The sequence below is a fragment of the uncultured Shimia sp. genome (assembly GCF_913054185.1).
Taxonomy (GTDB): domain Bacteria; phylum Pseudomonadota; class Alphaproteobacteria; order Rhodobacterales; family Rhodobacteraceae; genus Shimia.
Window position 1 is genome coordinate 1 of the sequence record NZ_CAJXIV010000015.1, and the last position, 54,666, is coordinate 54,666.

At 57.2% G+C, this 54,666-nt stretch carries 48 protein-coding genes; 15 read left to right on the forward strand and 33 right to left on the reverse strand.

Features of this window, described 5'->3' with window-relative positions; translation table 11 throughout:
• Positions 1 to 668, forward strand: a 668-nt coding sequence (locus tag QZ517_RS05265; RefSeq protein WP_294223251.1) for an ATP-binding protein, incomplete at its 5' end; no start/stop codon positions are given.
• A 19-nt stretch (positions 669 to 687) separates the two neighbouring features.
• Here the strand turns inward: QZ517_RS05265 and QZ517_RS05270 are convergent.
• The 22 genes from QZ517_RS05270 to QZ517_RS05375 form a co-directional block, all read right to left on the reverse strand.
• Positions 688 to 1,893 carry a LysM peptidoglycan-binding domain-containing protein gene (locus QZ517_RS05270; RefSeq protein WP_294223254.1) on the reverse strand — a complete coding sequence of 402 codons (1,206 nt, stop codon included), beginning with the start codon at positions 1,891 to 1,893 and terminating at the stop codon, positions 688 to 690.
• A 125-nt stretch (positions 1,894 to 2,018) separates the two neighbouring features.
• Positions 2,019 to 2,675, reverse strand: a complete 657-nt coding sequence (locus QZ517_RS05275) for a protein-L-isoaspartate(D-aspartate) O-methyltransferase (RefSeq protein WP_294223256.1) — start codon at positions 2,673 to 2,675, stop codon at positions 2,019 to 2,021.
• Positions 2,672 to 3,454 (reverse strand): 5'/3'-nucleotidase SurE, encoded by a 783-nt coding sequence (gene surE, locus QZ517_RS05280; protein WP_294223257.1) that lies wholly within the window; start codon positions 3,452 to 3,454, stop codon positions 2,672 to 2,674. Before surE ends, QZ517_RS05275 begins: the two co-directional genes overlap by 4 nt.
• A 110-nt stretch (positions 3,455 to 3,564) precedes the next feature.
• The gene (locus tag QZ517_RS05285) at positions 3,565 to 4,239 is read right to left on the reverse strand and encodes an SDR family oxidoreductase (RefSeq protein ID WP_294223260.1); all 675 of its coding nucleotides are present in this window, start codon (positions 4,237 to 4,239) and stop codon (positions 3,565 to 3,567) included.
• A gap of 115 nt (positions 4,240 to 4,354) precedes the next feature.
• The gene (locus QZ517_RS05290) at positions 4,355 to 4,612 is read right to left on the reverse strand and encodes a pilus assembly protein PilZ (RefSeq protein ID WP_294223262.1); all 258 of its coding nucleotides are present in this window, start codon (positions 4,610 to 4,612) and stop codon (positions 4,355 to 4,357) included.
• Between the two features lie 139 nt (positions 4,613 to 4,751).
• Entirely contained in the window at positions 4,752 to 5,318 is a 567-nt protein-coding gene (locus QZ517_RS05295) for a DUF2199 domain-containing protein (protein ID WP_294223265.1), read from the reverse strand.
• Positions 5,319 to 5,322: 4 nt separating this feature from the next.
• Positions 5,323 to 6,852, reverse strand: a complete 1,530-nt coding sequence (gene purF, locus QZ517_RS05300) for an amidophosphoribosyltransferase (RefSeq protein WP_294223267.1) — start codon at positions 6,850 to 6,852, stop codon at positions 5,323 to 5,325.
• A gap of 252 nt (positions 6,853 to 7,104) precedes the next feature.
• Positions 7,105 to 7,380 carry a GlsB/YeaQ/YmgE family stress response membrane protein gene (locus QZ517_RS05305; RefSeq protein ID WP_283427152.1) on the reverse strand — a complete coding sequence of 92 codons (276 nt, stop codon included), beginning with the start codon at positions 7,378 to 7,380 and terminating at the stop codon, positions 7,105 to 7,107.
• Between the two features lie 22 nt (positions 7,381 to 7,402).
• Entirely contained in the window at positions 7,403 to 8,665 is a 1,263-nt protein-coding gene (locus tag QZ517_RS05310; RefSeq protein WP_294223271.1) for a TAXI family TRAP transporter solute-binding subunit, read from the reverse strand.
• Positions 8,666 to 8,800: 135 nt separating this feature from the next.
• A complete protein-coding gene (locus QZ517_RS05315) occupies positions 8,801 to 9,355 on the reverse strand; it encodes a CvpA family protein (protein WP_294223272.1) in 555 nt (184 codons plus the stop codon).
• Between the two features lie 39 nt (positions 9,356 to 9,394).
• Positions 9,395 to 10,780, reverse strand: a complete 1,386-nt coding sequence (radA, locus tag QZ517_RS05320; protein WP_294223274.1) for a DNA repair protein RadA — start codon at positions 10,778 to 10,780, stop codon at positions 9,395 to 9,397.
• A gap of 17 nt (positions 10,781 to 10,797) precedes the next feature.
• Positions 10,798 to 11,232: a paraquat-inducible protein A gene (locus tag QZ517_RS05325; protein ID WP_294223276.1), complete on the reverse strand. Its 435-nt coding sequence runs from the start codon at positions 11,230 to 11,232 to the stop codon at positions 10,798 to 10,800.
• A gap of 227 nt (positions 11,233 to 11,459) precedes the next feature.
• The gene (locus tag QZ517_RS05330; protein WP_294223280.1) at positions 11,460 to 12,773 is read right to left on the reverse strand and encodes an HlyD family efflux transporter periplasmic adaptor subunit; all 1,314 of its coding nucleotides are present in this window, start codon (positions 12,771 to 12,773) and stop codon (positions 11,460 to 11,462) included.
• Entirely contained in the window at positions 12,770 to 14,923 is a 2,154-nt protein-coding gene (locus tag QZ517_RS05335; protein ID WP_294223283.1) for an ATP-binding cassette domain-containing protein, read from the reverse strand. The genes QZ517_RS05330 and QZ517_RS05335 overlap by 4 nt, the downstream gene beginning before the upstream one ends.
• A complete protein-coding gene (locus QZ517_RS05340; RefSeq protein WP_294223286.1) occupies positions 14,901 to 17,306 on the reverse strand; it encodes a calcium-binding protein in 2,406 nt (801 codons plus the stop codon). Before QZ517_RS05340 ends, QZ517_RS05335 begins: the two co-directional genes overlap by 23 nt.
• A 125-nt stretch (positions 17,307 to 17,431) precedes the next feature.
• Entirely contained in the window at positions 17,432 to 18,178 is a 747-nt protein-coding gene (locus QZ517_RS05345) for an ATP-binding cassette domain-containing protein (RefSeq protein ID WP_294223289.1), read from the reverse strand.
• Positions 18,175 to 18,960, reverse strand: coding sequence for an ABC transporter permease (locus QZ517_RS05350; RefSeq protein WP_294223292.1), 786 nt, complete (start codon positions 18,958 to 18,960; stop codon positions 18,175 to 18,177). The genes QZ517_RS05345 and QZ517_RS05350 overlap by 4 nt, the downstream gene beginning before the upstream one ends.
• Positions 18,957 to 19,994 carry an alanine racemase gene (gene alr, locus QZ517_RS05355; protein ID WP_294223294.1) on the reverse strand — a complete coding sequence of 346 codons (1,038 nt, stop codon included), beginning with the start codon at positions 19,992 to 19,994 and terminating at the stop codon, positions 18,957 to 18,959. The genes QZ517_RS05350 and alr overlap by 4 nt, the downstream gene beginning before the upstream one ends.
• Positions 19,995 to 20,196: 202 nt before the next feature.
• Positions 20,197 to 21,684 carry a replicative DNA helicase gene (locus QZ517_RS05360; RefSeq protein WP_294223298.1) on the reverse strand — a complete coding sequence of 496 codons (1,488 nt, stop codon included), beginning with the start codon at positions 21,682 to 21,684 and terminating at the stop codon, positions 20,197 to 20,199.
• A 193-nt stretch (positions 21,685 to 21,877) separates the two neighbouring features.
• Complete coding sequence (locus tag QZ517_RS05365) at positions 21,878 to 22,558, reverse strand: orotate phosphoribosyltransferase (RefSeq protein ID WP_294223300.1); 681 nt, start codon at positions 22,556 to 22,558, stop codon at positions 21,878 to 21,880.
• A gap of 27 nt (positions 22,559 to 22,585) precedes the next feature.
• The gene (pyrC, locus tag QZ517_RS05370; protein WP_294223303.1) at positions 22,586 to 23,629 is read right to left on the reverse strand and encodes a dihydroorotase; all 1,044 of its coding nucleotides are present in this window, start codon (positions 23,627 to 23,629) and stop codon (positions 22,586 to 22,588) included.
• A gap of 72 nt (positions 23,630 to 23,701) precedes the next feature.
• Positions 23,702 to 24,646, reverse strand: coding sequence for a phosphoadenosine phosphosulfate reductase (locus QZ517_RS05375; protein ID WP_294223306.1), 945 nt, complete (start codon positions 24,644 to 24,646; stop codon positions 23,702 to 23,704).
• Between the two features lie 209 nt (positions 24,647 to 24,855).
• On the opposite strand from QZ517_RS05375, the gene QZ517_RS05380 reads away from it, so the two are divergent.
• The 7 genes from QZ517_RS05380 (at position 24,856) to QZ517_RS05410 (ending at position 33,017) form a co-directional block, all read left to right on the forward strand.
• On the forward strand, positions 24,856 to 25,764 hold the full coding sequence (locus QZ517_RS05380) for a MoxR family ATPase (protein ID WP_294223308.1): 909 nt from the start codon (positions 24,856 to 24,858) through the stop codon (positions 25,762 to 25,764).
• A 60-nt stretch (positions 25,765 to 25,824) separates the two neighbouring features.
• Positions 25,825 to 27,081, forward strand: coding sequence for a VWA domain-containing protein (locus tag QZ517_RS05385; protein WP_294223313.1), 1,257 nt, complete (start codon positions 25,825 to 25,827; stop codon positions 27,079 to 27,081).
• A 90-nt stretch (positions 27,082 to 27,171) separates the two neighbouring features.
• Complete coding sequence (locus QZ517_RS05390) at positions 27,172 to 28,140, forward strand: XdhC family protein (protein WP_294223315.1); 969 nt, start codon at positions 27,172 to 27,174, stop codon at positions 28,138 to 28,140.
• Positions 28,137 to 29,123, forward strand: coding sequence for a molybdopterin-binding protein (locus QZ517_RS05395; RefSeq protein WP_294223318.1), 987 nt, complete (start codon positions 28,137 to 28,139; stop codon positions 29,121 to 29,123). Before QZ517_RS05390 ends, QZ517_RS05395 begins: the two co-directional genes overlap by 4 nt.
• Positions 29,124 to 29,265: 142 nt before the next feature.
• On the forward strand, positions 29,266 to 29,751 hold the full coding sequence (locus QZ517_RS05400; RefSeq protein WP_294223321.1) for a (2Fe-2S)-binding protein: 486 nt from the start codon (positions 29,266 to 29,268) through the stop codon (positions 29,749 to 29,751).
• A 99-nt stretch (positions 29,752 to 29,850) separates the two neighbouring features.
• Positions 29,851 to 32,214, forward strand: coding sequence for a xanthine dehydrogenase family protein molybdopterin-binding subunit (locus tag QZ517_RS05405; RefSeq protein WP_294223324.1), 2,364 nt, complete (start codon positions 29,851 to 29,853; stop codon positions 32,212 to 32,214).
• Between the two features lie 14 nt (positions 32,215 to 32,228).
• Positions 32,229 to 33,017 (forward strand): xanthine dehydrogenase family protein subunit M, encoded by a 789-nt coding sequence (locus tag QZ517_RS05410; protein ID WP_294223327.1) that lies wholly within the window; start codon positions 32,229 to 32,231, stop codon positions 33,015 to 33,017.
• Positions 33,018 to 33,142: 125 nt separating this feature from the next.
• On the opposite strand, the gene infC is transcribed toward QZ517_RS05410, so the two are convergent.
• A complete protein-coding gene (gene infC / locus QZ517_RS05415) occupies positions 33,143 to 33,688 on the reverse strand; it encodes a translation initiation factor IF-3 (RefSeq protein WP_366766005.1) in 546 nt (181 codons plus the stop codon).
• Positions 33,689 to 33,883: 195 nt separating this feature from the next.
• Between infC and QZ517_RS05420 the strand changes: the two genes are divergently transcribed.
• On the forward strand, positions 33,884 to 34,543 hold the full coding sequence (locus QZ517_RS05420) for a hypothetical protein (protein WP_294223333.1): 660 nt from the start codon (positions 33,884 to 33,886) through the stop codon (positions 34,541 to 34,543).
• Positions 34,544 to 34,618: 75 nt separating this feature from the next.
• Here QZ517_RS05420 and QZ517_RS05425 read toward each other — a convergent pair whose 3' ends face one another.
• From QZ517_RS05425 to QZ517_RS05445, 5 genes are all read right to left on the reverse strand, one after another.
• The gene (locus QZ517_RS05425) at positions 34,619 to 35,467 is read right to left on the reverse strand and encodes a ferredoxin--NADP reductase (protein WP_294223336.1); all 849 of its coding nucleotides are present in this window, start codon (positions 35,465 to 35,467) and stop codon (positions 34,619 to 34,621) included.
• 118 nt (positions 35,468 to 35,585) lie between these two features.
• Complete coding sequence (locus QZ517_RS05430) at positions 35,586 to 35,993, reverse strand: DUF934 domain-containing protein (RefSeq protein WP_294223339.1); 408 nt, start codon at positions 35,991 to 35,993, stop codon at positions 35,586 to 35,588.
• Complete coding sequence (locus QZ517_RS05435) at positions 35,990 to 36,787, reverse strand: phosphoadenylyl-sulfate reductase (RefSeq protein ID WP_294223342.1); 798 nt, start codon at positions 36,785 to 36,787, stop codon at positions 35,990 to 35,992. Before QZ517_RS05435 ends, QZ517_RS05430 begins: the two co-directional genes overlap by 4 nt.
• Positions 36,777 to 38,444: a nitrite/sulfite reductase gene (locus QZ517_RS05440; protein ID WP_294223345.1), complete on the reverse strand. Its 1,668-nt coding sequence runs from the start codon at positions 38,442 to 38,444 to the stop codon at positions 36,777 to 36,779. The genes QZ517_RS05435 and QZ517_RS05440 overlap by 11 nt, the downstream gene beginning before the upstream one ends.
• A 35-nt stretch (positions 38,445 to 38,479) precedes the next feature.
• Positions 38,480 to 38,803 (reverse strand): DUF2849 domain-containing protein, encoded by a 324-nt coding sequence (locus tag QZ517_RS05445; protein ID WP_294223348.1) that lies wholly within the window; start codon positions 38,801 to 38,803, stop codon positions 38,480 to 38,482.
• Between the two features lie 141 nt (positions 38,804 to 38,944).
• Here QZ517_RS05445 and QZ517_RS05450 point away from each other — a divergent pair, with 141 nt between their 5' ends.
• Positions 38,945 to 39,406, forward strand: coding sequence for an Lrp/AsnC family transcriptional regulator (locus tag QZ517_RS05450; protein WP_164644732.1), 462 nt, complete (start codon positions 38,945 to 38,947; stop codon positions 39,404 to 39,406).
• Positions 39,407 to 39,555: 149 nt separating this feature from the next.
• Here QZ517_RS05450 and QZ517_RS05455 read toward each other — a convergent pair whose 3' ends face one another.
• Entirely contained in the window at positions 39,556 to 40,740 is a 1,185-nt protein-coding gene (locus QZ517_RS05455) for an MFS transporter (protein ID WP_294223352.1), read from the reverse strand.
• A gap of 320 nt (positions 40,741 to 41,060) precedes the next feature.
• Between QZ517_RS05455 and QZ517_RS05460 the strand changes: the two genes are divergently transcribed.
• Complete coding sequence (locus tag QZ517_RS05460) at positions 41,061 to 42,449, forward strand: tyrosine phenol-lyase (protein ID WP_294223355.1); 1,389 nt, start codon at positions 41,061 to 41,063, stop codon at positions 42,447 to 42,449.
• An 83-nt stretch (positions 42,450 to 42,532) separates the two neighbouring features.
• Here the strand turns inward: QZ517_RS05460 and QZ517_RS05465 are convergent, their stop codons facing one another.
• Genes QZ517_RS05465 through QZ517_RS05475 form a run of 3 tightly spaced genes read right to left on the reverse strand, consistent with a single transcriptional unit; the run spans position 42,533 to position 46,697 of the window.
• Positions 42,533 to 43,711 (reverse strand): MFS transporter, encoded by a 1,179-nt coding sequence (locus tag QZ517_RS05465; RefSeq protein WP_294223359.1) that lies wholly within the window; start codon positions 43,709 to 43,711, stop codon positions 42,533 to 42,535.
• On the reverse strand, positions 43,708 to 44,934 hold the full coding sequence (locus tag QZ517_RS05470; protein ID WP_294223362.1) for a sigma-54 dependent transcriptional regulator: 1,227 nt from the start codon (positions 44,932 to 44,934) through the stop codon (positions 43,708 to 43,710). The genes QZ517_RS05465 and QZ517_RS05470 overlap by 4 nt, the downstream gene beginning before the upstream one ends.
• On the reverse strand, positions 44,931 to 46,697 hold the full coding sequence (locus QZ517_RS05475; RefSeq protein ID WP_294223365.1) for an ATP-binding protein: 1,767 nt from the start codon (positions 46,695 to 46,697) through the stop codon (positions 44,931 to 44,933). The genes QZ517_RS05470 and QZ517_RS05475 overlap by 4 nt, the downstream gene beginning before the upstream one ends.
• A 194-nt stretch (positions 46,698 to 46,891) precedes the next feature.
• Here QZ517_RS05475 and QZ517_RS05480 point away from each other — a divergent pair, with 194 nt between their 5' ends.
• The 3 genes from QZ517_RS05480 to QZ517_RS05490 are packed head-to-tail and all read left to right on the forward strand — an operon-like array spanning position 46,892 to position 50,447.
• Positions 46,892 to 48,067 carry a M20 aminoacylase family protein gene (locus QZ517_RS05480; RefSeq protein ID WP_294223369.1) on the forward strand — a complete coding sequence of 392 codons (1,176 nt, stop codon included), beginning with the start codon at positions 46,892 to 46,894 and terminating at the stop codon, positions 48,065 to 48,067.
• A 22-nt stretch (positions 48,068 to 48,089) separates the two neighbouring features.
• Entirely contained in the window at positions 48,090 to 49,253 is a 1,164-nt protein-coding gene (locus QZ517_RS05485; RefSeq protein WP_294223372.1) for a M20 aminoacylase family protein, read from the forward strand.
• Between the two features lie 27 nt (positions 49,254 to 49,280).
• Positions 49,281 to 50,447 carry a M20 aminoacylase family protein gene (locus QZ517_RS05490; RefSeq protein WP_294223375.1) on the forward strand — a complete coding sequence of 389 codons (1,167 nt, stop codon included), beginning with the start codon at positions 49,281 to 49,283 and terminating at the stop codon, positions 50,445 to 50,447.
• A 58-nt stretch (positions 50,448 to 50,505) separates the two neighbouring features.
• On the opposite strand, the gene QZ517_RS05495 is transcribed toward QZ517_RS05490, so the two are convergent.
• Positions 50,506 to 52,953: a response regulator gene (locus tag QZ517_RS05495; protein ID WP_294223377.1), complete on the reverse strand. Its 2,448-nt coding sequence runs from the start codon at positions 52,951 to 52,953 to the stop codon at positions 50,506 to 50,508.
• 191 nt (positions 52,954 to 53,144) lie between these two features.
• Here QZ517_RS05495 and QZ517_RS05500 point away from each other — a divergent pair, with 191 nt between their 5' ends.
• Positions 53,145 to 54,443, forward strand: a complete 1,299-nt coding sequence (locus QZ517_RS05500) for a glycosyltransferase N-terminal domain-containing protein (RefSeq protein WP_294223380.1) — start codon at positions 53,145 to 53,147, stop codon at positions 54,441 to 54,443.
• Positions 54,444 to 54,666: the final 223 nt, after the last annotated feature.

Sequence of the window (54,666 nt, forward strand, 5' to 3'; positions counted from 1 at the left end):
ACCGCTCCCGCGACACGCTTTTAGAAAACACCCGCCAGTTTGCGCGCGGGCTGCCGGCGAATAACGCGTTGCTCTGGGGCGCGCGTGGTATGGGCAAATCGTCGATTGTGAAAGCGGTGCACGCTCAGGTTCTCACCGAGAGGCTTCCCCTCAAAATTGTAGAGCTACAACGCGAAGACCTGCCATCCGTGGCCCGCCTGTTGAACCTGCTGCGCGCCTCTGATGAGCGCTTCTTGCTGTTCTGTGACGATCTTAGCTTCAGCCATGATGATCAACATTACAAATCACTCAAAGCGGTGCTGGATGGCGGCATCGAAGGGCGGCCTGAAAATGTGGTGTTCTACGCCACTTCAAACCGCCGCCACTTGATGCCCCGTGATATGATCGAAAATGAGCGCAGCTCCGCGATCAATCCCTCTGAGGCTGTGGAAGAGAAGGTCTCTCTGTCAGATCGCTTTGGCCTCTGGCTCGGCTTCCATCCATGCTCACAGGACGAGTACCTGGCGATGATCGACGGCTATTGTACAGCACATGGCGTGACGATTGACGCAGACCGCCTACGCGCCGAGGCCATCGAATGGCAAGCCACACGCGGCGCGCGCTCAGGCCGCGTTGCATGGCAGTTCTTTGTTGATTTGGCCGGTCGCGAAGGCGTCGCGTTGACATAACGCAGACGCCTCGGGTGCGTTACTTCAAGTAGGGCGCCGGGTCGACGCTGTCAAAACCCTCACGTACCTCAAAATGCACAAAGCTGTTTTCCGCAGGCAGCACGGCCATGCTCTGTCCGCGCTTCACGCTTGCACCCTTTTTCACCTTCACACCGTCCACATTGTAATAGACCGTCATCAGGTTGTTGGGGTGACGTACCACAAGAATAGTCACGTCATCAGCATCTTTGGTGATCGCAGCCACCGTGCCGCTTGCCGCCGCCGTAACGGGTGTGCCAGCCGCTGCAGCAATATCAATGCCATTGTTTTTGCCCTTGGAGTAGGGGCGGATTACCTTGCCGGACACCGGGTAGCTCATGGCTGCCTTGCTGGCGCTTTGCTGCTCGTTCAGGTTTGGGCTTTCCGGTTTGGCAACCGGTGTGGCCGCTGCGACAGTGTTGTCTTCCGGCAGCGGCTTTGACGCGCTTGGAGGGGTCGGCGTGGGAGAGCCTTCACCAGGTTTCGTGGTGGTTGTGGCTGCTGTCGCCGCAGCCGCCTTGCGTTCTGCTTCAGCTTGCGGGTCTACGGGCGGGATCAACAGGATTTGGTTCTCACGAATGGTGAAGTCGCTGCCCAATCCGTTCCATTCCGCCAACGATCGCACAGACACGTTGTAAAGACGCGCAATGGTAAAGGCAGTCTCCCCACGTTTCACCTTGTGCCGCACAGGCTCCACACCTGTCTGCACTTGGGAGGCGGTTGATGCCGCAGGCTGCAACGTCTCTGTTTCAACACCAGTATCGGCGTTGTTGATCGCGCCGCCGGCCAGAGAGGCGATGTCCACCCCACCTGGCGCAGTCACAACACCTGTGCCGCCGGTTGCTGCAGAAGGCTCGGCTACGCGACGGGGCAGGGTGATCACTTCGCCTTCCCGCAATTGTACATGCTGCGCGATACCGTTGGTTTTGCTCAGCTCTTCGGCCGGAATTCCGACCCGCTGAGAGATGTCTCCCAATGTGTCGCCGCGTTTGGCCACCGCCACTTGGTAACTTGGATAAGAGATCACACCGCGATCATCCGGTTCCGGGCGTTGTGCCGTTGCGGTTTGGGCCGCCGTGGTTGTGTCCAACCCGCCGCCAAGATCGCCGCGCAAGTCGTAATCCAGAGTGTCCAAACATCCGCTCATCATGGTGAGCGCAAAACCTGCGCCAATCCATCGGGTGTTCTTAGACGAGAATACTGCCATCTCGATGTCCTCACATGCGGCGCCCTGCGTGCGGGGGTCTAGTGCCAAGCCGCTTTGTTGTTCGCTACGTTATGTTCCCAAATGGGCAAGCCGTCCCCAATTGCCAAGGGGAAAGCGCTTTAAAATCAATCATTCTCGCGTGCGACGCCCTCAAGCAAAGGCACAAAACGCACGGAGCGCAATTCGTCATAGTCCAGCCCGTTTTCGGTTTTGCGCACCCGAATGAGGCTCTGTACCGCATCTGACTGCCCCACGGGCACCACCATGATACCGCCGATCTTCAATTGCGCCAAGAGGGGGCCTGGTGGGTCTTCGGCGGCGGCTGTGACAATGATCTTATCAAATGGCGCCTGATCAGGTAACCCAAAGCTGCCATCGGAGATCAGCGACGTGATGTTCACGATCCCCAATTGGTCAAACACGCCGCGCGCTTCCTGCACCAAACGCTTGTGCCGGTCAACTGTGTAGACCCGCCGTGCCAGGTGGCTCAGGATCGCAGCTTGATAGCCGGATCCGGTGCCCACCTCGAGCACCTTGTCGCGCGGTGTCACTTCCAACGCCTGCGTCATCAACCCCACAACGGAAGGCTGAGAAATTGTCTGACCACAGGCAATTGGCAGGGGGGTGTCTTCATAAGCCCGCTCTGCAAACAGGCCCCGCACAAACAGTCCGCGGTCAACTTCTTCCATTGCCGTCAGCACAGCCTGATCGGTCACCCCGCGCGAGCGCAAGGCAAACAGAAACTGCATTTTGCGTTGCGCCAGCGCGTCAGGGTCGTTCATTCAATGCCTTTCAACGCGGCCAGCGTATCATGTGCGGTAAGGTCTGCGCGCATTGGTGTGACCGAAGTAAAGCCGTTCAAATTTGCGGCCGCGTCGGTGCCTTCGCCAGTCACTACGGTCTGATCCCCACCTTTGGCCCACAAGAAACGACGGCCAGACGGAGCGTTGTGTGGCTCCACCGAAAAACGCGTTCCGGCGCGCAGGCCTTGGGCTACAACCCGCACCCCCTGTACATCCGCGGCCGGCACAGGCGGGAAATTTATGTTGTAAAACAGACCATACGGGTGATCATTGCTTGGGTTGGCATCCAATATTTTGCGCACTACGTCTGCGCCATAAACGCCCGCGGCCTCAAACGGATCATCCGCGTGGAAGTTCTTAGGGCCCAAAAACTGGGAGAGCGCAAACGACGGAATGCCCTGCAAGGCACCTTCAATCGCCGCCCCCAAGGTGCCGGAATACAGCGCATTTTCGGCAGAATTGTTGCCGCGGTTCACACCGGACAAAATGATCTCCGGCGGCGCGTCTTTCATCACGTCATGTATCCCAGCCAATACACAATCCGCAGGGCTGCCCTCAGCTGCAAAACGGCGCTCGCCCATCTGAGCAATCATGGTTGGGTGGGTGTAGCTGATGCAATGGCCAACGCCGGATTGCTCAAACGCAGGTGCCACACACCAAACCTCGCCATCTGGTCCAGCCAGCTCCGCAGCAATCTGCTCCAGAACCGATAGTCCTGGCGCGTTGATACCGTCGTCGTTGGTGATGAGAATACGCATAAGCCTGCCCCAATATTTGCTGACGTCATGTCTAGTGGAGCCGTGCAAAGGGGGCAAGCCACGTGGTGTCACTGGCGCCAACCGTTGCGGTGTTGCCAGCTTATGGGGCGTTACAGGCCAATCTCTGCCATCAACCGTGCCGCTTCTTCGCGCGGATGCACAAGGCTGTCTTTGTCCTCGCCAGGGAAGAAACGCGCGCGTGTGCCAGTGGGCATGCCGCGCGGGCTAAGGACCGACACGGTGGGGCCGATGTTAGTGGTCTCCGCCTGCCAGCTTTTGGCCAGTGCGATCTGCGCGGCCTTGGTGGCGCCGTATGAGCCAAAGAACTTCTCACCGGCGTGGTTGTCCTCAAAGAACACGGCATGGCCGGTATTGCCCAATAGCGGGCTCATAAATGGGATCAGCCGCCCCACCGCGTCCACATTGATCGACAAGGATTTTTGCCAGTCTTTGGCGTCGATGTGATCGGTTGGGGTCAATGGTGCGCCATGGGCAGCAGTGTGGATCCATAAATCCACCTTGCCCCAGCGGTCATGGATCGACCGGCAGAGCTGCGCCATCGCGTCCGCATTAGTGATGTCCATTGGCGCCAGCGTTGCTTTGCCACCTTTGGCCTGTATGCGATCGTCCAGCTCTTCAAGGGCACCTGTGGTGCGCGCCACAGCCACAACGTGGTAGGCGGGCACAAGCGCCTCTGCAAAGGCAGCGCCAAGGCCGCGGGATGCGCCGGTGATCAGCGCGATTTTCTCGCCGGAGGCGTCGGGGGTGTTGGACGTATCACTCATAGGCCGATGAAATGCGTCCAAAGTGGCATAAGGTCAAGAGGCAAGCGCGTCGCAGGCAATGGTCGAAAGGCAGCAGACCAGCCACTCTTGTTTCATAGAGGGTAAGTGAAGTGCGTTAGTTGGGCATCGACAAACGGGTGGTGCCATGGCCCGCATTGAGCACAACGCTGTCTTCGCCAATAGCGACAACTTTGCCAGACGGCGTGCGGTCGCCCAGTTCAACGCGCAGGGTTTTGCCCCCAGCGGTCATCAAGAGGGCGCGTGGGTTTTTCTGGCTGCCCATCACGCCGATCAACGTGAGACGGGAACGGTTTTTCAGCACACCGGTTTGCGTGGCCTGCGCGGCCACGTGGGAAGGAGTCTTGGAGGACATGATACTGCCTGTGTTTGTGAGCGGTGACGGCTATATAGTTGGAGGGTTGGCAGCCGCCAGACAGGCATAGAACAATTATAGTTAAGGACCGCTAAACAGGCGGCGTATTGCCTAAGAAAATAGGCGGATGTGGCAAGTTTCAGCCCATCAAGTGCGCGCGCACTTCAGTGCCGGTGGCCGCATAGATATCCAGTAGTTGATCAAACGAAATACCTTCTGCCTGCACTTGTGCCAGTGGGCCATCAGTGACGACAAAACGGGGGCGTTGCCCGTCCTCCCCCTGCCATATTTCACAGCCAATAAGGTCCTCACTCGCAAACAACGGCAGGTCATTCATCAGCCATGCTGGGCTAGAGGTGAACTCCGAAGTTTCACCTGTCGCAAAGTCGATATAGCGGTAGAACGTGTCCGGCGTCGCGCTGGCCCAGACCGCCATCGCAAGCACCTCGTCGCTGCCCTTGATCGGCAGTGACAGGAGGCCGCAAATGAAACGATGATCCTGATAGCGGCATAGGTCTCTAGAGAGCTTGTCCTCCCCCACTTGAAGCTCAGGCTGCCCGAGATCTCGCGGGCTGCCATGCGGCCAGCTATCCGGATGGTCAAAGCCGATGTCAAACACACCGGAAAAGGTCTGCCCACAACAGGGGCAGGCCCAGTTTTCATCGTTGAACCGCTGCCAACGGCTATCAAGCGCCAGCAGGTTCATGCATTTACCCCTGAGATGACGCCACGGAGGCACTGTTCCAGCTTGCGCCAGGTGTTGGGGCCTCTTCGATTTTCTTGCTCACTCGGCTGCTGCTTTCCAGCGCTGCAAGATATTCCGGAGTCACACCACCGGTGATGTACTTGCCGTCAAAACAAGAGCAATCAAATTGCTCGATCGCCGGGTTGCCTTCTTTTGCCGCCCAGATCAGATCTTCGAGGTCCTGATAAAACAGCGCATCCGCGCCCAGCTCGTCACGGATTTCATCCGTGGTTTTGCCGTTTGCTATGAGCTCATGTTTGGTTGGCATGTCGATGCCATAGACATTTGGATTGGCCACAGGTGGCGACGCAGAGGCGATATAGACTTTCTTCGCGCCCGCTTCGCGGCACATCTGCACAATCTTTTTGATGGTGTTGCCGCGCACGATGCTGTCGTCAATCAACAGGATGTTGCGGCCTTCCATCTCACGCGGGATGGCGTTCAGTTTGCGGCGCACGGATTTCTGCCGTTCTTCCTGGCCCGGCATGATAAACGTCCGGCCGACATATCGGTTTTTTACCAGCGCTTCGCGATACCGTATGCCCGTGATATTGGCCACCTCAAGCGCCACTGGGCGGGCACTGTCTGGCACCGGAATAATGGCATCGATGTCCAACCCACTTGCGGAGATTTGTTTCGCCAGCGTTTTACCCATGCGGATCTGCGCCTGATAGACAGACACGCCGTCCAGCACACTGTCAGGCCGGGCCAGATAGACATACTCAAATATACAGGGCGTCAGCTTGCCTTCGACCGCTTGGAACTCATGCAGGTTGCCCTCCAGATCCACCAGCATGGCCTCACCAGGCTTCAAATCACGCATTTTGTCAAAGCCGTTGATGCCAAACGCCACATCCTCAGAAGCGAAGGCATAGTCGTCACCTTCGCCTTCAGCATCGCGCCGCGCCACTGACAACGGGCGAATGCCATGAGGGTCGCGGAACGCCAACATGCCCACACCGGCGATCAGGCACACCACGGAATAGGCGCCTTGCACCCGCTCCATGGTCATCTTCACACCGGCAAAGATATTGCGGATCGCATCAGCGCTGCCGTTCACTTTGATGGCATCAGCCACTTTGTCGGCCAACACGTTCAGCAGAATTTCACTGTCACTGGTGGTGCGCAGGTGGCGGCTGTATTTCCCGGTCACCTTTTCGCGCTGTGCTTCGGTGTTGGTGATATTGCCATTGTGCACCAGATAGATGCCATAAGGCGCGTTTACAAAAAACGGCTGTGCTTCCGACGCTGACAGGCTGCCCGCAGTTGGGTAGCGTACGTGCCCCATTCCGACCCGCCCGGTCAGCGTATCCGCATCAGAGGGTTGGAACACGTCTTTGACCAACCCATTGGCCTTGCGCTCGCGAAAGTAGCCCCCAGTGTAGGTCACCACGCCGGAGGCATCTTGCCCACGGTGCTGTAACATCAAGAGACCATCGTAGATCTCTCCAAAGACGTCATGGTTTCGGTTGGCGATCCCCAAAATTCCGCACACAGGCAGGGCTCCCTTCGTCAGGTTAGGCTAGGTTGAGTGAGGCTGGGCAACGAGGTACCAAAGGTACAAGTCAGCATGGAAGGCATTGCGGGTGGACAAGGTTCTGCTATGCGCGGTTTGCGCCAGCTGAATGGGTGGAAATATCCACTGTCCACAGGGAAGCTCCGAATCCTGTTCTCGTGCTAGGCTCCTCTTAAGGGCTTGTGGCGGGCATGTCACGAAGGGATCACAAAAGCCGTGACAATCTCGGGTTTAAGCCTTTTTCGCCAACCGGATCAGGATCAGCACGACTGCGGCGCCTAGCATCGATTGAAATATCGAGCTGAAAAATCCCCCGCCAAACGAGAACCCCAGGAACGGTAGTACAAAATTGGCCAAAATGGCCCCGCCAATACCGAGGATCACATTGCCTATGAGGCCAAACCCTCCGCCGCGCACCATCTTGCCAGCCAGCCACCCGGCCAACCCGCCAATGATGACAGCGCTAAAAATGCCAGAAAACAGTTGGGCTTCGGTTGTGCCGTCCATGATCTTGATCCTTGTTGCCAGCTCAACTTAGCTGCATTTCCAAATGTTTGATGCGCTTCTGTACCAAGTCAATATGCATGCGCGCGTGATAAGCGGTCTGACGATAAGCCGGTGGCAGTTTGAGTTGGGAAATCCGGTGATCTACTTCGTCTAACTCCTCAGACATGCCCGCAAGTTCGGCCGCTTTAGTAAGGGGGCCTATTTGCGCCTCAATTTCTCGTATGCGCCCGTAGTGTTTCCATACCTGCCACCCTCGAAAATAGGCGTACATCATTGGCAGCACGCGCAGCAGGGGCAGCAACAAAAACAGGATCGGCAAAGTTAATAAAAACAACCGATTGACTTGCGCCGCCATCCAATACGGCAGCAGGCTGTGCCACGTGCTTGGCCCGTCTTCGATCAACTGCCGTGCCACGTTATTTTCTGGGATGCCAATGCCGCGGGGTTCCGGAAACGTGTCTCGTGGGGTCAACACATCATGCCCGCGGTGCAACTCCTTGGCCGCCATGGTCAGCCGGTTCACCAGCGCCGGATGCAAATTGGGATCAATCACCAACTGCGCCTTTAGCGCCAAAAGCTGCCGGGCCTCGCTGGGTTGGACCGGGTTCAGCGACACGCCGCCTGTGGGCACTTCCACCAGATCGGCATAATCCAAATGTCGAGCGATTGCGTCTGTGTAGGACAGCCGCAAAATGTCGATGTCCTCATAGCCAAAAGCTTGCCGCAAATAAGGCGCTTCGATGCTGCTGACAAAGAAGGCCATATCGATGTCGCCAGCGCGCAACGCAAAAATCGCCTGTGAATAGCCAACATCAACCAGCGTGTTGGCAATTTTGTCCATGCCAACCGCGTCTTGAAAATCCGTAAAAGCCACTGCTGTTCCGGAGCCGCGTTTGCCCGCAGCAATGGTGAGCCCGCGCCACAACGCCGGGTTTGCGGGAATGTCATGCCCACTGGGCGCCAAGAAGATCATCGGCTCGTAAAATACGCCGCCGATCGATTCCGCAGTACCATCGGTCACGCCAACCCCAGCCTGCAAAAACGCGGCATCCACCAAGTCTTTGGAGATCAGCTCCGCATTGTCCACCGATCCATTGGTGTGCACAATCTGCACGTCAATGCCATCGCGCGCCAGGACCTCCTGATAGCGCTCCGCCATAAGCGCATATGCCCCACCCTGAGATCCAGCGGCCAATTTCAACCTGTTGGGTGGCAGCAACATATACATCACCAGCGACAAGCAAATCGCCAAACTCAAAGTGGTGATGAATATCCAAAGTCGCATGGTAAAGCTGCCAAAACATTCCGATTTTTGCGACGGTATCCCTCTGCTGCTTTGCAAACAAGAGCCCAGAATGCCGCGCAGCAAAAAGCCCGCAACCAAGTGGCGCGGGCTTATGCATGTTCGGTGAGGGAACGCTTATTGTTCGCAGACGCCCACAAGTTCTTCGTATTGTGCGGTGATCCAACCCAAAGCTTGCTGCGGATCACGGTCATCAATCCGACGCGTGATGCGGCTGAACACAGCAGCAGAGCGGCTGTCATCCACCATCGCCACAGATTGGCTGGTGATCACGGTTTCATAAACAAAGAAGGCAATCGCCACCAATAGGATGCCGCGCAGCACCCCAAAAATAAAGCCAAGCCCTTGATCAATGCCGCCAAGCGCGGAGCGCTGTACAATGGAGGAAAACAGTGGTGTAAACAACGAAACGACAATCAGTGCCAGTGCAAACACACCGGCGAATGCGGCGATGATCGACAGTTCACAGCTGTCCGACAAATACTGTCCCAAAACCGGGATTTCTTTGACCATCGGCTGTATCGTGCCTGCAAACATAAAGGCCAAGACCGCCGCGGCGATCCAACCGGCGATGGCCATACCCTCGCGCACAACACCTCGGCTGTATGCCAGAAGTGCTGAGATAACGATCACGCCCGCGACCACGGCATCAATAATAGTGAAGCCTTCCATGTATTCCCGTCCCCTTTGACCGCCCCGGTCAGTATTTACTCATTTACCTGTTGGCTTGTCAGCCGCTCCGAATACCTCTTCCACAAAGCTTGCCAAATCCCCAATACGGTTGAAATTGATACCTTCAACTTTCGCGGACTTGCCACCTTTCGGAGCTATTGCGGATGTGAAACCAAGTTTTTGGGCTTCTTTCAACCTATTTTCCGTCTGACTGACCGATCGGAGGGCGCCAGACAGGCTGATTTCGCCAAAAACCACGGTCTCGGCGGGCAAGGCGCTGTCTTCTCGCGCGGAGATCAGCGCACAGGCCACCGCAAGATCGGCAGCCGGTTCTGAAATTTTCATGCCGCCTGCCACATTCAGGTACACATCCAGCCCGGCAAAGGGAATTCCGCAGCGTGATTCTAACACCGCGAGAATCATCGCAAGACGTCCGCTGTCCCAGCCTACAACGGTACGCCGCGATTGGCTGTGCGGCGACGGGGCAACCAACGCTTGCAATTCAATCAACACGGGGCGGGTGCCTTCAATGCCGGCAAAAACCACGCTGCCGGGAGTGGGGGCACCGCGATCCGCAAGAAACAGAGCGCTTGGATTGGCCACTTCGGCCAGACCCCGCCCGGTCATTTCAAACACACCAATTTCGTCCGCCGGGCCAAATCGGTTTTTTACTGCGCGCAATATCCGGAACTGATGCCCACGCTCGCCTTCGAAATAAAGCACGGTGTCGACCATATGCTCTACCACACGTGGACCGGCAATTTGCCCGTCTTTGGTGACATGGCCCACGAGCACAATCGCCATGCCTTTGCGTTTGGCAAATGTGGTGAGCTCATGGGCGGCTGCCCGTACCTGACTGACGGAGCCCGGGGCACTTGCAACCGAGTCGCTCCACATTGTCTGAATGGAGTCGATGATGGCCAGTTTGGGTTTCTCGGCCTCCAACGTTGTGAGGATGTCGCGTAAATTTGTGTCGGCAGCCAATAGAACCGGACTTTCCGTCAAACCCAACCGCTGTGCCCGCATGCGGACCTGTGCGCTGGCTTCTTCGCCGCTCACATAAATCGTTTTCACACCTTGACGTGCAAATCGCGCGGCGGCCTGAAGCAACAATGTGGATTTACCAATGCCAGGGTCGCCCCCCACCAAAATTGCGCTCGCAGGCACCAATCCGCCACCCAACACCCGATCGAGTTCTTTCACACCACTTAAGGTGCGCGGGGGAGGGGCTTCTTCGGTGCGCAGGTCTGACAGCTCGATCCGCCGTCCTTTGACCGCGCCTAAAGAAGAGCCCGTAGGCCCTGCACCAAACGGCGCTTCTTCGACAATGGTGTTCCACTCGCCGCAGCCTTCGCACCGGCCGGACCATTTTGAAAACTGTGCGCCACAACTGGAACAGTTGAATTGGGTTTTGCTCTTTGCCATGTTCTTGTTTTGACCCACTACCGCTTGCGGGTCAAATGACTAATCACCAGCGAGGCCAAAATACAGAAAGTAAACAGATAAAGCCCCCAACCGGTCTCCACGGTGACATGTCCGGCACCTTTCACAATCACAATGTAGAGTGCGATCAAAAACACATCCGCCATTGCCAATTTGCCCAGCCATTCCAGCGCCGGCAGCACCTTTCGCCGCATCATGCCAAACTGGATCAACGCCAGCCCGATCACCTTCATATACGGTGCAAATATTGCCAGAAACGTTACCAGCAATGCCAGGGCCACATCCGTGTCCCACAAAGACTGCAGGCCGGACACAATGGAGATTTCGCTTAGTCCAAACAAAGGCAATAAACCCGCGCGCATCAATGGCGCGAACCACGCGACGGGAAACAGGATCAGCAGGGACAAATTTGTTAGGCGCAAAACAGAAGTCATGTCGCTAGAGCTATGCGCTGACGGAGTCTTGCGCAAGTTGTCGGGGGGGGAATTTCTTCCGGCACTTCCCGTTACAACAGGTCCCAGTGACTGAATGACATAGGCTTCGCGAGTGGATGCGCAGGATTGGGTGGTCAGGTGGCGGGGCAAGCTTGCGCGGCTGGCTGACCGTGAGCCGGTCTTCCATTTTTGATCCGTTGCAGGCGGCGCGGTTGGCAAGTCTTACATCAATCCTGCATGGCCTGGCTCAAAAACCGTAAAAAAGGCTCCACCAAATAGTCCCCAAAGGTCACATGCCGCCCGGTAAACACAAGGTGCACCGGCATGTCTTGCGCTAAGGTAAGTCGGTCGCCCATCTCCGCGCGCAACGCTGCTTGATCCTCAGCCTTGATAATTGCAACACCGTCGTAACCTGTAATGGCGCCGTCTGGGTCGCGCTGCGCTTCTGGGGACAGGGACGTCAAAACCACCCGCACTTTGGGATGGTTGCGTTGCGGCAAGCTTGTGACGGTCAGAACCCCTTCCATGCCCACGCGAAGCTGGTCAATGGCCTGCGGGGAGGCCACAAAAGCCACATCCAACTCCCCATTGGGACGCGCTAAGGTCAGCACTGTTTCCCCCTTTGGCACCACCATCGTTTCCGTGTCATAAGGAAATGCCGCGACAATTCCGTCGTCTGGTGCAACGATGTCGGCCTTTGCGATTTGCGCGGACAGCCGCAGGATCTGTAGCCTCAAACGGGGAATGTCTTCTTCCAACTGTGCTTGGCGATCCAAAATCCGTTGGCGAAACTCCAGTTTTTCGCGCGCGACTTCCAGCCTGGCCTGGGTGGCCTGACTTTCCAGCGAAACAAGTTCGGCCTGCTCGCGCGCCATTCCTGATTCAACACCCAAAACGGCCTCCTTTAGGGCGTCGATCTCGGCTGTTCTTAAGGCACCTTGCGCGGCCAATGTGACGTAGCGCGCCAGCCGCTTGTCCATAGATCGCCGTCGCGCATCGAGATGATCTAGGCTGGTACGAAGCCGTTTTGCACGTTGCCGGAGAGCGGCCTCCAACTCTGTGGTCATATCCGCGCGCATTTGCAGCGCATCCTGCATGTTTTTCATGCGCGCATGAGCCAGTTTGGATTGCGCACCAATTGAGCCGGAGGCTTCCTGCAAGGTGTTGTTCAAGGCTGCGCCAAGAGCGGCGCGTTCTTCTTGCATTGGCGCCAAAGCCGCGTGCACTTCTGCAAGCTCCGCTTCTGCATCCGTCACGTCTAGTCGGATCAAAAGCTGACCCTTTGTGACCGCCGCGTGTGGCACCACATGCACCTCGGAAATCTTACCGCCAAATTGGTGCTGAATGTCCAAGCTTGGACGCCGCGCATCCAAATGCCCGCTGGCGGGGATCGATGTGGCCAGCGGTGCCAATGTCGCCCACAAAACAAACGCAATAATGCAGATTATCAGCGAGAAAAATCCGAACCAAAGCGGCCGGGTGATCTGGCGGGGCAAGCTGTCGGGCGCTTCGCAAGGCGGGCTGTGGACAACCGGCGTCAATGGGTTGTCACCTGATTGACCGCCATGGGGCGTGTGGAAATGGCGGCGCGGAAAATCGCCTGACCGTCAACGTTTTCGACGTCAAACCCATCACTCATTTGGGTGAGTACGGCCAATGCGGCTTCATCACGGGGCAGGTCGGACATTGGTGCCTCAGGGTGATGCAGCAGCCTCGAAATCTTCTGCAACTTCTGGTCGGCTTGGGTGATCCGGTTTTCAGTCAGGGTAATTTCGCAACTGCGGTCATTGAGAAATTTGAACTGAAACACGGCCGTTCTTGGTGCATCGCTTGGTTCAGAGGCCATTGCGAGGTTGAACAGCTCGCTGGCAACCAGTTCTGCGCGCTGGCACAGTTCTGCATCGTTGCTGCGGTTAAACTGCGCACCAACCCAATCAGCCAGATCTTGCAGGCTGGGTGGGCGTAATGGCACGTCAAGACGCCGTCTACCGCCACTCATTCGGCCTAAAACGTCACTGCGCAGGCCGAAGTCGGCGATGCGTCCGTTATCCAACGCCAATACATGCTCAGCCAGCCCCATCAATCCGGACCGATGAATCACCATCACAATGGTGGTGTTTTGTTTTTTAAGCCGGGCCAGAACAGCGCATAACTGCCGCTCGCCAGCGGCGTCCAAAAGGGCATTTGGTTCGTCCAGAAAGAGGTAGCTCGGGCGATGGAAAATTGCGCGGGCCAGTGCCACCCGTTGCTTCTGTCCCGCCGATAATACAAACGGCGTCGCGCCGATGTCGGTGTCATAAGAGTTTGGCAAGGCGGAAATCAATCCGTGCACCCCCGCGGTTTGGGCCGCTGCAATAATCTCTGCGTCGGTGGCTTGCCTCGCAAACCCACAAATGTTTTGTGCCAAAGTGCCGTGGAAGAGCTGAGCCTGTTGCGGCAAATAGCCAATATGTGTGGCTTGGCTGTGTTGCGGCAGCGTGCGGATTTCTGTTTCGTCCAGCCAAACCGTCCCAATCGGGCAGGGAACCACACCGGCTAAGGCCTCCAGAAGGGTGGTTTTGCCACTGCCTGAAGCCCCCACAATGGCGAGGCAGCGGGCAGCCGGTAGGTCAAAGCTGATCCGATCCAAGCGCGGCGGGGCACCGCCACCTTTGGGGAAAATCACGCCGTCACATCGCAAGCTGCCATTTAGATCAGCGATTTCCGTTCCCTCTGAAGCGCGCAATGCTGGCACGTTTTGCAGGGCGGCAAACCCGCGGGTGGCCTGGCTCAGATCAGGGATGCTGCCGATGGCGGCCTCAAAGCTGGCAACTGTTTTGGTGAGGATTAAGCTGGCCGCAATCATGCCACCGGCGCTGAGGTTGCCATTGACAACCAAGGCTGCACCTAGGCTTAAGCCGAGGAGTTGCGTCAGGTTTCTTAGATAGGTTTCCAATCCTGCTGTCGTGACCTCTAATGGCGTGAGTTTGTCTTCGAGATGACTGCGTTGGTTAAGTGCGCTGACAAAACGCTGAAGGACATTGTGCGCCAAACCGGTGATGGCTGGCTGCATGGCCAAGGATTGTGCGTTTTTCATTGTACGCATTTCTTGATCCCGGGAACGGGATAACGCGCGCTGCGTGGCCTTGCTGATGGTGTGGGATGTGAGCCGAATTGCTGCTGCAATCGCGATTAGAGTTGCGGCAAGCCCGGCAAACCACGGGTGAATGACCCACAAAACAAGAGTGAACACAGGGAGCCAGGGCAGGCTCAGCGCCGCCCGTGCTGCCGGTCCTGCCAAGGTACGTTTGAGATGAGCCACCGAAGTCAGCAGATCCTCTTGGAGGTTGCTTGGTTGCGACAACACAACAGGTGCGCACAGCCGCTCACACCAGTGCATTGTGCGCTGCAAGCTGAGGTCTCGCAATGTATCAACCACGGCTTGCAAGAGAAGTGCGAGTGCGGCCATGCCAAGCAGCAAAACCAGCGTCTGCATGTTCCCGGTTGGCAAAACACGGTCCAAAACCTGCATCATGAAGATTGGGCTCACGAGGATGGCAAGATTGGATATGGCGCTGAGCGCAAGCAGCGGCAAGATCAGCCGACGCAAGTGATTGAGAGGGGCAATCGACGCAAATGTCGAGGGAGCGACGCCTGCCTCCTCCTGAAACCGTTGTGGCATGATCACCTCACAGTAGGAAATTGCTTTCATCCAAATCACTCGGATCCACAGACTTCAGGATGAGCCGGTCGCCGCTGTCTCCACCGGTGAGCGCGCTTAAGTCGATCACCGTCGCCCAGCCTTGATCTTGGATGTGAACCTGCAAGTCGGTGTACTGAATGCCATAGCTGCTCAGATCAATCACATCGTGGTCCACCTCAAAGTCGTGGATCATGTCGCGTCCGCCGCCGGCCTGTGTGACAAAGCTGTCCGCGTCGCCGTCTTGCCACCAGTTGCCGCCCCAAAGGTGGTCATTTCCTTCGCCACCATGAAGAGTATCTACCCCGCTGCCGCCAACCAGTTTGTCGGCGTCAGCCCCGCCATTTAGAATGTCGTCACCGTCACGCCCGTGCAGGAAATCGCTCCCGGCGCCACCGGCACCTGAGTCGTTGCCTGCACCAAGGATAATCTTGTCCGATCCCGCGCCTCCTGAGGCCGTATCATCACCGCTGCCGCCAAAAATACGGTCTGCGCCTGTGTCACCATGCAACAGATCGTTGTCCGTGCCTCCGTGTAGGGTGTCGTCGCCACCGCCGCCCATCAGAGTATCGTCGCCGTCGCCGCCCCGCAGTTTGTCGTTGCCACCGCTGATGCCGACCACGGCGGGGTCCCGGATCAGGACTGCGGCATCCGGATCCACCGGAGCAAAAGGATCGGGCGCGCGCGGATCGACCGCGCCGTCGTTGCTGCCCGTGCTTTGTGCCTCAGCCATGAACTCGGCGTAGGCGGCACCTTCGGCCCAATCGACCTCAACCCGGTAAATTCCGCCAGAGGCACCGGTTGTGCCGTCAAGATCGTGGTCGCCTCGGTTGAGGCCAAAATAGAGATTGCCATCGCCATCGAGAAACACTGCGCCATAAGCGCCTTTGGGCATGCCCGCGGTCATGCCGTCGTCGTAAAGCGTTGCCGTGATGTCCACCGATGTGATGTGCGGGGCGCCGCCGTTGGGCACATCCGATAAATCGATCCGGTGCACCGCGCCTGGTTCACCGTTCCGGCCTGGAGACTCGACGGCGTAAAATGCGCCATCTTTGGCATTATAGGCCACGTCATAGGTGCGCCCGCCAAACAGGGCGTTGGGCAAATCAAAATTGGTCGCCACGGGATTGCCGTTGGCGTCCAAACTGTTCACGTCAATCATCGTGACGCGGTTCAGGCTGCTTTGGAACGTCCAAAGGTTCCCCTCATCGTCGAAATCTCCAACGTAGTCGGCCACAGGTGTCTCGCCCAGGCGGTAGGCCTGTCCTTCCGCGTCCACCATAACCAAGTCGCGGATCGACACTGGGTTGCCCAACGTGTCCACACCGTTGGCTTTGGCAATGCCATAAATCAGGTCGTCTTCGGTGTTGAACCCAATGGCATTGATGCGCAGCCCGGTTGGATCTCCGGCCACTTCGTATTGCTCGGTTTCCGGGTCAAACACATTTAGCTGGCCGTCGATCATCTGAAACAGTTTGGATTGCCCCGGCGCAAACGCGGCCACGTCTACCGTGTCTCCGCCGATGGTGACTTCTTTCAGGTAACTGAAAATGGGACCGTCCATATTGATGTCTGGCCCACTGTCGGCGGGCGCCACTTCGCGCAGGCTCAACCCGCCTGCATCGCCACTGCCGGTCACTTCAAATGTGTGGGTTTCAAACACGCCTGACGTGGTGCCAACCGTGCCAATGACCTCGCCGTTCCAAAGCACTTCGACACTGCCGCTGCTTGCGCCGCCGGACAAATTTGCGGCCAGCTCAAAGCTGATGGTGTAAACTTCCCCCACCTGGGTGGTCACCGATTGGGATAACGCGCCGTCTGCATCCGTGGTCCAGCCCGCGTCATGAGCCAGCTGACCCAAAGTGGCCGCGCCCCCCATGCCAGCGTCAAGCAGGTTGCCGTTTTCCAAATCGCCATACACCAGGTCATCGCCACGTCCGGCATTGATGGTGTCTGCGCCCATGCCACCTTGCGCCAAATCGTTGCCAGCTTCGAGATTGAGCAGATCGTCGCCGTGCCCACCATCGACAGTGTCGCGGCCCGTGCCGGCATTTACAGTATCTGCTCCGGCGCCGGATGACAGGCTATCATCGCCGCCGTTGCCCAACACCACATCATTGCCAGCGCCAGAAGAAATCACATCGTCGTAAGCGCGATCTTCTGCGTCACCACTGGAGGAAATTGCATCGGGGTTGTAAACCCATTGCCCATCGACAAAGATCCACTCGCGGCCCACCATATCGCCGGCAACCAAGTCGTTGCCCCCACCTGAGGTCAGCGTGTCGCTGCCCGCATGGCCGTTCACACTGTCAACACCGTCGCCCGTCGTGATGCTGTCGTCGCCGGTTGTGCCCACAACTGAGGCGACCGACGGCTGCGGCTCGTTCTCTGACATACCCGAATTACCTTTTACCAAAACACAGCGAACATTGTGCGAACAAATGGTTAAGGGAAGGTAAAGGAATGGGCGGTCTTGTTGGTGAAATTTCGGAAGATTTTTAGCTATGCGCCGCGCTTGGACTAACGCACCGCCTCGATCGGCCCTTCTGCGGAGCCGGCAATAAACTGCGTCAGGTAAGGATCGCCGCTGGCGTCCATGTCCGCCACCGGTCCAGTCCATTGGATCACGCCACCATGCAGCATTGCCACATTGTCGGCAATTGCGCGCACCGAGCTCATGTCGTGGGTGATGGTCATCGCCGTGGCGCCCATCTCCACCACAATCTCGCGGATCAAGTCATTGATCACGCCGGACATAATCGGGTCCAATCCTGTGGTGGGTTCGTCAAAAAAGATGATCTCTGGTTCCGCCGCAATCGCCCGCGCCAAACCAACCCTTTTCTGCATCCCACCGGAAAGTTCGGACGGAAACAAATCCGCCACATCCGGGGTCAGCCCGACACGCCGCAGCTTCTCAATGGCAATCTCGCGCGCTTCGTCTTTGGGCCGTTTCAAACTGCCCCGCAGCAAGCGAAACGCCACATTCTGCCACACCGTCATCGAATCAAACAATGCGCCGCCCTGAAACAACATGCCAAACCGCGCCAGAAACGCGTCCCGGTCGCCTTGGGTGGCGTTTTGTCCATCCACCGTAATGGTCCCACTGTCCGGCGTGATCAGGCCAAGCACAGATTTCAACATCACCGACTTGCCGGTGCCGGACCCGCCGATGATCACCATCGAACTGCCTTTGGCTATCTCAAGGTTCACCCCTTGCAGCACCCGTTTGGGGCCAAAGCATTTATGTACGTTGTCAAATTTGATCATGAGGCAAAAAACAAACTTGTGAGGATAAAGTTGGCGGCCAGGATCATCACAGCAGCGGCCTGTACGGAACTCTTGGTGGCCCGGCCCACACCTTGCGCGCCGCGTCCGGAATGCATGCCGGCGTAGCAGCCCATCACCGCGGCAATCCCGCCAAACACCGCCCCTTTTACAAGGCTGGAGACCACGTCATTGATCTGCAGGAAGTCGACAGTGTTGCGAATGTACGTTGCCGGATTGAAGCCCAGCGTTTCGGTGGACACCAAGAAACCGCCATAAATGCCAATGATGTCGCCAATGCCGACAAGGGCAGGGACCACCAGAATGGCGGCCATCACACGCGGGGCGACAAGGTATTTCATCGGATGGGTCGACAGCGTGACCAGCGCGTCAATCTGCTCCGTCACTTTCATCGTGGCAATCTCAGCCGCAATTGAGCTGGTCACGCGAGCGGCCACCATCAGCCCCACCAAAACCGGCCCCAACTCGCGCACCATGCCAATGGCCACAATCTGCGGCACCACGCTTTCCACGGAAAACCGCGAGCTGCCGTCATAGATCTGCAAAGCCAGCGCGCCGCCGGTGAAAATTGCCGTCATGCCCACCACGGGCAGGCTTAACCAGCCGATGTTAAACAGCGCGCTCAGAAACTCGCGGCCATAAAACGGCGGGCGAAAAATATGGCTCAATGCACCCCAGACAAACAGCAGCACTTCGCCAAAAGAGGTGAACAGCGCGATCATGCTGCGCCCGATGGCATTTAAGGGAGCCAAAATCAGGTTCATGAAGATTTGTACCGCCGCTGATAGCGTTGGCCCATAGAGGTCAGGATCTCATAGCCTATTGTGCCCGCGGCATCGGCCAGCGCATCAACCGATTGGTGTTGGCCCAACAGCTCGACTTCGCGTGGCACGTCAGACAGGTCCGTCACATCGATGCCAATCAAGTCCATTGAAATGCGGCCAATCAGCGGGCAGCGGTCTTCGCCTGCAAAAGTGGCGACCTTGCCGCTCATCGCCCGCAGAATTCCGTCGGCATAGCCGGCCGCAAGCGTGGCCACTTTGCTGTCACGCTCCGCAATCCAGGCATTGCCATATCCAACGCTTTCACCTTCGGCCACGTCGCGCACTTGAATCACGGGAAGGCGCAGGCTTGTCACCGGGCTGGCATCCACAAATGGCATGCCCCCATAAAGCCCGACACCAGGTCGGGTCAGATCAAAGTGGTAGTCGTCGCCCAACAAAATTCCGCCTGTTGCCGCCAATGAACGTGGCACATCCAGCCCGTCTGTCATGGCTTTGAAGGCTGCCAATTGCTGCGGGTTCATCGGATGCTCTGGCTCATCAGCGCAGGCCAGATGGGACATGATCAACGTCGGGCCGCGCTGCAACACCAGCGTTTTCACCGCGTCCCACTCCGGCGCCTCTAGGCCTAAGCGGTTCATGCCGGTGTCCAACTGCACCCCAAAGGGATGCGCAGGCAGCGCCTCAACATGGCGCACAATCTGATCCACCGAATTCAACATCGGGGTCAGGTTCATGTCGCTGATCATATCGGTGTCGCCGCGTACATGGCCGCCAAAGATGTTGATCTCCGGGTCCGGCCCAACCGCTTGCCGCAGGCTTGCGCCTTCTTCGGCGGCCGCAACAAAAAAGCGGGTCACACCTGCGCGCATCAACGCCCGCGCCACGCGGTCGGCACCAAGCCCGTATCCGTCCGCTTTCACCACCGCTGCGGTGGTCACTTGCGTCTGAGCGTCCAGCGCCCGCCAATTGTTGATCAGGGCGTCGAGGTCGATTGTCAAAGTTGCAGTAGCCATGACGGTGTTTGTTGACGCCAGACCTCTCAAGGTCAAGGCCAAAGGCAGTGCGATTTTCCCCGTTGCACCGAACTGTGGCTTAAGGAGTGCCTATTGCGGCGCGCCCAAATTTTGCACCTCCGCAAAACAGCCGTGATACAGACAACTTACCGACGTTCAAATCGCCGCCAAAATCGGGGTTAATGCAGCGATTCGATCAACCCTAGTACTCGTCGTCACCGCCGTGCTGCCAGGGTTGCACAAGGTTGCCAAAGCGGGTGAACTGCCCTTCAAACGACAATTCAACTGTGCCAATTGGACCGTGACGTTGCTTGCCCAAAATCACCTCGGCGCGCCCATGCAGGCGCTCCATGCGTTCCTGCCACGCGGCCATTTCGTCCAGCCGCTCGTCAGAGGGCTTTTCCCGTTCCACATAGTATTCTTCGCGGAACACAAACATCACCACATCCGCATCCTGCTCAATCGATCCGGATTCCCGCAAGTCACTGAGTTGTGGGCGTTTATCGTCGCGACTTTCCACCGTACGGGAGAGCTGGGAGAGACCAATCACTGGAATGTTGAGCTCCTTGGCGATGGCTTTCATACCCATGGAAATCTCACCAATTTCCTGCACCCGGTTCTCGGCCGTGCCGCGACACAGCTGCAAATAGTCGATGATCAACAGGTCCAGACCATGGGTCCGCTTCAAGCGCCGTGCCCGCGCCGCCAACTGTGCAATCGGCAGGGCCGGGGTGTCGTCGATGAAAAGCGGACAGGCCTCAAGGTCTTTAGCGGCTTGAACAAATCGCCGAAACTCCTCTTCGGTCATGTCGCCCTTACGGATCTGTTCCGAAGGAATTTCTGCCGCCTCAGACAAGATACGCGCCGCCAATTGTTCGGCTGACATCTCGAGGCTACAAAACGCAACCACACCGCCTTCAACAGCGCCTTCGCTGCCATCCGGCTTAACGCCTTTTTTATAAGCCTTTGCCACGTTAAATGCGACGTTGGTGGCCAGCGAGGTTTTCCCCATCGAAGGCCGCCCGGCGAGGATCAGCAAGTCAGATGGGTGCAGCCCGCCAAGCTTCTTATCGAGGTCGATCAAACCTGTCGAAATACCGGCAAGACCACCATCTCGCTGGTAGGCAGCGTTTGCGGTGTTCACCGCTTGAGTTACCGCCTTCAAAAAGCTGACATATCCGCGCTCAGATGTGCCCTGTTCCGAGAGTTTGTAGAGCGCCTGTTCGGCCTCAACAATCTGCTCTTTCGGCTCCAGCTTGATGTCAGCTTTTTTAGCTTTGGACGCGATGTTATTGCCCAGATCAATCAGCTCACGGCGCATCGCCATATCGTAGATCATCTGCGCGTAATCGGCTGCGGCAAAAGAAGAAATTGCAGATCCCGCCAGGCGCACAAGGTAAGCAGGGCCACCCAATTCGATCAGGCCAGGGTCATCTTCCATAAAGGCTTTGAGCGTCACTGGAGAGGCAAGGTTGTTCTTGGCAATACGCGCGGCGGCAATCTCATAAATGCGAGAATGCACGGGTTCGTAAAAGTGGGTGGAATTGATAACCGAGGCGACGCGATCAAAAATGTCATTGTTGGTCAGAATGGCGCCCAGAAGCTGCTGTTCTGCCTCAATGGAATGCGGCAAGGCATCGATGCTTGCGGCTTCAGTATCACCCGTATTGATGTTTGCAATTTCGTTCATGTCTGCCCCCAAATGCCCCGCGCAACCGGTTCTAAACCAGCCGTCTTAAACAGGGCAACTTGTATGTTTTTGTGGATCGCCTGTGGATAACTCCGCCCGCCCTGATATTGTCAGGACGGGCGTCGATGCGTCAACATCTTGTGCGGTTGAGGGTGTTTTTACCTCAAATGTGCTCGGTTTTCCGCCGAAAGGCTTAGGACCCCTTGCGGGCTTCCTGCCAGGTGCGCGGATCTTTGAGGAAAGTCTCAACTTCCGACAGTGTCTCTTCAGAGAACACACCCTGCGCTTTGGCTTCTGCCAGCACATCCCACCAGGTGCAGAGGTAGTGCAGGGCAACGCCATGGTCGCCCAAGGTCTTCTCGGTTTCCGGGAAGATGTCGTAGTAGAAAATCACCGCAGTATTGCCACAGGTCGCGCCGGTCTCGCGGATCGCATCGACAAAGGACAATTTGGAGCCCCCATCGGTGGTTAGGTCTTCCACCAACAACACCCGTTCACCTTCGCTCATCGCGCCTTCAATACGAGCGTTTTTGCCGTAACCCTTTGGCTTCTTACGCACATAGGTCATTGGCAGCGCCATGCGCTCGGCCACCAACGCGGCAAAAGGAATACCTGCGGTTTCACCACCAGCGATGTTGTCAAACGCCTCAAACCCGGCCTCGCGCATCACGGTGACGGTCATGAAATCCATCAAGGTCGCACGAATGCGGGGGAAGGAGATCAGCTTGCGGCAATCAATGTAGCTTGGGCTCGGCAGGCCGGAGGCCAGTGTGTACGGCTCATCGGTGTTGAAGTTCACCGCGCCAATTTCCAGCAGCATACGGGCTGTCAGGCGGGCGATTTCTTCTTTTGGCGGAAAGGCAGTCGGGATCATTTTGGTATCCTTTGGCAGCGGAAATTCTTAGTCAGCAACGGTCCAGAACACGTCATAGCCCGGATCAAAAACGGTGACCGGCCCATTGGCGCTCTCGATTTTGTCTGGGAAGACAGTGGCTTGTTCGTTCTTCACAAGCGTGATGTTTTCTTCGTTCACCGGCAAGCCGTAGAAGTTTGGGCCATTGCGGCTTGCAAAGCCTTCCAGATTATCCAGCGCACCATCTTCTTCAAAGACATGTGCCAAAAGCGCCATGGTGTTGGTGGCGGTGAAACAGCCAGCGCAGCCACAGGCGCTTTCTTTGTCGCCATCCAGATGCGGCGCGCTGTCTGTGCCCAAGAAGAACCGCGCATCCCCAGACGTTGCCGCCGCACGTAGCGCCAAACGGTGCTCTTCGCGCTTGGCCACAGGCAGGCAGTAGTAGTGCGGTTTGATACCGCCCACGAGGAGGTGGTTGCGGTTGATGATCAGGTGGTGCGTGGTGATTGTTGCGCCCAGATCGGTCGCATTGTCCTGCACATACGCAACACCGTCACGGGTTGTGATATGTTCCATAATCACGCGCAGTCCCGGCGTGGCCTTGCGGATTGGATCTAACACGCGGTCGATAAAAATCGCTTCGCGGTCAAAAATATCGATGTCGTGGTCGGTGACCTCGCCATGTACACAGAGCGGCAGGCCGATCTCGGCCATCTTGTCCAAGCAGGCGCGCACGTTTTTGAAATCCGACACGCCGCTAGCGGAATTGGTAGTTGCGCCTGCAGGGTAAAGTTTGACCGCTTTGATCAACCCCGTGGCGTGCGCTTTCGCGATGTCTTCAGGGTCGCTCTCTTCGGTGAGGTAGAGCGTCATCAGTGGCTCAAAGCGCATACCCTCTGGTAGTGCAGCCATAATGCGGTCTTTGTAGGCCACGGCCTGTGCCCCAGTCACAACTGGCGGTACCAGGTTGGGCATGATGATCGCACGTGCAAAGTGGCGCGCGGTTTCAGGCAAGACGGCTTGGAGCATCGCGCCATCGCGCAGATGCAAATGCCAGTCATCGGGGCGGGCAATGGTCAGGTTTTGGGTCATAGGCGCGGCTTACACAATGCCGGGACCAGTGGCTAGTCTTTGCACGCAATTCTTGGCGATTTTGCGCCTAAATTAGCTGGCCAACCGTCCTTGATCCGCCTTCTGCACCAAGGCGTTCAAATGCCGTAAGAACCGCGGCTCTTTGAGACGACTTGCGACGTTGGCACAGAGCAGAGCTGTGACAAACGGGCGATTCTTCTGCGACACCTCGCGCAACAAACGGTCCAAATATGGAATATGCGCCCGCCGCGCCCGGTAGAGTTTGTAAAAGGCCGCGCGGCTCAACGTTCCTGCGCCGGCTTTCACCAGAACCCGATACAGAATCTGCATTTCCAGCAAATCTTCTTCCGGGGAGGCCCCCAAATGCGGCGTTGGCAACAACACCGTGTTCTCGCGCGAAAAAAGTGCGGCGTGTACCGCGTCCAGAGTTTGGTGTGGATCATAGATTACAAAGCAGCGGTCTGCTGTGGCTGCCATATCCGGTGCAAAGCCATATTGCCCGTCAAAGGCAATTTTGCGAGCGTGAGGAAAACGCTTGTCCCAGCCTGCCAATCGTGGGGCAAGGGTCGCCTGAGGTCGAACCGCAACAACTTGCGCATCCGTTGCAACAATCGAAAAGCCCGCAGCGGCATAGCCACATGATCCGGCGCCATAAAATACGACTTCGTCAAACTCATCAAAGAAGCCGTCGTCGGACAGGCGATCAAAATAGGCGATGACTTCCGGGTCGCGAAACCATGTGTCTCCGTCGCTCAACACACAAAGGTGAGACCAGCCCAATTCGCGCACCAACTCCCAGCCCAAAGGATGGCCCGTGTCGCCGCGTTTCTGAATGCTATCAATGGTTTCAAAGGTGACCAAAAGGACAGGTTTGTCCTCTACCAAGGTCGCCCAGTGGCGCTTTCCCAACGGTTGATAGTGACCATGTGCCTCAGCAACATTTTCCAATTGGGATAGCCATTCATCCCGTGACAATCCAAGCATCGGCGTGTCAAAGCCGTTGGCAGTGTCCTGCATGTCGATGTTTTTCCTTACGCCCCTGGCCTTTACGGCCTGATGATTTGGCCTTGTTTCGTGGCCTTTGCGGAGACCATATAAGCCATTTACGGCAAAAATTGGGAAGGTTTCGCGCTTTCTCTACAACTTTTGTCGCGGTGGCAAACGCTTGACGTCCTGCATGCCCCCATGCAGCGTGGCCTGAGCAGACTTTAGTCAAAGGCCCGCCAATGCAGGACATTCAAAGTATCGATCACATTCAAAGCCTTCTGGCTGAAGAAGGCTACGTATGTGGGCGGCCACTGGCGACAGTTGTTTTTTTGGCTTTGCGCCTTGGTCGGCCGATTTTTTTGGAGGGCGAAGCTGGGGTTGGCAAAACTGAAATTGCCAAGGCGCTTTCGGCCGCGTTGGGCCGCAGTCTGATCCGGCTGCAGTGTTACGAAGGCCTTGATGCTTCCAGTGCGGTGTACGAATGGAATTTTGCGGCGCAAATGGTGGCCATCCGCACGGCAGAAGCTAGCGGTGGCGCGGATCGCAGCGCGTTGCAGGAAGAGCTGTTTGGCCCGGATTATCTGGTTGAGAGACCTCTGCTAAAGGCAATGCGCCCAGACCCTGCAGGTGCCCCGGTCTTGCTGATAGATGAGCTTGACCGCACCGACGAGCCATTTGAGGCTTTTTTGTTGGAGGCGCTCAGCGATTTTCAAATGACCATCCCGGAAATCGGCACCATCAAGGCGCCTGAACCTCCGATTGTGATTGTCACGTCGAACCGGACACGCGAAGTGCACGACGCTCTTAAGCGTCGGTGTCTCTATCACTGGGTCGACTACCCTGATTTTGATCGCGAAATGGCAATTCTGCGCGCTCGGGCACCTGAAGCGGCTGAAAGCCTGAGCCGGGAAGTCGTGGCTTTTATTCAAAGGCTCCGCACCGAAGATCTCTTTAAAAAACCGGGTGTTGCGGAAACCATTGACTGGGCCAAGTGCCTCTTGGCCTTGGATGTTTTGACCCTAAGCCCCGAGGTGATTGCCGACACGCTTGGTGCCGTTCTTAAGTACCAGGACGACATTGCCAAATTGCAAGGCTCAGAAGCCAAAAAGCTGTTGGATGAGTCCCGCGTGTCTCTGGAACCTGCCTGATGTATCTAGGGGGGCGAATTGGCTGGGCGACCATAGGCAGCTGGCACCTTATTGTGTGCCATGGCTGAATACCTTCCGCTTGAGATCCCGGAGGATCCAAAACTAACGCACAACATCACTTGGTTTGCGCGGGCCCTCCGCAAGGCGGGATTGCCCATTGGTCCCGGGCGCGTGATTGATGCCATTTGCGCTGTTGAAGCTGCAGGGTTCACCAGCAAGCAAGACTTCTATTGGGCCCTGCACGCCTGTTTTGTGTCTCGTCCCGAGCACCGCACTGTGTTTGCTCAGGTGTTCCGACTTTATTGGCGTGATCCTCGTTACCTAGAGCACATGATGGCGATGATGCTGCCAGCCGTGCGCGGCGTGCAAGAGGAACGCGCGGGACAAGCCGGTGAAAAACGGGCGGCAGAGGCGCTTCTTGATGGCGCCAATCAAGACATCCCCGAAGATGTGGCGCAAGAGGAAGCCGGAACCGAAATCGAAATTGATGCCTCTTTGACCATGTCACCAGAGGAGAAGCTGCGCTCGCTGGATTTTGAACAAATGAGCACGGAAGAAATTGCGCAAGCGAAGCGCATGCTGTCGCGCCTCACACTGCCTGTCAAACCCATTGCGTCTCGGCGCACCAAATCGGATCCACTTGGGCGCAAGATTGATTGGCGCGCCACCATGCGTCAGTCCATGCGTCAAGGCGGGGACCTGTCCAGCTTGGCACATAAGAGCCAGCGCATCCGATGGCCAAACCTTGTGGTGATATGCGATATTTCCGGGTCTATGAGCCAATACAGCCGCATGGTGCTGCATTTCTTGCATGCCGTTGCCAATAAAAAAGGCGCCGGATGGGCACGCGTGCATGGCTTCACTTTTGGTACACAACTGACCAACATCACGCGGCATTTGGCCACCCGGGATGTGGATGTGGCGCTGGCGGCAGCTGGGGCGGAAGCGCAGGATTGGGAGGGCGGCACTCGAATTGGGGAATGCTTGCACAGTTTTAACCGAGATTGGTCGCGTCGTGTGATGGGACAGGGCGCGGTTGTTCTGTTGATCACTGATGGGTTGGATCGTGGTGCGCCGGAGGCGTTGACCAAAGAAATGCAGCGGTTGCACCTGTCATCGAGACGTCTGATCTGGCTCAATCCGCTGCTCCGTTGGGAAGGGTTTGCGGCCAAAGCGCAAGGCATTCGCGCAATGTTGCCGCATGTTGACAGTTTCCGGGCGGGTCACTCAATTGCCTCCATTGAAGCGTTGGCTGAGGCCCTGTCTCGTCCTGACGATATGGGAGAGAAGGCGCGGCTACTTGAGGGGCTTCGGTAATGCGGATGTGCTTGTGAAGCGTATAGAAAAAGCAGGTCTTGCTGTTTCTCGCGGCGATGCCCATGTTTTTTTGCTCTGAGGGAGTGCAGAATGAGCCAAGTACTTAAAGGCGCGCCAGAATTGGCGCTGGAATGGCATCGTGCCGGACGCGGGGCGGCTTTGGCAACTGTGGTTGAGACCTGGGGATCGGCTCCCCGTCGGGTCGGCGCGCAAATGGTAGTGTCCGGCGATGGCCAGATTGAAGGCTCGGTATCTGGCGGTTGTGTCGAGGGTGCGGTGATGGTCGCGGCCCTCGACGCGATTGAAAGCGGCAAGGGCACCTTGTTGGAATTTGGCGTCAGCGATGGAGATGCCTTTGCTGTTGGCTTGGCATGCGGTGGCACAATCAAGGTTCTGGTCGAACCTGTAGGAACCGTTCTCACCGAAGGTGTGCTGTCACAATTGGTTGAGGCCCGCGCGGCGCGCATAGCGGTGGCCTACGTTGCGGACGCCAAAACTGGCGGTGGCGATTTGACCAAAACGGGCTTTGAAGATCGCTTTCGCATGGATCGATCAGGGATTGAAGATGACGGTCGCTTTGTTGCCATTCACAATCCTCCATTACGACTGATTGTTGTGGGGGCCGTGCATATCGCGCAAGCGTTGGTGCCTATGGCCCGTGTCGCCGGTTTTGATCCCGTAATTGTTGACCCACGGGCCGCGTTTGGCTCTGAGGCTCGGTTTCCCGGGGAGACTGTTGTGGATGAGTGGCCAGACGAGGCGCTGCAACACATTGGCGTTGATGCGCGAACGGCGCTGGTATTGTTGACCCACGATCCCAAACTCGACGATCCCGCGCTACATATCGCGTTGAAATCAGACATATTTTACATAGGTGCCCTTGGCAGTAAGAGAACCCACGCCAAGCGGGTTGAGCGTCTTCAGGACGCTGGGTATTCGGATGGGGCCATTGCTCGCATATACGGCCCAGTTGGATTGGATATCGGGGCGGCAAGCCCGTCCGAAATTGCTGTGTCCATTTTGGGCGAAGTGTTGACGGTCCTGAGGAAAGGCGCATGAAGTTTGGCGCAGTGCCTGTTGAAACGGCTTTGGGCACCGTTCTGGCGCACTCCTTGGTTGCCGGAAAGAGGATCCCCAAAGGAACAGTCCTGCAAGAAACGCACCTACAGGCCCTAGTCGACGCAGGGTTTGAAACCGTTGTTGTGGCCCAATTGGACCAAGACGATGTGGCCGAAGATGTGGCGGCCACTAAATTGGCAGAGTCCATGCTAATTGGCATTGAGGGCGTCCGAGCCACAAGTGCGGGCGCAGGGCGGGTGAACCTCTACGCCGAGAGTTGTGGAATGATCCGTATCAACGCTGCGATTGTGCAGCAAGTTAACTCAATTGATCCGATGATAACGGTTGCAACCGTGCCTGATTATCATCGCGTCGACGCGCATGGCATGGTCGCAACCATCAAGATTATTGCCTATGCCGTGCCATCTTCTGCACTGGCTGAGGCGACAAAAGTCGCGCGTGGAGCCGTGTCTTTGCGGCGGCCAGTTTTTGAAACTGCAACGCTGATTGAAACCACAATTGGGGATATCCCATCAGACAAAGGTCAGCGCGCAATGGCCGGGCGCGTTGAACGGATGGGAATGGTGCTGACGGAAAGGGTTTTGGTCCCCCATAAGCCGGACCCTTTGGCACAAGCGATCAGGTCCGCGCCGGGGGACATGATCTTTGTGCTTACGGCGTCGGCAACCTCAGATGTAATGGATGTTGCCCCTCAAGCTCTGCGTGATGCAGGTGGGCAGGTTGAGCGGTTTGGCATGCCAGTTGATCCGGGCAACCTTCTGTTTTTAGGGGAAATAGGTGGAAAACCAGTGATTGGATTGCCCGGCTGTGCACGATCTCCGGCGCTGAATGGTGCGGATTGGGTGCTGGAGCGAGTGATCTGTGGGAGTGAGGTCACGCACGCTGACATCGCCGCAATGGGGGTTGGCGGGTTGCTCAAAGAAATCCCAACACGCCCGATGCCACGGGAAAAGGGATTGTAAACCAATTGGCTGCTGTGCTGCACGTGCAGCTACGACCAATGTCTACGACCCCCATTTGAATTGTCAAAAAAAGCGGCTTCTCAAGTTGCATGGCGGCTGCTTTACTCTTGCTCAATGACAATAGCTAAATTGGGAGGAGCCAATGTCACAGGTCACCATGACCGTGAATGGCAAAGAAATGTCCGGCGCTGCCGAAGGACGCACTTTGCTCAGTCAATTTCTTCGAGAAACCCTTGGCCTGACCGGCACACATGTCGGATGTGACACCAGTCAATGTGGCGCCTGTGTGGTTCATGTTGATGGGGTTGCAATCAAAGCCTGCACCATGCTGGCACTAGAGGCGGAAGGCGCATCGGTTGATACCATTGAAGGCCAAGCCGCGCCGGATGGTACATTGAATGCGCTGCAGCAGGCCTTCCAAGATCACCACGGCCTGCAATGTGGTTTCTGTACACCAGGCATGATCATGTCCGCGGCGGATCTCTTGAAAAACAATCCGCAACCTACAGAAGCGGAGGTGCGTCATCATCTTGAGGGCAATATTTGCCGCTGTACCGGCTACCACAATATCGTGAAAGCGATCTTGGCGGCCAGTGGTCAAGATGTGAGCAGCATCGCAGCTGAGTAATCGGCAGACCTGCGTTTGAGGAGGCGTGGGGATGTGCGATTTTGATTTCAAATCAGATGCGTGAGGCTTTGACCCGCTCTGATTTTAGGGAGGATTAACATGCCTAAGGACAATGGCATTGGCGCCAGCCCCAAGCGGCGCGAAGATGTCCGGTTTCTAAGTGGAACCGGCAATTATACCGATGATATTCAAGTAAACGGTCAAGCGTATGTACATTTTCTGCGCTCTGACATTGCCCATGCGAAAATCAATGGCATCGATCTGGACGCCGCTTCAGCTATGCCCGGCGTGATTAAGATATTCACTGGCGCTGATTTTGAGGGCGTGGGTGGTATCCCTTGTGGGTGGCAAATCACAGATCGCCATGGCGAGCCGATGCAAGAACCCGCTCATCCGGTGCTTGCGCAAGGCAAAGTGCGCTACGTGGGAGATCAGATTGCGGCGGTCGTGGCGGAGTCGGTGGAGCAGGCCCGAGATGCGGCTGAGGCTATTGAGGTTGATCTCGAAGAGCTGCCGGCAGTTGTCGACATGAAAGCCGCACTGGCCGACGGGGCCACCAAGGTCCACGACGATCTGACCAGCAACCTATGCTACGATTGGGGGTTTGTGGAGGAAAACAAACCAGCTGTGGATGCCGCGTTTGAAGCGGCGGCGCACGTCACAACTTTAGAGCTGCGCAACAACCGTTTGGTGGCAAATCCAATGGAGCCGCGTGTTGCGATTGGCGATTTTAATCGCGCAACCGGTGACAGCACACTCTACACAACCAGTCAAAACCCGCATGTGATCCGCCTGTTGATGGGCGCGTTTGTTCTGGGCATTCCAGAACATAAGCTGCGTGTTGTCGCACCAGATGTTGGCGGCGGCTTTGGTACAAAAATCTTCCACTATGCCGAAGAAGCATTCTGTACTTTTGCGGCCAAATCTTTGAACCGCGCGGTAAAATGGACCTCTACACGCTCTGAGGCGTTCATTTCGGATGCACACGGCCGTGACCATGTGACAAAAATTGAGCTGGCGCTGGATGCCGAGAACAACTTCACGGCGGTGCGCACTGACACCCACGCAAACATGGGCGCGTATCTGTCGACATTTGCGCCGTCGGTGCCAACCTGGCTGCACGGCACACTCATGGCGGGGAACTACAAAACGCCATTGATCTATGTGAACGTAAAAGCGGTATTCACTAACACCGTGCCGGTGGATGCGTACCGCGGTGCGGGCCGTCCGGAAGCAACTTTTCAGCTGGAACGCGTCGTGGATAAAGCGGCACGGGAGTTGGGTGTGGACCCAATTGCATTGCGCCGTCAAAACTTCATCACCGAGTTCCCATATGCCACACCTGTGGCAGTGGAATATGACACCGGTGACTACCACGGCACCATGGATGCGCTGGAAAACATGGCGGATATTTCCGGCTTTGAGGCGCGCCGTAAGGCCAGTGAAGCCCGCGGTAAACTGCGTGGCTTTGGTGTGAACTGCTACATTGAAGCATGTGGTATCGCACCGTCCAATCTTGTTGGGCAGCTGGGCGCACGTGCTGGTCTCTATGAAAGCGCAACTGTGCGGGTGAACGCGACTGGTGGTCTGGTTGTGATGACCGGTTCGCACAGCCACGGCCAGGGCCATGAGACGTCTTTCCCTCAAGTGATTGCTGAGATGATCGGCATTGACGAAAGTATGGTCGAAATTGTGCATGGGGACACGGCCAATACGCCAATGGGCATGGGCACGTATGGGTCCCGTTCGATTGCTGTGGGTGGCTCTGCGATGGTGCGCGCGACAGAAAAAATCATCGCCAAGGCCAAAAAGATTGCTGCACATCTGATGGAAGCGGCTGACGCTGACATCGAACTCAAAGATGGCGCGTTTTCTGTGGCGGGCACCGACAAATCGGTTGCCTGGGGGGATGTGACCCTCGCAGCCTATGTCCCACACAATTATCCGCTGGAAGACATTGAGCCTGGTTTGGAGGAGACCGCGTTTTATGATCCCGCCAACTTCACCTACCCCTCTGGGGCCTATGCCTGTGAGGTCGAAGTTGATCCGGAGACTGGCAAGGTCACCATTGAGGCGTTCAATGCAGCTGACGACTTTGGCAACATTATCAATCCAATGATTGTCGACGGTCAGGTGCATGGCGGAATTGGTCAAGGCATTGGCCAGGCGTTGCTTGAAAACGCGGCGTATGACGAGAATGGCCAATTGCTGAGCGCGTCTTACATGGACTACGCAATGCCACGTGCCAGCGATGTGCCTTTTTATGGCGTGGACCACTCGAGTCAGACCCCGTGCACACACAACCCATTGGGTGTGAAAGGCTGTGGCGAAGCTGGAGCCATTGGGTCGCCACCCGCGGTGATCAACGCAGTTGTTGACGCGTTGCGCTCCGGTGGGCATGACATTCACCATATCGATATGCCAGTGTCGCCGTCGCGCGTCTGGCAAGCGATGAACGGATAAGCGGAGGAAATACCATGTATAATTTCGACTTCGAAAAACCCTCCACGATCGCGGATGCAGTGTCCGCGCTGGGCACCGAGGATGCGCAAGCGCTGGCGGGTGGGCAAACGCTACTGCCGACAATGAAACAGCGCCTGGCCAGCCCGTCTAAGCTGGTGAGCCTCAACGGCATTGCTGAGATGCAGGGTATCTGTACCGGCGACGACGGCGCGCTATGTATCGGCGGGGCCACCACCCATGCGGATGTGGCCGCAGGGGCGGGTGCTTATCCTGGCCTAGCTGGACTGGCCGCCGGCATTGGTGATCCCGCGGTAAGGGCACGTGGGACGATTGGCGGTTCATTGGCCAACAATGATCCGTCCGCGTGTTATCCTGCTGGTGCCTTGGCATCAGGTGCCACCCTCGTCACCAATGCACGTGAGATTGCGGCGGATGACTATTTCCAAGGCATGTTCACAACCGCTTTGGACGAAGGGGAGATCCTCACAGAGGTTCGCTTCCCCGTGCCGGAGGCGTCAAACTATCAGAAGTTTGAACAGCCAGCCTCCCGGTTTGCCTTGGTTGGTGTGTTTGTCGCCAAATTTGCGGACGGCGTTCGTGTGGCGGTAACCGGTGCATCTGAGGAGGGTGTATTCCGTTGGACTGAGGCAGAGACAGCCCTGTCTGGCAACTTCTCTGCTGAGGCGATTGCCGATATGGCGCCGGGTTCTGATGGCATGATCTCTGATCTGCATGGCACAGCGGCCTACCGCGCCCACTTGGTAGGGGTCTTGACCCGCCGCGCAGTGACCGCCGCTGGCTAAGTGGTCGTGATATAAATAGAAAGGCCCCGATCTTATGGTTGGGGCTTTTTTGTTGCATGCAGTAAGTTTCCAAGAAAAAACCCCGCGCAATGGCGGGGTCTCTTAAAAAATTGGTCTGCCAAACGTTACTTGGGCAGTGGGCCGATCAGCATGATCATCTGGCGGCCTTCCATTTTGGGCATGTTTTCAACTTTGCCCATCTCTTTGGTGTCCACTGCCACGCGTTCCAGCAACTCGCGACCCAAGTTTTGGTGCGCCATTTCGCGTCCACGGAAGCGCAAGGTCACTTTGACTTTGTCGCCATTCTCCAGGAACTTGTACACGTTGCGCATTTTGACTTCGTAGTCATGCGTATCCGTGTTGGGGCGGAACTTGACCTCTTTGATCTCGATGGTCTTTTGCTTTTTGCGCGCTTCGGATTCACGTTTCTGCTGTTCGTATTTGAACTTGCCGAAATCCATGATCTTACACACAGGTGGGTTTGCATTTGGAGAAATCTCAACAAGATCCAAACCAGCCTCGTCAGCCATTACCATGGCCCGCGCAGGGGTCACGACACCGACGTTTTCGCCGTCTGCGCCAATCAAGCGGATTTCGGTAGAGCGGATGCGTCCGTTGACGCGGGGTCCGGTGTCACGCTGAGGCGGTGCGTTATGAGGTCTGCGGGCTATGGTTTTCTTCCTTCAATGGTGAATGCCTTTAGGCGGCCAATTTATTCGGCCTTTGCATGTGATACAACCGCCGAATCCATGCTCATGATGTGAATCTGGCAGGTTTCCCCCTTGAGAGCGGCCTGCGGACGTAGGAAAGAGTATCAGCGAAGGGCCCGAACAGGTCGGGTGGGAGCGTTTGTGTTGGAGAATTCCATGAAGAATCTGATTTTTGTAGTGATTGCAGGTGCCATTGCGGTGGTGGCCTATTTTGTATTTGGACAGGGCGGCAAAGACGCCGTGACTGAAGCGCCGGTTGTTGAGACTTCACCAGTTGTTGAGGCTGTTGAAGAGGCGCAGCAGGCCGTTGAAGAAGCCGTGGAAGAGGCAACCGATAGTGCAGCAGCGGCGGCAGAAGCTGTTCAGGATGCGGCTGAAGAAGCGGTTGAAGCTGCTTCTGACCAGGTTGAGGCTGTTGCCGACGAAGCTGAGGCTGCTGTAACCGAGGCTGTGGAATCTGCGACCGACGCGGCTGCCGAAACCGCTGCCGCAGCCACTGAAGCCGCTGAAGAGGCTGTGACCGCGGTGACGGACACTGCCAGCGCGGCCACGGACGCAGCCACTGACACAGCGACAGAAGCCGTAACAGAAACAACTGAGCAGGCTGCTGATGCGGCAACATCCAGCATGGCAGACTTGGCCAGCGTGTTTACTGCCGATGGCTTTGATCTGGCCAAAGTGTCTGAGGTGATCGACGGCTCTTCACTGGGCATGATTGAGAAGACCACGCTGAAAACCGCCATTGAGAGCGCAACCAACAATCCGGAAATGCTGACGCAGGCTTTGGACGCTGCAAAGCAAGCGCTTGGAATGTAAGCTGCTTCAATAGCTAAAACGCAAAACGCCCCGACCAATGTCGGGGCGTTTTCTATTGGGAATGAAATTCGGACCTTAGTCCAAGAAAGCTTTCTCAACCACATATTGTGCAGGCTTTGAGTTGGCGCCTTCTTCGAGGCCAGCTTCCTCGAGCATGTCCTTGAGCTCCAAGTTGAACGCCATGTTGCCACAGATCATCGCGCGATCGCTTTCCGGGTTGAGTGGCTCAACATCCAGATCAGCATAAGCTTCGCCAGATCGGATCAGATCCGTGATGCGCCCCATTTTGGCGCTCTCTTCACGGGTGGTGGTCGGGTAATATTTGATTTTCTTCCAGAAACCTTCCCCGATCACTTCGTTGAGAAGTTCGTCGTCTTTCAGAGCTTCGATCAGGTCGCGGCCATATGTCAGCTCGCCCGCTTCACGGCAGGTGTGGGTGATAATGACTTCATCGTAGTCTTGATAGGTTTGTGGCTCGCGCAGCAGCGAGGCAAATGGCGCAAAGCCTGTGCCAGTGGCAAAGAACCAGATGCGCTTGCCTGGGATCAGTGCGTCATGCACCAGCGTTCCAACAGGCTTGGGACGCAGGATAACCTCGTCACCCGGCTGGATGTGCTGCAACTTGGAGGTCAGTGGACCGTCTTGAACCTTGATGGAGTAAAACTCCATCTCTTCGTCCCAGCTTGGCGAGGCAATGGAATAGGCCCGCAGGAGCGGCTTTTGCTTACCGGTCTTGGGGTTCACGTCGCCCATCAGGCCAATCATCACAAACTCACCGGAGCGGAACCGCAGCGAGGCGGGACGGGTGCATTTGAAGGAAAACAAACGGTCGGTGTAGTGCTTCACTTCGGTGACGGTTTGCGCGTCAGGCAGGGCAGGCACTTTTTTGGCGGTGGATTCGGTCACAGGTTTTTGCTCGGTCATATCAAATACTGGGCGGGAATGCCCCGCTCCTCATGTAACATCTCTGGTGAAGTTTTGAAGGGATAGCAGCGATGCGGCTTTGACATAACGCAAGCTCGCATCGCTTTTTTACTATATGTTAGCCCCGCATGCGCGCTTGGTAATTGTTGGCTTGCCAGTCGGCGCGGAATTTCCATTCGCCTTCTGGCTGGCGTGTGGCGAGTTCATTCGAGATCTCCACTTCGTCAAAACCGCAGCGGCGGGCCATGGCATATTGATCGGAAATCACATGGCCTTTGGCGCGCAGGCGACCTTTGTAGCCAGCCAGTCGCAATTGGCGTGCGATGGTAAAACCGCGGCCATCTGCAAAGCTGGGGAAATCAACGCGCACCATCTCAACGCCTGCCAGCTGCGTAATAACCTCTGCAGGATCGGCAGCAGATGGCACATCGAGTGCGGCAACGTCGTTGGCCGCTTCGTCCAATGGTACAAATCCAAGTGTCCAGTTGTCGGCGTTGAAGCCGCTGTCTGTTACAATCACAGTCATGCTTTCTCTCCTGCTCGCACCATCTTGCCGTTCACAAAATGGATGCCACATTCGTCTTTGTCTTGACCACGCCACCGACCGGAGCGCGGGTCTTCGCCTTCCGCAACCTTGGATGTGCAAGGCGCACAGCCAATCGACGGGTAGCCTTGTGCCACAAGCGGGTGGCGGGGCAGGCGGTTTTCTTCCATGTATGCCCGCACGTCTTCCGGCGCCCAATGGGCCAGCAGGTTCACTTTGATACGGCCAGTGAAGTCCTCGACCTCAAAGAAGTCCAGCGCGGCGCGCGTGCCTGATTGGAAGCGTTTTCTCCCCGTAATCCAGCCGTCATAGCCGCGTAGAGCCTTTTGCAAAGGCCGTGTCTTGCGCAGAGAACAGCAGGCATCTGTGTCAAACTGATGCAGCGTGCCATCAGGATCTTCCGCCGCCAAGGTGGCGTCACTTGCACGGATGACCTGGACATTGTCCAGATGCAGGCGCTCGGCCACCTCTTGTTGATACGCAAGCGTCTCCGTGAACAGCAATTCGGTGTCGACAAAGATCACCGGAATGTTGCGATCCACAACCGCAGCCATGTGTAGAAGCACAACAGACTCCGCACCAAACGAAGACACCAAGGCAAGTTTGCCAGCCTGCGGGTCTTTCAGCGCTGCCTCCATGACCGAGGTCGCAGAGTGATGCCGATAGCGTGCATTCAGCGCGTCTACCTTGGCCTGCAACGGATCCTTGCGCTCTGACGTGGGCGCAATCGCCGACGTCAGAGGGGAGGTCAGGGGGGTTAAGCCATTATGCTGCATTAGCCTGTGTCTCTGGGTAGAGGTGAGCCTTAAAGGGCGCGAGGCCAAGACGGCGATAAGCCTCGAGGAAGGTTTCTTCTGGTCCCTCACGCAGCTCCAAATAGCCATTCACAAGACGTTCAATTGCTGGAACGATCTCATCATAGGCAAAACCCGGCCCCGCACGTTGGCCAATTTCAGCATTCCAAGTGGCATCGCCACCTAAGGTGATCTGGTAGTTCTCCACACCTGCGCGATCGAGGCCGAGAATGCCGATGTGACCCACATGGTGGTGCCCACAGGCGTTGATGCAGCCTGAGATTTTGATCTGCAGGTGGCCGATGTCATGCTCCAGCTTCAGCTCGTCAAAACGGGTCGCGATCTGCTGCGCCACAGGGATAGAGCGGGCCGTGGCCAAGGCACAGTAATCCATGCCGGGGCAGGCGATGATGTCGCTGATCAGGCCGATGTTGGCAGTGTGCAGTTCTGCCTCACGCAGGGCCGCATAAACCGCTGGCAAATCGGATTTGTGCACATGTGGCAGGATCACGTTTTGCTCATGGCTGATACGCAGCTCGTCATGGCCGTAGTCACGGGCTATCTGTGCCAATGCGCGCATTTGGTCGGCGGTGGCATCGCCTGGGGTGTCGCCCTGCTTTTTCAGGGAAACCGTAACAACCGAATACCCCGGCGCACGGTGCGTTGTCAGGTTGGTATCAACCCAGCTGCGAAACAGGGGGTTGGCGTTATAAGCGCTGTCAAACTCGACAGTGGGCGCATTGCGGAAAGCCGGAGGTGCAAAGTGGGCTTTGATGTCCTCAAACAGGTCTTGATCCACGCCGGTGAAAGATGGGCGCACGGTTGCGTAGCGCTCCTCTACCTTTGCGCGGAACTCCTCAAGGCCGGTTTCATGCACGGTGATCTTGATGCGCGCTTTGTATTTGTTGTCGCGACGGCCGATCTGGTTCCAGACCGAAACGGTGCTCTCGATATACGGCAGCAGATCTTCGCGCGGCAGGAAGCCATTGAGCACCTTGCCCACCATTGGCGTGCGGCCAAGGCCCCCGCCAACAAGGATTTGGTAGCCGATCTCACCGGCGTCATTTTTCACAAAACGCACAGCCAAATCGTGCGCTTTCAGCACAGCGCGGTCTTGCGCACCTGCGCTCACGGCGATCTTGAATTTACGGCCCATGAACTGGAATTCCGGGTGGTCGGTGGACCACTGGCGGATCAATTCCGCGACCGGGCGTGGGTCTTCCATCTCGTCGGCAGCTGCGCCAGCGAAGTGGTCCGCAGTCACGTTGCGGATGGTGTTGCCGGAGGTTTGGATAGCGTGCATGCCAACCTTGCCCAAGGCGTCGAGCATATCCGGCACATCAGTCAGCTTGGGCCAGTTGTACTGAATGTTCTGACGCGTGGTGAAATGGCCGTAGCCTTTGTCCCATTTCTCCGCCAACAATGCGAGCGTGTCCATCTGCGCGGAACTCAAGGAACCATAGGGAATGGCCACCCGCAGCATGTAGGCGTGCAGCTGCAAGTACAGGCCGTTCATCAGGCGCAGGGGCTTAAACTCGTCTTCGGTCAGGTTGCCAGCGACGCGGCGTTCTACCTGTGCACGGAACTGACGATTGCGCTCGGCCAGAAAGGCTTTGTCAAAGTCGTTATAGTGATACATGGGTGGACCCTTTTGTTTGCTGCAGGAGAGGCCGATCAGGCGGCCTGACCATCCTGTTGCTTGCTGTCTGCTTGTTTGCCGTGGAAATAGTTGGACGGACCAGTGCGGCGGAATTCTTCGCGAAAATGCGTGGGCTCCAGGCCATTTTCGCCCTCTGCGGTGTCCGCCAGATAAGCGCCAACCACCAGATCGACCTGCTGTGCTGCGTCCAGCAACCGTACCTGGGCGTGGGCTTCATCCGTGAGATACTCGGCGCAAGCCAGATCACGGGTCCAAGTGTCGTCTTTGGTGAAATAAATCACGTCGCCTTCGATGAGGGCGTTGGCGGTGATGACTTTGGGTGTGAATGCGCGTGGCATAAGGCTCTCCCGGGGTTTGACTTCAGAAGCAATATAGGAAATTGTTCCCCATAACCGCCAGATGCTGGCGGAAATAGAAACATGTGTTCTGGTGTGTTTGGGGAAATACGCCGATGTTCCACAAAGGGCAGGGGAAATGGGATGGCGTTGCGTATCGATGATATGGATAAGAAAATTCTCGGGGAGTTGCAACGCGATGCGGCGCAATCCTTGGATGAAATTGCCAAACGTGTGGGCTCTTCCAAGACACCTGTGTGGAATCGCATTCGCAAGCTGAAGGAAGCCGGGGTGATCCGGCAGCAGACGGTGCTGCTCGATGCAGAAGCGCTTGGTTTTGAGGCCTGTTTCTTTGTTTTGATCCGCACCAGCGAGCATGAGGCGGACTGGCAGCAAAAGTTCCTGAAAGCCCTGCGCGAGCGCCCTGAGGTGTTGGAAGCGCATCGGCTGGCGGGGGACATAGACTATATTCTGAAAGTGCAGGTGCAGAACGCGCGCGCCTATGACACCTTTTATCAAGCTCTGATTTCAGAGGTGAAGGTACACAATGTTACCGCGTTGTTATCTATGGAAGAAATAAAATCCACCAGCATGCTGCCGCTCTGATCGTTAAGATTTGGCCGAGGGGCGGTTTGCGGCAAAAATCACGTCGGTATGACGTCGGTATCGCAACTGTTTTGCGGAGGTGTGTTTTTTGGTGGGGCGAGGTTAACGAGGCTGCGGGATGAGCGCTTCCACTGCAAAGTGAGGATACGTCAAACCCGGGCCCGGCGAGAAGTTGCTGCAAGGCCCAGCCAAAGTACGATGCCAAGCAGTGCGAAAGCGGCGAGTATCGGCTGCAATACGGAGTAAGGCAGTGCCGCGTCGCCAGGTGATTGGGTTGCTGCCACACTCAGAGTCAAGGCAAAGAGCACCCGGCCTGCTAAGCTTTGCAGGGAAAAATATGTGGCACGAATGCCGTCGGTTAGCAGAGGCTGAATGCGCGCATTGATAAATGGTTCCGACAGGGAATCCGGCACCATTCTCAAAAACAGCAGCGCAATGACAAACACCCCGTTGGATGTGGCCAACGCCGTGGTCAGAGCAACTTGCATGCCAAGGGCCAGAAGAAGCGTGGCGGGAAGCCCAAGGCGTTTGCGAATGGGAAGCGCAATCAATGAGACGGCAACAGAAATCATCATCATAACAAAAGACACTGCGCCAGAGACCAGAGGTGTCTGGTCTGCAAGCCCTGTGGTCGCGAGGGCTTCGCGAATGAACGGTTGGCCAAAGACAAAGGGGATGTGCCCAAAGGTGTATAACAGCACCGTCAAACAGAGCAGCCAGATCAATGTGGGGTGCCGCAAACTTGCGGCCAGTGAGCGTAGGCTGTCTTGGTGAGGGGCCTGTAGGCTGTGTGATGGTTCGTTAAAACGGAAAGCAATGACGAGAGCGAAGCAAGCGGCCAAAGCCGTTGCGACATAAGGGAGGACATCGTTGTGTACGGCCAGGGCACCACCTATCAGCGCCGCCAACGCTAAAGCCACAAAACCAAAGCGCCACGCCTTTAGCTCCTCCTCAGCGATACGTTTTTCACGACCGTTTGCTTTTAGGCTTTCAAACAGCAAAGCACTGTCTGTGCCGGAGGCAAAGGCCATCCCCGCGCCCAAGAGAACGTTTGCAATGGCAAAGTGAACAAAGGTTGAGCCGACGATGAGCAGGAGGACAGAGGCCAGGAACGTTGCTGTCGATGCGACAAGTGTCTTTCGCCGACCGAGACGGTCAGACATGTAGCCGGATGGCACTTCAAAAAGCAAAGTTGCCAGATCGTAGACCACATAAAGCATGACGGCCTCAGCCGCGGAAAGGTGCGTTTCAAAATAGAGAAACCACGTGGCCTGCCAAAAAATCAGCGATTGAAAGAACTTAAACCAAGGGTACAAGGCAATATTGGAACTCATTTGCTTTCAGTATCGGTTGTGCAGGGATGTGGCGAGAATTTATTGAGAAATTACCGCCATAGGAGAAGGGAATCCTAAGTGATCACAGCAAACCTTGGGAGATATGGATGCCCCCAAGTGTGCAGAATCGTCGCAGTCGCACCGGAATGCGCAATCCTGCTTGTGTTTTGCAAGAGCTGCGATAGCCTCATTCTCGGCCACTTTGATCAGGCGATCTTGTCTGGTGGGAGGGATGAAATGCCACGGGTTTTCCGTGGCGTACCTCTCAAAGGCTCCGCGTGAAAACTCACTTATGTGTCGTTTGAACAAGGAGTCAAAAAATGACCACATCCACCAGAACCTGGGCCGAACCGTATAAAATCAAAATGGTCGAGCCGCTGAAGATGACCACCGAGGATGAGCGCCGTGCGGCCATCGCCGAAGCCGGCTACAACACGTTCCTGCTCAAATCCGAAGACGTCTATATTGACCTGCTGACAGACTCTGGCTGTGGCGCGATGTCGGATCGTCAATGGGCGGGCATGATGCTTGGCGATGAAGCTTATGCGGGCAGCGCCAACTTCTATCGCATGCGGGACACCATCGAGAGCTATTACTCGTACAAATACACCGTGCCGACACACCAAGGCCGTGGCGCGGAAAACATTCTGTCGCAAATCCTGATCTCTGATGGGGATTATGTGCCGGGCAACATGTATTTCACCACCACACGTCTGCACCAAGAGCTTGCGGGCGCAAGTTTTGTCGATGTGATCATCGACGAGGCGCATGATCCGGCCTCGACACACCCGTTTAAAGGCAATGTTGACTTGGCCAAGCTGGACGCGCTGGTGGCGCAGGTTGGGGCGGAGAAGATCCCTTACATCTGTATTGCAACCTGCGTGAACATGGCGGGTGGGCAGCCGATTTCGATGGCCAACCTGCGCGAGCTGCGGGCGTGGTGTGATCGCACTGATACGCTGTTGGTGCATGACATGACGCGGGTGGCGGAAAACGCCTATTTCATCCAGCAGCGCGAGGACGGCTTTGCGGACAAGACCGTGCGTGAGATTGTGCATGAGCTGTGCGCGCTGACCGACGCGGCCACCATGTCTTCTAAGAAAGACGCATTGGTGAACATCGGCGGCTTCCTGGCGATGAACGATCCCGATATCTATGAGAAAGCCTGTAACCTTGTGGTGGTCTATGAAGGGCTGCACACCTACGGCGGCATGGCTGGGCGGGACATGGAAGCCTTGGCGATTGGCATCACCGAAAGTGTCCAGGATGATCACATCAGCGCACGTGTTGGGCAGGTGGAATACCTTGGCAACCGGTTGATGGAGATGGGCGTGCCGATTGTGCAACCCATTGGTGGGCATGCGATTTATCTCGACGCCAAAGCCATTCTTCCGAACATTCCACAAGAGCAGTTCCCGGCGCAGGCGCTGGCCGCAGCGCTCTACATTGATGCGGGTGTGCGGGTGATGGAACGCGGTGTGGTGTCGGCGGGACGAGACAAAGACACCGGTGAGAACTTCATGCCTAAACTTGAGTTGGTGCGCCTGACCTTGCCGCGTCGGGTATACACGCAGGCGCATATGGATGTGGTCGCGGAAAGTGTGCAGCGGGTGATGCAGGGCGCGGCAGACATTCGCGGTCTCAAGTTCACCTATGAGCCGGATTGTCTGCGCTTCTTCCGGGCGCATTTTGCGCCGGTTGAAGGTTAAGACATCTTTTAGTCACAGCCTTTTGGGGCCCGCTTTTGTGGGCCTCATTTTTGTGGAACATGGTCCGATGTGTTTGAAGAGGGCTAGGGGTCGCGCCTCAACGCTCCACTCAGCAGCGCAATCATTAATGCCAGCACAGCCAGTACCCCAAAGGACACGCGCAACGACGTGGCGTTGGCGATAAACCCAATCAGTGGCGGACCCAGAAGCATGCCGCCATAGCCGAAGGTGGCTGTGCCTGCGAGGGCTTTGCCGGGGCTTTCATGCGGGTCGTTGGCCGCGCGGCTGAAGGCCAATGGAAAGATCAGGGCGTAGCCGATGCCCATCATCACAAACCCCACCAGCATCACCGGCGGCGCCGGGAACAACACAGTGAGGGTTGCGCCGGTCGCGGCGACAAACCCGCTCACGCGGGCGGCCAAGTGGGGCGAGGTGTGGTGGGTGATCCAGTCGCCTAGGAGGCGCATGATCACCATGGTCACGGAGAAAATCGCGTAGCCCATCGCGGCCCAGTTTTCCGGCGCGCCACCAATGTCGACAAGATAAACCGCGCTCCAGTCCGCCATGGCGCCTTCGCCCATCGAGGCGCCAAACGCGAGCAGCCCCACCAGCGCCAACTGGCCTTTGGGGATCGAGAAAATCGGCGCTTTGCTGTCGCGGTTGACAGGGGAGGTCCATTGGATGTTGCCGAGCCAAAACAGCAGCGCGGTCAAGGGGATGCCGACAATGGCATAGTGCGTCAGGGGCGCGGCGTTGAGGCTGATCGCGGCAAAGCCGGAGGCGGCGCCGATGCCTGCTCCAAGGCTCCACATGGCGTGGTAAGACGACATTTGCGGGCGTTTGGCCCAGCGTTCAACCTCTGCGCCCCAGGCATTCATGGTCACATCCATGCCGCCGTGCGCCGCGCCAAACAGAAACAGCACCGCGCCAAGCACCCAGACGTTGGGCGTGAGTGCGAGCGCTAACGCCAAGGCCAAATTCGCAAAGACAAAAGCCTTGGTCACGCGGGCGGCGCCAAAATGATCTGAGAGGCGGCCCGCCAAGGGGAAGGCACAAATTGCACCAGCTGCGAGCAGGAGCAGCAAACCGCCAAGTTCGGCGTGGTTGAGATTGTGTGTGGCTTTGAACGCCGGGATGCGGCTGGCCCAGAGGCCAAAGATAGAGCCATTGATGGCAAACATAGCGGCAATGGCCCGCCATCCGGCGCGACGGGTCAGGTGCTCGGGGGCCGGGGCGTGTGATGGGGCGTCGGTGGCGGTCATCGAAAGTTTTCGGGCTTGAGGCCGTATTTGGCCAGTTTGTCATACATGGTTTTGCGCGGCAGCCTCATGGCCTCTGCCGCTGCAGCTGCCCGACCTTGATGTTTGCGCAAAGCTTCCGCAAGAAGGGAGCGTTCGACCTGCGCCATCTGTTCCGCAAGGCCGAGGCCAGCGGATTGGGTTTCCTCGCCGGGCAAGCCCAGGGCGAATCGCATGGCGGCGCTCATCAGGGCGCGGGCGTTGCCGGGCCACTCTTGGGCCATCAGGGAGGATATCACGTCAGACGTGATTTCGGGCGCGTCGAGACCGGCCTGTTCGGCGGCTTGGGCGACGTAGTGGCGGAACAGCACGGGGATGTCTTCGGGGCGCTCAGACAGGCCCGGAATGCGGACTTGCAGCGCTTCGAGGCGGTAGTAGAGATCGGCGTGCAGAGCGCCGGATTGCACCGCATCATCCAGCGGCGCAGCACTGCCAAAGATCAGTCTCGGATGCTCGCCGGTTTCCAGCAAAGTGAGCAGGGCAAACTGGGTCTGCATCGGCATGGATTGTACTTCGTCAAGGAAAAGACTGCCGCCGTGAGTGTCGTCTATGGCGGCGGCAAAGGCGGTGGGGTCCATGCCCGCAGCCGTGTGTTTGGCAAAGGGGCCTTCGGGGCGCGCGCCGCAGAGGTGAATGACTTCGGCCACTTTGGAGATGCCTGCACCGGGCGGGCCAGAGATCAGAACCTCAGCGTTGATGCGGGCAACAGAGCGGGCGCGGTGGCGCAGGGCTTCGGCTTGCGGCGAGGTGCCGTAGAGGATGCGGGCGGCGGCGTCGCCGGTTTCCAGCTGGGCCTTGAGGTGGCGGTTTTCCAAAGCCATGGCGCGGGCCTTTTGGGCGCGGTCAATCACAGCAATGAGTTCGGCCGGGGCGCAGGGCTTTTCTAAGAAACCAAAAGCCCCCTGTGTCATGGCGCGCACGGCCATAGGGATATCGCCCTCACCGGTGAGCAGGATCACCGGCAGTTCGGCGTCGGTGTCGCGGGTGAATTGCAGAAGGTGAAACCCGTCTCGGCCCGGCATGCGCATGTCTGAGAGGATCACGCCGGCAAATGCGGGGGTGATGTGGTCCTTGGCCTCAACAAAAGAACCTGCGGAGATCACCGGAAACTCTTCGAGCTCCAGCGTCTGGGTCAGGGCTTCGCGCACAATGGGGTCATCATCAACCACCAGAACAGGAGCTGTCATGTGGGGCTCTCCTCTTGCCATTGGTCCAGCTCGACGGTGAACAGCGCACCACCTGTGGGCAGGTTGTGTCCGCGGATATTGCCGCCAAAACTTTGTACAAGGCCATAGCTGATCGAGAGGCCGAGGCCCATGCCCTCAGGACTGCCAACCTCTTTGGTGGTGTAAAACGGGTCAAAGATTTTGTCCGGCGCGTCGATGCCGGGGCCAGTGTCGCGGATGTTCACACGGAGGCGTGGGGCTGTCACGATGGAGATGTCAATCTGGCGCTCGTTACTGTCGGACATGGCGTCAGCGGCGTTGTTGATCAGGTTCACAAAGACTTGGGCGAGACGCACTTCGCCGCCCAAAGCGTAGATTGGGTGGTTGTACGAGTGCGCCGCCCAGCTCAGGCTGATGTTGTCTTGGTTGAGGCGCAGTTCGGTGAGCTCGACAGCTTGGCTGATGGTGGCGACCAGATCAACGCGGCCCATGGGTTCGTTTTCGTTGCGGGCAAAGGCACGTAGGTTTTTGATGATGCGGGCCATGCGGGTGGCCATTTGTGAGATGCGGGTCAGGTTTTCGCCGGCTTTTTCGGTGTTGTCGCGGTCTAGGAACCGCGTACCGTTGTCAGCAAAGGTCTGAATGGCCTGCAAAGGTTGGTTGAGCTCATGGCTGATGCCAGCACTCATTTGACCAAGGGCAGAGAGTTTGCCAGCTTGCACCAGATCAGCTTGGGCTTTTTTCAGCGCGGCCTCAGCCTCCTCGCGCTCGGTGATTTCGCGGCGCAGGGCTTCGTTGGTGGAAGAGAGCGCCTTGGTGCGGATGGTCACGCGCTCTTCCAGTTCAGCGTTGGCTTGGGCCAACACGCGGCGGCGTTCCAACACTTGCAGCAGGATCAGGCCAAACACCATGACCACAGCCGCGATGGCACCAGCCTGAAGACCTGCGATGCGGCGGGCGAAGCTGACGTCGACAATGGCCTCGGCGACAAGGTCGATGATGGGCAGGTCTTTGACAATGTGCAGGCCGCGTTCCGGGATGTAGGGCCCCCAATCCATTTGCCAGATTTCATAGCCTGCGGTGATGCGGCTGGAGAATGCTGGCGTTGATGTGTTTGGTGGCGCGAGGCCCGTGCTGCCCTTCGGCCGTTTCCAGAACAGAAGTTCGGAGCGGTTGGTGATGAAGACCTCTTTGTCGTCGTCCACAAAATACACAGCTGGGCCGTCGCCGCGCCAGTTGCCTTCCACATCGGCCATGTCCACCACAACTGTCAGCACTGCGGTCACTTTGCCGTCCGCTCCAAAGCTGGGGGCTGAAAAGTAGAAGGCACGTTGGTTGAAGCGCGCGTCGACCGCGTGATGAGTGCCGATGGCGCCGTGCAAGGCGCGGGTGAAATACGGCGTGCCAGTGAGGTTTTGCGAAGGCACAGCGTCTTCTTGCGCCGTTGCGAGGATGGTGCCATCTGCACTGGCATAGATCAGATCAAGCGCTGCGGTTTTGTCGGCCACTTCCAGCAGTAAAACGGCGCTGGGCTGGGCGTTGGTCTGATCTTTGCTCAACGCCAGCAGGGTGGGGTGTTCCGCCATCAGTACCGCAAGCTCTTGATAGCGCTGCAATTGTGCGGTGAGCCGGTCAGCTGCCAGCGCGAGATCTGCTTCGCCTCGGCGTGCCAATTGATCCAGCGCCTGGACATAGCCATAGCGCCAGACGCCGCTGGCCACGGCGATGAGCATAATGAAGAAGAGGATCAGAATCGTCGCCCGGTGGCGTATCCAAGTTCGCATACTTGAACTCTATCGGTTTGTGGCAAGAGGAGCGAGCGTTCAGAGGCGTGTCACGCTGACTCATGTTGACGCATGGGTAGGCGAAGGTTTGCTTGATAAGTGAATTATTTTCGCGGCGGCTCTTGCCAGTCATTGAACATTGGTTCAGTCTCGCCGAGCGATCAGCAAATCATGTTATTTTGGAGGAAGTGCCCATGCCTATCCGCAATCGTATTGCGCAGATGCACGATGAGATCACCGGTTGGCGGCGCCACCTGCATGAGAACCCTGAGCTGATGTTTGATGTGCATGAGACCGCAGATTTTGTGCAAGACCGCCTCAAGGAATTTGGCGTGGACGAGATCACGCCGGGCATTGGTCAGACCGGCGTTGTGGCGGTGATCAAAGGCAAAACAGACACCAAGGGACGTGTGATTGGGCTGCGCGCAGACATGGACGCGCTGCCGATCCATGAGGCAACCGGATTGGACTATGCCTCCAAAGTGGACGGCAAGATGCACGCTTGTGGCCATGACGGACACACCGCGATGTTGCTGGGAGCGGCAAAGTACCTGGCGGAGACCCGGAATTTTGACGGCACAGCGGTGATGATTTTCCAGCCTGCCGAAGAAGGTGGCGGCGGTGGCCGTGAGATGTGCCGTGATGGGATGATGGATCGTTGGAACATCCAGGAAGTCTACGGCATGCACAACGCACCGGGTGTGCCCGTGGGGGAATTTGGCATTCGTCCTGGCGCCTTGATGGCCTCGGCGGATGAATTTGAAATTGTGGTGACTGGCAAAGGTGGCCATGCGGCAGAACCGGCGGCGGCGGTAGACACCACATTGGTTGCCGCGCAAATTTTGGTTTCCTTGCAAAGCATTGTGTCGCGTAACGTGAAACCCATTGAGCGGGTTGTGCTGACAGTTGGCACACTTGAGACCGACAGCAGCGCGTCTAACGTGATTGCGCATACGGTGCGTATGAAAGGCACGGTGCGCACGTTGGACAACAACAACCGGGCATTGGCCGAGAGACGTATTCGCGAGGTCGCAACTCATACCGCGTTGGCCTTTGGCGCCAAAGCGGAAGTGACTTGGGAAGAGGGCTATCCGGTAACGGTCAACCATGATCGCGAGACCGAGTTTGCCGTGGAAGCTGCGCAGGCCGTTGCGGGCGAAGCAAATGTCGATCCCGAAGTGGACCCAATCATGCCGGCAGAGGATTTTTCCTTCATGTTGGAAGAACGGCCCGGCGCCTACATCCATTTGGGCAACGGCGACAGCGCGCAATGCCACCACCCGGCGTACAACTTCAATGATGAAGCCATCCCGCTGGGCAGCAGCTGGTACGTGGAAATGATCGAGCGGCGCATGCCGAACGCAGACTAAAGCAGGGGCAGGGGAGAGACATATGCCGGTTAAAAACCGTTTTGCGGAATTGCACGCCGAAATCACCGAATGGCGGCGGGACATTCATGCGCATCCTGAGGTGCTGTATGAAACACACCGCACCTCCGCGTTGGTGGCGGAGAAGCTCAAGGAATTTGGTTGTGACGAGGTTGTCACTGGCATCGGCCGCACTGGTGTGGTGGGGCTGATCAAAGGCAAGAGTGACACCAAAGGCAATGTGATCGGCCTGCGCGCGGATATGGATGCGCTGCCGATGGCGGAGCAGACCGGGCTGGACTATGCCTCCCAAAACGAAGGCGCGATGCATGCCTGTGGGCATGATGGCCATACGGCGATGTTGCTGGGGGCCGCCAAGTACCTGAGTGAGACGCGTAACTTTGATGGTGCGGTGGCGGTGATCTTCCAACCGGCGGAAGAAGGCGGGAATGGCGCTTTGGCCATGGTCGAAGATGGCATGATGGAGCGCTTTGGCATCAAAGAGGTCTATGGCATGCACAATTACCCCGGCCTGCCGGTGGGGGAGTTTGCCTTACGCAAGGGGCCTTTGTTGGCAGCGGTGGATTTCTTCACCATCGAGATCGAAGGCAAAGGCGGCCACGCGGCGCAGCCCAACAAAACCATCGACCCAACCATGATGGGCAGCCAAATCCATCTGGCCTTGCAGTCGATTGTCAGCCGCAATGTTGACCCCGTGGACCGCGCGGTACTGTCTGTGACGTCGTTTCAGACCGGCTCGGATGTTTATAATGTGATCCCGCACACCGCGACGCTTAAAGGCACGGTGCGCACCTTCAATCCTGACATTCAAGATATGGTTGAAGCGCGTATGAAAGAGGTGGTGGCTGGTGTTGCCGCAACCTTTGGTGGGATCGCGAAGATCGACTACCAGCGCATCACACCTGCGACGATCAACTGGGATGAGCAGGCGGAATTTGCTGAGGAAGTTGCAACCGCCGTGTCGGGCAGCTGTACCGAAGCGCCGTTGAAGATGGGCGGCGAGGACTTCTCCTATATGTTACAAGCCCGTCCTGGGGCTTTCATCATGGTGGGCAACGGCGACAGCGCTGCGTTGCACCACCCCGAATATAACTTTAACGACGAGGCAATCCCGCATGGGAGCAGCTTTCTGTCGGAAGTGATCGAACGCCGCATGCCAGCGGTTTAAGAACGTACTATTGAGCGAGGAAACACTATGCCCACCAAGAACCGTTTTGCAGAATTGCATGATGAAATCACCACCTGGCGCCGTGATCTGCATGAGAACCCGGAAATCCTGTTTGAAACCCACCGCACCAGCGCGATTGTGGCGGAGAAACTGCAAGAGTTTGGCCTGGACGAAGTTGTCACCGGCATTGGCCGCACCGGCGTTGTGGGCGTGATCAAAGGCAAAGACACAGGTTCTGGCAAGGTGATTGGCCTGCGCGCAGACATGGATGCGCTGCCGATTCACGAGCAAACCGGTCTGGAGTATGCCTCCAAGACGCCAGGCGCGATGCACGCCTGTGGACACGACGGCCACACAGCGATGCTGCTGGGTGCGGCGAAATACCTTGCGGAAACGCGCAACTTTGACGGCACCGTTGTGGTGATCTTCCAGCCTGCCGAAGAAGGTGGCGGCGGTGGTCGCGAGATGTGTGAAGACGGCATGATGGACCGGTGGGGCATCCAGGAAGTCTATGGCATGCACAACTGGCCCGGCGTGCCACTGGGCACCTTTGCAATCCGTCCGGGCTCGTTCTTTGCTGCTACGGATCAGTTTGACATTCATTTTGAAGGTCGTGGCGGCCACGCTGCGAAACCACATGACACGGTCGACACCACCGTGATGTCAGCGCAGGCTGTTTTGGCGTTGCAAACCATTGCCAGCCGCAATGCCGATCCGGTGGATCAGGTTGTTGTGTCTGTGACCAGCTTTGAGACGTCCTCTAAAGCGTTCAACGTGATCCCGCAGAAGGTGCACATCAAAGGCACCGTGCGCACCATGTCCAAAGAGATGCGGGATCTGGCGGAAACTCGCATCAAAGAGATCTGCGACGGGATCGCCGCGACCTTTGGCGGAACCGTCGAGGTGAAATATCACCGCGGCTACCCAGTGATGGTGAACTCCGAAACCCAGACCGAGTTTGCCGCCGAAGTGGCCAAGTCGATTTCCGGTCAGTGTGATGAAGCACCGCTGGTGATGGGCGGCGAAGACTTTGCCTTCATGCTGGAAGAGCGCCCCGGCGCTTATATCCTGGTCGGCAACGGCGAAGACGGCGCGATGGTGCACCACCCGGAATACAACTTCAACGACGACGCCATTCCGGCGGGCTGCTCCTGGTGGGCCGAGATTGTTGAAAAGCGGATGCCTGCTGCCTAATCAATATGGGAGGCGGCGCCAAACTGTGCGCCGCCGGTCCCACAATTGTGCCAAAAGGTCAGGAGGCCTTGCGGTGTTCCAATTGCGTCGACAGAGCCTGCAGTAGGTGGGCCTTGTTGATCGGCTTGGACAGGAAGAAATCCATGCCGGCCTCCAGACACATGTCCCGATCACTCTCAAATGCATTTGCCGTCAGCGCCACAATGGGCGGTTGAGGGATCGGCAAGGAGCGGATGATGCGGGTGGCTTCGACGCCGTCCAACTCCGGCATGGACATGTCCATCAGCACCACATCCGGGGTGTAGGCTTTGCAGAATTCCACGGCCTGTAAGCCGTTTTCAACCTCAATCAGTTCCACATCAAACGCGGCCAGGTATTTTTGAACCAACAGGCGGTTGGTCTTGTTGTCTTCGGCCAAAAGAATACGCGCGCCTTCAAGATGTTCGGAGGCAAACGTCGGCGCCTCCGCTTCCTTCTTGGGGCGGCCCACCGCGGGTTTGGCGTCAATTGTTGCCACAAAACAGGCGCCCTCGTCATATTCGGTACACAGAGCGATGTCTCCGCCCATGCGCCGTGCCAGCATGGCGGAAATTGTCAGGCCAAGCCCGGTGCCGCCAAAGGCGCGGGTGGTGGCTGCGTCCGCCTGAGAGAAGCGATCAAAAATGTGTTCTGCCTGCGCCTCTGTGATGCCAATACCAGTGTCAAACACCTCAACCTTGATGCCATACTCTGACGCCTCATCGCGCTTTACAAGCACCCGCACGCCGCCCTCTGACGTGAATTTCACGGCGTTGCCAACCAGGTTCACGATGATCTGTCGCAGGCGCCCATTGTCTGCGCGCACCTCAGTGGGAAGATCGTCTTCGTAGTCCACGGTGAGAGAAATGCCTTTCTGCGTCGCCTTATGTCGAAGCAATTCAACGGCACTGTCGATGCAATGGCGCAAGTTGAAGTTCACCTCGGACACTTCCAGCTTTCCACTTTCAAGCCGTGACAAATCGAGAATGTCGTTGATGATTTTCAAAAGCGCATGGCCGCTGTCGCGGATGGTGTCCACACATTGGCGATCCTCACCAGAGATGCCGCTTTCCGCGAGCAGGTCCGCCATGCCCAGAATGCCGTTCATCGGCGTGCGGATTTCATGGCTCATATTGGCCAGAAAGTCGGTTTTGGCGCGGTCGGCTTTTTCTGCCACCAGCTTTGCCTCTGCCAACTCCTTTTCATATTGCTTGGTGCGGGTGATGTCGCGCTCAATCCCGATGTTCATGGTGATGTTGCCGTCATCATCTTTGATTGGGAAGATATTGGTGCCCACCCAGATGTCGCGCCCGTCCTTGGTCCGGTTCACGATCTGGCAATGGAACCGGTTGCCCTGGATGCGCTGATTGATCATTTCTTGGATTGTTTCGGGGTTTGTGTTTTCGGAATTGAGCAGGGCCCCAACATGTTGCCCGACGGCTTCTTCAGAGCTGTAGCCCGTCATGCGCGTGAAGCCAGCATTCACCCATTGGATTTCCCCGCTAGGCGTGCTGAGAATGATGCTGTCTGAGGCGTGTTTGGCCACAAGCGACAGACGCTCAAGCTCCGTTTCGCGCCGTTTCAACGCGTCAATGGCGCTGCGCCGCGTGTCAGACAGGCGGCCAGCAGCAAATGTCGGGATAAAAATGAGCAGCCCTATAAACATAAAAAAGATCCGCGTTCCCCACACGTCGGAGGCCGTTTTGGCCCAGCCGTTTTGGGGGCGTGCCGCCATTTGCCAAGTCCCGCTTGGCAGTTGGATGTCCATCAGGATAGGGGAATCGTCCAAGACTGCCGGGTCTCCAAAAAACAAATCGCCTTCGGCGCCGGTGCCGTCTTTGCCAATCAGAGCTACGTCAACGGTAAGAGAGCCGTCCAACAAACCTGCCTGTTGATAGAGGCCATCCGCGTCGATGACCGCCGCCACAACGCCCCAAAACCGACGCTGTCCGTTGCGGGTGTCCCAAACGGGAAACCGACCAATAAATCCGGTGCCGCCTTGAACCAGATTGACTGGTCCCGCTAGAACCATCTTGCCGCTGTCTCGCACTCGGTAGGCCGCGGCACGCTGAGCTTCATTCTGGTTGTAGTCCAGGCCCAGAGCAGCCTTGTTGGGTTCGTAAGGATAGACGCGAGTAACAACCAAGTCTGGGGCCAGCGCGATGTTGAGAAATTCCTGATGGGTGCCCATCACTTGGCTTGCAAGCGTGCTATATTCCTCTTGCGACATATCCAAATTGGCCGACAGAGCCGCGATCATGCCGCGCACCAGTTGAATGTCTGCGTTAACATAGCCTTCGATTTGAGCTCGCAGACGGCTGGTTTCGCTGATGGCAAGCGTGCGCTGTTCCTGCTTGGTAATAAAGGTCTGGTTGCGCTCCACATAGACGGCAAAACACACCACCACCGCCAGAGCGATGAAGGAGGGCAGGTAGGACCGTCCCGCCAAAGAGCGGGCCAGGGTCCACAGGGAGTTCGTCAGTGGCATTTTTTATCCGGTATAATCATCACAACAAACAGTGGCGTCTGGCGCACTGTTTCAGAAAGTCCTTCACCACTTATTAATGAGGGTTTTCCCGTCAGCGTTGTTTGGGGGCAACGCTTTACGAGGGCATGGCCTTGGCCTTTTGCCGGTGTATATAAGGGCAGAGGTATTCAGCAACGGACAGGCGCAGACGTATGGCCAAAGAGCACAAACGCGTAAGCCTTTCGCTTGGCTGGCAATTGCGTGGCTATTTGATGCTGCGCCCAGTGTTGCAGCCGGTCATGCGCGCTGTGGTGGCCCGGCGTGTGGCGCGGGGCAAAGATGACCCTGCGCGCGCCCAGGAGAAACTGGGGCAGGCGGGGATGGCGCGACCTGACGGCACATTGATTTGGCTGCATGCGGTGGGGTTGGGCGAGGTCCTGGCTTTGCGACCTTTGCTGCGTGTGATGGGGGCGTTGATGCCAGAGGCGCATTTTCTTGTCACCTCAACGGCGCGCAGTTCGGCTCAGGTGTTGGGGGCAAACCTGCCCCCTCGGGTGATACATCAGTTTTTGCCGTTGGACGGACCCCGCTATGTGGCCCGTTTTCTGGATCACTGGCAGCCGGACCTGTCGATCTGGTCTGAGCAGGATCTGTGGCCCGGCGTCATTGTGGACTCCGCGCGCCGGGGCGTTCCGCTGGCCTATATCAATGCACGGATAACCCAAGGCGGGTTTGAGCGTCGGCATAAACTGCGCGCGGGCTTTAAGGATCTGATGCAATTGTTTGCCGTTGTTGCGGCGCAGGAACCAACCTCCGCCGAGTTCTTGCAACGGCTTGGCGCAACGGACCCACAGGTCATGCCGTCGCTAAAACCGGCAGCCGCCCCTTTGAACGTGGATACGGTGTCCTTGGCAGAGATGCGGGACACATTGGCGGGGCGGCACACCTGGGTAGTGGCTTCCAGCCATGCCCCGGACGAGGCGGTGGCCACTGCCGCCCACAAACAGGTGCTCAAATCTGATCCTGAGGCGCTGTTAATTGTCGCCCCGCGGGCACCGGAGCGGGGCGCGGAGATTTGTAGCGGGCTGGCGGAGTCTGGACTGCGGTGTGCGCAGCGCAGTCTGGGGGAGCGTTTGGAAAAGAGCCATCAAGTTTATGTGGCTGACACGCTTGGTGAGCTGGGGCTATGGTATCGTCTTGCGCAGGTGGCTTTGATTGGCGGCAGCTTTGGCGACACTGAAGGACATAATCCTTGGGAGGCCATTGTAGTGGGCTGTCCTGTGATGTGTGGTCCCAACACAGCCAACTTTGCGCGGGATTATCTTCAGCTCGAAGGTGAGGGGTTGGCGCATCGCATTTCCGGTGAGGGCCAAGCTGCGGGTCAAATGGCAGAATGGGTGAGGGCAGGGCAGCACACAACTGCCACCACTCGTGCCAAGGGGTTGGTCGCGGAAGCCCAAGAGGCTCTGCTGCCTTTGGCGCGGCAGTTGCTGTCTTTGAGGAAGGCGTAAGCCTTGTAAGCCGCAACGGTTGCGTGCGGTGGGGTAGGGCTTCCGAAAGGCCAGCTTCCCTGCCCCAAACCTGCACCTCTGCGAAACAGCTGCGATGCTGACGTATTACCGACGTTGTTTTTGGCGTGGTGAGGAGTCTTAAGGCGTGGTCACTTCCGGTGTTGCGTGGTGAGTCTTGTGTGAGTCTGTTGCCGAGTCTGTGGATAAGTGTCGGTTTGTTGGA

Bases quoted from the DNA above. Each gene is read 5' to 3' on its own strand.
- QZ517_RS05270 (WP_294223254.1), bottom strand. From the start codon at position 1,893: ATGGCAGTATTCTCGTCTAAGAACACCCGATGGATTGGCGCAGGTTTT.
- QZ517_RS05275 (WP_294223256.1), bottom strand. From the start codon at position 2,675: ATGAACGACCCTGACGCGCTGGCGCAACGCAAAATGCAGTTTCTGTTT.
- surE (WP_294223257.1), bottom strand. From the start codon at position 3,454: ATGCGTATTCTCATCACCAACGACGACGGTATCAACGCGCCAGGACTA.
- QZ517_RS05285 (WP_294223260.1), bottom strand. From the start codon at position 4,239: ATGAGTGATACGTCCAACACCCCCGACGCCTCCGGCGAGAAAATCGCG.
- QZ517_RS05290 (WP_294223262.1), bottom strand. From the start codon at position 4,612: ATGTCCTCCAAGACTCCTTCCCACGTGGCCGCGCAGGCCACGCAAACC.
- QZ517_RS05295 (WP_294223265.1), bottom strand. From the start codon at position 5,318: ATGAACCTGCTGGCGCTTGATAGCCGTTGGCAGCGGTTCAACGATGAA.
- QZ517_RS05305 (WP_283427152.1), bottom strand. From the start codon at position 7,380: ATGGACGGCACAACCGAAGCCCAACTGTTTTCTGGCATTTTTAGCGCT.
- QZ517_RS05310 (WP_294223271.1), bottom strand. From the start codon at position 8,665: ATGCGACTTTGGATATTCATCACCACTTTGAGTTTGGCGATTTGCTTG.
- QZ517_RS05315 (WP_294223272.1), bottom strand. From the start codon at position 9,355: ATGGAAGGCTTCACTATTATTGATGCCGTGGTCGCGGGCGTGATCGTT.
- radA (WP_294223274.1), bottom strand. From the start codon at position 10,780: ATGGCAAAGAGCAAAACCCAATTCAACTGTTCCAGTTGTGGCGCACAG.
- QZ517_RS05325 (WP_294223276.1), bottom strand. From the start codon at position 11,232: ATGACTTCTGTTTTGCGCCTAACAAATTTGTCCCTGCTGATCCTGTTT.
- QZ517_RS05335 (WP_294223283.1), bottom strand. From the start codon at position 14,923: ATGAAAGCAATTTCCTACTGTGAGGTGATCATGCCACAACGGTTTCAG.
- QZ517_RS05340 (WP_294223286.1), bottom strand. From the start codon at position 17,306: ATGTCAGAGAACGAGCCGCAGCCGTCGGTCGCCTCAGTTGTGGGCACA.
- QZ517_RS05345 (WP_294223289.1), bottom strand. From the start codon at position 18,178: ATGATCAAATTTGACAACGTACATAAATGCTTTGGCCCCAAACGGGTG.
- QZ517_RS05350 (WP_294223292.1), bottom strand. From the start codon at position 18,960: ATGAACCTGATTTTGGCTCCCTTAAATGCCATCGGGCGCAGCATGATC.
- alr (WP_294223294.1), bottom strand. From the start codon at position 19,994: ATGGCTACTGCAACTTTGACAATCGACCTCGACGCCCTGATCAACAAT.
- QZ517_RS05360 (WP_294223298.1), bottom strand. From the start codon at position 21,684: ATGAACGAAATTGCAAACATCAATACGGGTGATACTGAAGCCGCAAGC.
- QZ517_RS05365 (WP_294223300.1), bottom strand. From the start codon at position 22,558: ATGATCCCGACTGCCTTTCCGCCAAAAGAAGAAATCGCCCGCCTGACA.
- pyrC (WP_294223303.1), bottom strand. From the start codon at position 23,629: ATGACCCAAAACCTGACCATTGCCCGCCCCGATGACTGGCATTTGCAT.
- QZ517_RS05375 (WP_294223306.1), bottom strand. From the start codon at position 24,646: ATGCAGGACACTGCCAACGGCTTTGACACGCCGATGCTTGGATTGTCA.
- QZ517_RS05380 (WP_294223308.1), top strand. From the start codon at position 24,856: ATGCAGGACATTCAAAGTATCGATCACATTCAAAGCCTTCTGGCTGAA.
- QZ517_RS05385 (WP_294223313.1), top strand. From the start codon at position 25,825: ATGGCTGAATACCTTCCGCTTGAGATCCCGGAGGATCCAAAACTAACG.
- QZ517_RS05390 (WP_294223315.1), top strand. From the start codon at position 27,172: ATGAGCCAAGTACTTAAAGGCGCGCCAGAATTGGCGCTGGAATGGCAT.
- QZ517_RS05395 (WP_294223318.1), top strand. From the start codon at position 28,137: ATGAAGTTTGGCGCAGTGCCTGTTGAAACGGCTTTGGGCACCGTTCTG.
- QZ517_RS05400 (WP_294223321.1), top strand. From the start codon at position 29,266: ATGTCACAGGTCACCATGACCGTGAATGGCAAAGAAATGTCCGGCGCT.
- QZ517_RS05405 (WP_294223324.1), top strand. From the start codon at position 29,851: ATGCCTAAGGACAATGGCATTGGCGCCAGCCCCAAGCGGCGCGAAGAT.
- QZ517_RS05410 (WP_294223327.1), top strand. From the start codon at position 32,229: ATGTATAATTTCGACTTCGAAAAACCCTCCACGATCGCGGATGCAGTG.
- QZ517_RS05420 (WP_294223333.1), top strand. From the start codon at position 33,884: ATGAAGAATCTGATTTTTGTAGTGATTGCAGGTGCCATTGCGGTGGTG.
- QZ517_RS05425 (WP_294223336.1), bottom strand. From the start codon at position 35,467: ATGACCGAGCAAAAACCTGTGACCGAATCCACCGCCAAAAAAGTGCCT.
- QZ517_RS05430 (WP_294223339.1), bottom strand. From the start codon at position 35,993: ATGACTGTGATTGTAACAGACAGCGGCTTCAACGCCGACAACTGGACA.
- QZ517_RS05435 (WP_294223342.1), bottom strand. From the start codon at position 36,787: ATGCAGCATAATGGCTTAACCCCCCTGACCTCCCCTCTGACGTCGGCG.
- QZ517_RS05440 (WP_294223345.1), bottom strand. From the start codon at position 38,444: ATGTATCACTATAACGACTTTGACAAAGCCTTTCTGGCCGAGCGCAAT.
- QZ517_RS05445 (WP_294223348.1), bottom strand. From the start codon at position 38,803: ATGCCACGCGCATTCACACCCAAAGTCATCACCGCCAACGCCCTCATC.
- QZ517_RS05450 (WP_164644732.1), top strand. From the start codon at position 38,945: ATGGCGTTGCGTATCGATGATATGGATAAGAAAATTCTCGGGGAGTTG.
- QZ517_RS05455 (WP_294223352.1), bottom strand. From the start codon at position 40,740: ATGAGTTCCAATATTGCCTTGTACCCTTGGTTTAAGTTCTTTCAATCG.
- QZ517_RS05460 (WP_294223355.1), top strand. From the start codon at position 41,061: ATGACCACATCCACCAGAACCTGGGCCGAACCGTATAAAATCAAAATG.
- QZ517_RS05465 (WP_294223359.1), bottom strand. From the start codon at position 43,711: ATGACCGCCACCGACGCCCCATCACACGCCCCGGCCCCCGAGCACCTG.
- QZ517_RS05470 (WP_294223362.1), bottom strand. From the start codon at position 44,934: ATGACAGCTCCTGTTCTGGTGGTTGATGATGACCCCATTGTGCGCGAA.
- QZ517_RS05475 (WP_294223365.1), bottom strand. From the start codon at position 46,697: ATGCGAACTTGGATACGCCACCGGGCGACGATTCTGATCCTCTTCTTC.
- QZ517_RS05480 (WP_294223369.1), top strand. From the start codon at position 46,892: ATGCCTATCCGCAATCGTATTGCGCAGATGCACGATGAGATCACCGGT.
- QZ517_RS05485 (WP_294223372.1), top strand. From the start codon at position 48,090: ATGCCGGTTAAAAACCGTTTTGCGGAATTGCACGCCGAAATCACCGAA.
- QZ517_RS05490 (WP_294223375.1), top strand. From the start codon at position 49,281: ATGCCCACCAAGAACCGTTTTGCAGAATTGCATGATGAAATCACCACC.
- QZ517_RS05495 (WP_294223377.1), bottom strand. From the start codon at position 52,953: ATGCCACTGACGAACTCCCTGTGGACCCTGGCCCGCTCTTTGGCGGGA.
- QZ517_RS05500 (WP_294223380.1), top strand. From the start codon at position 53,145: ATGGCCAAAGAGCACAAACGCGTAAGCCTTTCGCTTGGCTGGCAATTG.